The following is a 49524-nucleotide window of genomic DNA, read 5'->3' as shown; positions in this document are numbered from 1 at the left end:
TTCAGTCTCAATCAATGCCGATGGCACGGTGAAATACACACCAAATGCTGACTTTAACGGCACTGATAGCTTTACTTATACTAACGAAGAAGGCCAGGAAGCCACGGTTAATGTCACTGTGGATGCGGTTAATGATTTAACCGTCGTAGCTAACGATACCGCGACGACTAATGAAGATGCGGCAATTGATATTGATGTGCTTGCGAATGACACCGATACGGTTGATGGTACTGAAGCGGCTGTTTCGCCAGTAGAAAGCGTGACTCAAGGCGCTAATGGTTCAGTAGTAGTTAATGCTGATGGCACGGTGAAATACACACCGAATGCTGACTTTAACGGGTCGGATAGCTTTACTTATACCAATGAAGAAGGTGAAGTAGGAACTGTCAATGTAACGATAACGCCGCAAGATGATCCTACCTTCATTCAAGTTGCTGGCGCTAATTCAGCGCAAGGGGTGGTTTATGAAGACAATGTAGCTCTTCAAAGTGCTCAGGGAAATTTTATATTTAGTGATGCTGATTATACAGAGCCAGAAGACTATCAACCAACTTCTGAATTTACAAGTTCTACAGGTGGAAGTAATTCCATTGGTGATTTCACATTAACCCCTAATCCAACTGCTAGTAATCCTGGTCAATTTCAATGGGAGTATGTTTTAAATAATGAAGCAGCACAATATTTAGGTGAAAACGAAAGTATTATTGAAATTTATACTGTCACTATTAACGGTGAACAGACGACAGTCAAAATAGCAATTGTTGGTACAAATGATGACACTTTCATCAATGTGGACGTAGATGCTGGAGATACTGCTCTGGGTGAGGTTACTGAAGATAAGGATATTAATGACGATAAATTGACTGTATCGGGTAAATTAACATTTAGTGATGTTGATACCACTGATAGTGAAAATTTCAATCCTACAGTAACTTTTGCTAATACAACTGGAAATGCTCAATTAGGTCTTTTAACCATTAATCCCGATGGTACTTGGAATTACGAAGTTGATAATACAAACAATGAGATTCAGGCATTAGATTCGAATGAAACAATCACTGAGACTCATACTGTTAATCTGAATGGTACAGTGCAGGATATTGTTATCACTATTAATGGTGTCGATTATGCGCCAGAGGCAGTTGACGATACTGAAATGACTTACGATACAACGATTCGTCTAGATGAATTACCTCAATATGGAACATTGCAGGTAACTGTTGATGGTGTTTGGGTTGATATGGTCGCTGGTGAAGAGTATGACTCTGATTCTGAGGTGCAATTTATACCTGACGAAGAAGAAATTAAACTCAACTCTGTTGATATTGGTATAGGTTCATTTGATGATGATGGTAGTTCAGACTATGTGGCTAGTGTGAATGACTGGGGAACGGTTAACAGTGATGGTACAGCAGTAACTGCAATCAGTGGTAATGCAACGATTAAAACCTCGTTAAAAACTACTGATGAAAATGATTCCACTATATTAACAGCATGGAACGGAAACACGCATATAGGTAGTGGTATTGGTAACGGGGATGACAATGGACTAAGCCAAGGTGAGACACTTGTTATAGACATTGAAGGTGAAAATATTAACGAAGTAACCTTTACGCTTGATGGTTTAGGTGGTTATTTTGATGAGTCTAGTAAATATGCGACTAAAGTAAGCATCACAGCTTATTTTGAAGATGGAACAAGCGAAATACAATCTCATTACAGACAAAGTGGTTCTTTTGTAGATACTTATACCTTTACCTTTGATAAAGAGTCACCGGTGGATCGCTTTGAATTAACAACTTCCGGATCAAATGGTACCTATGTAGTACAAAATATGACGCTATCTAGAACCGTTACAGATGAAATTACATTTACTAGAACACAAGCAGATGGTAGTGAAACAACCGAATCTGTTGTACTTGACCTTAACTATAATGATGCAAGTGAAGCCGTTGATGTGACAAATTATTTACCGGCAGTAGATACTACTATTACCGAAGGTGTTATTTTTACTGATGAAAACAGTTCAATTGCTATCGATTTATTGTCTAACGATTTCGACGATGATAATGAAGAAATCATTATCACAGAGATAGCAGGGCAAAGTGTCATAGATGGTGGTGATGCTGTAGATATCACCGTTGATGGCCTTATTGTCGGTACTGGGAAACTTGTTGATGGCAAATTGGTCTTTACCCCTAGTGAAGAGTTAGGCGTAACCTTAAATGATGGCGACTCTAAAGAAATTGATATTGAGTACACCATTAGTGATGGTTCTAAAACCGGTACAGCAAAAGCTACAGTACGTGTTGATGGTGTTGACGAAGCCAATAATTTAATAATGACTAGTAGTTTGATCGTTAATGAAGAGTCTGTTAGTGATGCTTCTGTTGTTACATCTCAACCAGTTGCATTTGATGATGCAAGTCCAAAAACAGGTCTTTCTGGTAAATACTGGGGTTATGATGAAGCACTGGAGGAACAAAATACTTCTTCCTTAGATGTGGTAAAACAGTACATTATTGATAACCCTACAGCTGACATTTCCTTTATTTCTACAAAGCTTGATTATAAATCTACAGGCGATGTTGATCAAAGTTCAGGTGTTGCTGTTGGTGCAGATGATAGTGGAATACCTGCAAATCTTGTTGCTTTCTTAAATAGTGATGCTGACTCTATTGTTACGATTGACGGAGGATCTTCAGAAACCGCTACTGATGGAATTATAGCTGTATCAGGCAACTTAAATGTTGAAGAAGCAGGTATTTATCTATTTACAGTTAATCATGATGACGGTTTCCAGCTTATCATCGATGGAGAAGATGTATTTACATATAGTCTTATCACAGCACCTGTTGACTCGATTGCAGAGATCGCATTGTCTGCAGGCTTACATTCTGTTGAGATAATTTATTGGGATCAAGGTGGCGATTATGTCCTTGATTTAAACATGAGCCTCAATGGGATTGGCGATAACGTTTGGATTGAAAGCAATCTTAGTAATACAGAAGACAGTCCAAACACGCTTATTGATACACCAATTACACTTGATTTATTAGCGAACGATGTTGGCCAAGGTATTAGTATTAACACACTTAGTGATCCTAAATATGGTTCACTTGAAATTGTTAATGGTGATGTTGTTTATACTCCAAACGATGGGTATACAGGGACAGATTCTTTTACTTATACAATCAAAGATGAGAATGGTTCTATTTCAAATGCCGGTGTGGCGTATGTCACTGTACTTCATTCTGCTGAAACTGGGGTTCTTGAGGAAGTCACTGATATTAGTGATGCTACTGTTACTAATACTGATGTAATGGAGCCTGTTGAGTCACTGACTGCCGATGCAGATTCTATTATTACAGGCGATGAGAACAATAATACGCTGACCGGTGGAAGTGGTAATGATGAAATATTCGGAGTTTCTGGTAACGATACATTAAACGGCGGAGCCGGTAATGATATGTTGGATGGCGCTTCTGGTGAAGATATTTTAAATGGGGATGATGGCGAAGATATATTATACGGTAAATCTCAAAATGATACTCTGAATGGTGGAGCTGGTAACGATACGCTTTACGGTGATACAGGTAACGATACTTTGAATGGTGATCAGGGAGATGATCTGCTATTCGGTGGCAGTAATAAAGACACTCTCAATGGTGGTGCTGGTAATGATCAACTTAGTGGCGATGGTGGTCAAGATGAATTAGATGGTGGTTCAGGTGACGATACATTAATTGGCGGTTTAGGTAATGATCTTTTAACTGGTGGAGCCGGAATTGATACGTTTGTTTGGACTGCTAGTGATACATATGGCACTGATACGATTACAGACTTTAATGCTAATGAAGATAAATTGGACTTAAGTGATCTATTACAGGGAGAGTCAGAAAATACCCTTGGGGATTATTTAGACTTTAGTTTCGACGGAAAAGATACAACAATTACAACATATCAAGACGGTGGTGACTCTCCTACACAGACTATTGTATTAGAAGACACACAATTGGAAGGTATTGAGACTGAGGGGCAGGTGTCAGGAGGAGATAAAGAAATTGTTATAAATAATCTGTTAAACGATGGAGCTCTGATCATTGGGGACACGATTATTGAAAATACATCCACACCAATTGACGATGAAATTGTTTAAGTGGAATATGTATAATTAATTATGTTTAAATGATATTTTATTTAACGTTATCTTGTTTAAATGGTTTTTAAGTGTATTTTAATTAACTATTTAGGTAACGTTTTTTAAGATCATGTTTTTAAATAGATAACTACTTATAAAAACGTTAGTATTCTTTCTATTACGCAAATGAAAATAGTCGTCATAATGCTCTCTAAGGAGGGTTATGATGACTATTGATAATAAAGGGTCAACATTGAAGCAAACAAAGCCTCAGTCAGGACAGTGGGAAATAAACAGCTCAACTCGTATTGGACATGATCCATTATTAGATTGCTTAGTTCTATTAAGTGAGCATTTCTCTACGCCCTGTTCAGCAGAATCATTAGCGGCAGGTTTACCGTTAACTCATCAACATCTTACTCCTGAGCTACTCCCACAAGCCGCGAGTCGAGCTGGGTTGAGTGCAAAAATGGATCGTAGGAGCTTATCTGCTATCCCTGATATGTTGCTGCCTTGTATTTTAATGCTCAAAAATAAACAAGCCTGCATATTGCATGAGATTGATATCACCGCTGATAAAGCGCGTGTTTCATTTCCTGAAACGGGTGGTGAAGAACTGTTAACCATTGCTGCATTAGAAGCTGAATATGTAGGTTATCTTTTCCTGATTAAACAAAAATATCATGGTGATCGTCACTTTGATGTTCATATTCACGATACTAAAAAGCATTGGTTATGGAGCAGCATTCGAGAATCTGCACCAATTTATCGAGATGTGATTGTTGCATCTATTTTAATTAATATATTTGCATTGTTGTCACCATTATTGGTGATGAATGTGTATGACAAAGTAGTGCCTAATCTTGCTTTTGAAACGTTATGGGTATTAGCCATCGGAGCAGGTGTCGCTTATATATTTGATCTTATATTAAAGCAAATTCGAGCCTACCTCATTGACGTAGCAGGTAAAAAAGTCGATGTAGAAATATCATCTAAACTGTTTGCTAAAGCAATTGGTATCCCTCTAGAAAAAAGATCTTCAAGTGTGGGTGGCATGGCTCGTCAACTGGGTGAGTTTGATAGTATCCGTGATTTTTTATCTTCAGCAACCATTACCGCATTAGTTGATTTACCTTTTTCTATTTTCTTTATCTTTATCATTTGGTTGGTTTCTGGCGACTTGGCTATTTTCGCAGTCATTGCGACTGTATTAATTATTAGTTATAGCCTGATTGTGCAAAGTAAATTAAAAGTAGCAATTGAAGAAAGTAATAAATTTTCAGGTCTACGACATGGCCATTTAGTAGAAAGTTTGTCTTCGATGGAGTCAATAAAAGCAAATGGCGCTGAAGGTATTATTCAACATACTTGGCAACAAATGGTTGGTCATACTTCAAAGTGGCAATTAAAAGTAAAAGTGATAACTAATTCAGTGGCTAATGTATCAAGCTTCATTATACAAATCTCTGTTGTTGCGGTGATGGTATTAGGAGTTTATCGAGTATCTGAAGGTCTGATCTCTATGGGGGCGATTATTGCGGCGGTGATGTTGTCTAGTAGAGCGATTGGACCGATGGCTAAAATTGCTTCGTTAATGACTCGCTATAATCAAACGATGAGTTCTTTACGTCAAATCAATAGTGTTATGGAGCAAGAAGGGGAGTTTGAAAATAAAGGGCACCTAGTAAGTCGCAACAAGTTACAGGGGAATATTGAATGTGAGCAAGTATCATTCCATTATCCTAGTACTGAAAAAACAGCTCTATACCCTTTTTCTTTGCACATTAAACCAGGTGAAAAAATTGCAATTATAGGGCGTAATGGGTCAGGGAAAACCACATTAGCAAAATTAATTTTAGGCCTTTATAAACCTGTGTTGGGTAGTATTCGCTATGATGGTCTGCACCAAGGGCAAATTCATCCGAGTGATTTACGCAGCAATATAGGTTACTTACCTCAAGATATCATTCTTTTTCATGGCACTATTAAAGACAATATTCTGTTCGGTACTCGACAAGTTACTGAGTATCAATTATTACGTGCTGCTCAGTTATCGGGTGTGACACTATTTACGGATTTTGCTTCTGAAGGTTTGGATTTACAAGTTGGTGAAGGGGGGATCACGTTATCTAGAGGTCAGCGTCAGGCTGTCGCATTAGCGCGGGCTATTTTGAATGATCCTCAAATCTTATTGCTTGATGAACCCACTGCAAGTTTAGATGCACGTGCTGAAAAACAGTTTATTAGTTCAATGAAACAAACCATAAAAAATCGCAGCTTGTTGCTGATCACTCATAAGATGCATCTATTACAGTTGGTTGATCGGATTATTGTACTAGAGAATGGAAAAATAGTCGCGAATGATGCAAAGGATATTATTTTAGAGAAGCTTGCTTCAGGTAATCTTAGTACTACTGGAGGAGTTAAATCATGAAAATATCTAAACATGATTTAGAAATGGCCGATGATGTTTATGGTGCGATGATAACTCAAACACCAACTGCACAGCGCTTAACTGTGTGGGCTTTAGCTGCTTTATTCGTATGCTTTTTTGTGTGGGCTTATTATGCAAAATTAGATCGAGTGACTCGAGGAGAAGGTAAGGTTGTTCCTTCTTCACAAGTACAAATAATTCAAAGTTTGGATGGCGGTATTTTACAAGATTTATACGTGAAAGAGGGGATGCTAGTCACTAAAGGTCAGCCTTTAGCGCGTATTGATGACACTCGATTCCGCTCAGATATGGCACAACAAACTCAAGAAGTTGACGCACTTAGAGCTGATATTATTCGTTTAAGATCGGAATTAAGTAGCATCTTGATAGCCAATGTAAAGGATTGGAAATTACAAATAAAAATAGAACAAAAAATATTACAGTTTCCTGAAGATTTGCAAACCACTGCCGCTACACTAGTGGAACGCCAGCAAGATGAATATATTGGACGTTTAAACAGCTTAGAAAACCAAGTTGCAATCCAGGCCCAACAAATTAAACAACGCCAACAAGAAATTAAAGAAATAGAATCTAAGATCAGTACATTAAGAAGTAGTTTACGGTTAGCAAACAGAGAAATGCGTTTAACTCGCCCTTTAGCTGAAAAAAATATTGTGCCTGAGGTAGAGTACTTAAAATTACAACGAACAGTTAATGATTTAAATGGCGAAATTAATTCATTACGAGCACAAATACCAAGGCAACAATCTGCCTTAGAAGAGTCTATCTTAAAAAGACGTGAACTAGTGTTTGCATTTCGTACAGATGCTCGAGCTCAATTAAATGAAAAACAGGGTGTACTTTCTAGGATCACAGAAGCACAAGTAGGTGTAAAAGATAAAGTAACTAAGGCTCTGATCACTTCTCCCGTTGTTGGTACAGTAAAAACCTTGCATATCAATACACTAGGTGGTGTAGTTAAACCTGGCCAAGTACTATTAGAAATAGTACCAACAGAAGATAAATTACTAGTAGAAGCTAAAATAATTCCTAAAGATATTGCATTTATTCATGTGGGGTTACCTGCACGCGTTAAAATTACAGCCTATGATTTTACCCGATACGGTGGTCTTGAAGGTGTTGTTGAGCATATCAGTGCAGATACTACACAAGATGAAGAAGGTAATAGTTTTTATATTGTTAGAATCAGAACCAATGAATCAAGTATGAACCGTAAAGATAAGAACGATATGCCGATTATTCCCGGAATGCTAACAAGCGTCGACGTAATGGTAAGCAAACGCACTGTACTTGAATATATGTTAAACCCATTATTACGAGCAAAAGAGATGGCGTTACGTGAATATTAAAAACGCTCATGGAGAGAGAATGAAACCATTAAAACGTGGAATAGCAAATAAAGCAGTATTAATCGCTTTTAGTTCTTTGGCATTGTTACCTTTGTCGGTGCAAAGTCAATCATTAGAGCAAGCAGTTGCTCATACTTTAGATACTCATCCTGAAATTAGAGCTGCTTTCACTCGATTTAAAGCAGCAGAGAAACAAGTGGATCAAGCGGAAGCGGGTTATTTACCGACTTTAGACGTAACTGGTGGAATTGGTTATGAGTATACCGATAGTCCAAGCACCAGAAATGACACAAATGATGATCCTGAGAACTTAACAAGACGTGAATTGGGCTTAAGTTTAAAACAAAACTTATTTACCGGTTTTCGTACCAGTAGTGAAGTGGATCGCACAAGTTATGCAACGAGTGCAGAACAATGGCGTTTACATTCAATTGCTGAAGATATTGCATTAGAGATAACTAAAGTCTATTTGGAGCTTATTGAGTCTGAAGAATTGGTTTCTTTATCAGAAAAAAACTTACAGTCGCACGTTGAAATTTATGACCAAATTAAAGAACGTACTGAATCTGGTTTTAGTAGTAAGGCGGATTTATCTCAGATTAATGGGCGTTTAGCGAAGGCACAATCAAATTTGATTGCTGCTAAAAACAATTATTTAGACAGCAAAACTAAGTTTTATCGTCTCATTGATCAAACTCCAGAAAATCTTGTTATTCCTTTTCCAGATCGCAGCATGTTACCCGCTACTCGCGATGAAGGCCTCGAAATAGCGTTTAAAAATCATCCCTCAGTATGGGCTGCAAGCAACGATATACAATCTGCACATGCACAATACGATAGTGCTAAATCAACCTATTACCCTGAAGTCACATTTGAAATTGATGCTAATTTTAATGATAACGTTGATGGTGTTGATGGTAATTACACTAGTGGAGATGTTGGTGGTAATAATAATGATGTCACGGCGATGCTTCGTTTTAAATATAATTTGTTTTCAGGCGGTAAAGACCTCGCTTATGCAAAAGAAACGGCTTACAGAATTAATGAAGCTAAAGCGTTAAATATGACAGCACATCGTGAAGTAAAAGAAGGTTTTATTTTATCTTGGGATGCATTTGAGCAATTAAATTTACAAAAGAAATATATCAAACTACACGTTATTGCTTCTAAAGATACACAGGCTGATTATAAAGAACAGTTTAAAATAGGCCAACGTAGTTTATTAGACTTATTAGATACCGAAAATGAACTATATCAAGCGAGACGTGACTTTTTAGACGCCGAGTTTTCCGAAATAATAGCTCAATATCGTGTATTGCATTCAATGGGGAAATTATTAGACTCGTTGCGAGTGACTCGTCCTGCAACTTGGCAAGGTGAAGAACAATTTGAAGGAGGTGTATACAATGAAAATAATTAGTCTATTTGCTGCCGCTATATTAGTGAGTGGCTGTTCATCTAATATTATTGAAATGACACCGGAACCTACTGTACAAGCTTATGATTTATCGGACCTGGAAGGTGATGGCATTATATCTGCTCGTGATAAATGCCCTGCTACAGCACTCGGTGCAGAAGTGAATAATGACGGTTGCAGTACAGATAACCTTGAAAAAGTACGTGTGAAACTGTTGGTAAATTTTGATAATGACTCTGCATTTGTTGATGGTAAATATTATGCAGAAATCAAAACATTAGCAGATTTAATGAAAGAGTATTCTTCGATTACTGTGATGATTGAAGGGCACACCAGTATTGTAGGTAGTGCGCAACATAATAAACAACTCTCTTTAAAGCGTGCTGACGCAGTTAAAAACATATTAGTTAATCAATATGGCGTTGATAAAAATAGAATCAGCACGGTTGGTTTAGGATTTGAGCAACTTCTGTTTGAAGGTAATGATGAATATGTGAATGCTCAAAATAGACGTATTGTTGCTGAGATAGATGGTGCAGCAGATATTGTAGATATGAAATGGACTATTTATACCGTTGATCATCGTGAGCAATAATTATGAACTAAATGCATAGTAAATATGGTTTATTAAAAAAAATATTCTTTATTGGTTTGTTTGTATATATGAGTAGTGTTTACCTATATGCAAGCATTCCGATAAATATAGATACCAAAAAGTTGATCTCTGTATTGCAAAAGAACTATGGAGAACGTGCGGCAAAGCGTGGTTCCGCATGGTTAAAAGTTCTTAATAAGCAATATAAAGATGAACAACAAAAATTAATTAGTACTAACCGTTTTTTTAATCAACTACAGTTTACAACGGATCAAAAACTGTGGGGTGAAAGTAATTATTGGGCAACACCCGTAGAGTTTATAGGTGCCAATGCGGGGGACTGTGAAGATTTTGCGTTAGCAAAGTATTTTAGTTTATTGGCTGTAGGAGTTGCAGACGATAAACTACGTATCGTCATGGTTAAATCCTTAACGCTTAACCAATACCATATGGTTGTGGCTTATTATAAACATCCAACTGCGGAACCATTAATTTTAGATAACATCGATGGGCGTATAAAAAAAGCAAGTGAGCGTCAAGATTTAATCCCTGTGTATAGCTTTAACGGTAAACAGTTATGGTTAAACAATGAAAAAAGACAAGGCCGTGTGGCAGGGAAACCCAGTAGACTCAAACGATGGAATGATTTAAATCATCGCATGGGACTTAATCAATTAAAGCAACCTGTTACATCAATGGAGTAACTTATTTATGACACTGTTTAATCAGATCAACTCATTATTACTAGGGCTGTTCTTACTAGTAGCAACGAGTTTGGCGTATTTTCAGTTTACCCAAACAAAAACATTTATGGATAGTCAAATAGCGTCGGACTTAAATAATACAACTAATGCACTTACATTAATGTTGAAACCACACCTTGAAACAGGAGATGTTGCCTCTGCTGAAACTGTGATTAATGTTATTTTTGAAGGTGGATTTTATAAAAAAGTTAGCCTGACTTGGTTAGAAACAAATAAAACGCAAGTATGGGAAAATCCAATTAAAGTAGCAGGCGTACCACAGTGGTTTTTAAACCTAAATTTATTTGAGTCACAAAGCACTGAGAGTGTTATTACTAATGGCTGGATCCAACTGGCAACATTAAATTTAGAAGCAAATCCAGCGATTGGTTATAGCCAATTATGGAAAGTAATGTGCGATACATTAATTGCATTAGCAGTTATCTTTTTTGTCTCTTTAATTATTTTAAATCTTCGTTTAAAACGTATTCTTGCACCATTACATCGTGTCGCAGATCAAGCTAAACTGATTGCAAAACGAGAATTTCAACCTAATTTAGCAATCCCTGAAACAACAGAGCTTAAAGAAGTTGTACTAGCGATCAATAGTATGTCTGGTCAATTACAAGCAGTGTTTTCACAGTTAGATAAAGAAGTGGTTACCTTAAAAAAAGGAAAATTAACCGATACTGTTTCGCAATTACCCAATCGTTTATATCTCAATTCACAACTTGCAAGTTGGATTAAAGATCCCGGTTATGGCGGTTTATTAATCGCAAGGTTAGATTGGTTAGAAACAATTTATGATCAATTTGGGTATCAAGTTAGAGATAATACGATCCAAATTTTAGCCAAAGAAATGCAACAGACTTTACCTGCGGTATGCCCAAGCTTTATTGCTCGTATCTCTAATCGAGAGTTTGTATTTCTAGTCACTAAAGCATCTCAACCGCAACTAAATGTCTATTTGCAAAAAGTATCTCGCTTAATTAGCGAAGCCATGCAGAATGCAAATTATGATGGTGAGGAGCAATTTGCCATTGGTGGTGCGATTCGTACTGATGACATAACGGCTTCTGAATTATTAGCGAACGCAGATAATGCGTTACAACATGCTTTAAATGAATCAAAAGTGAGTCATTGGTACGAGAGTGTTGTTAAACAAGATATGACATTAACGCAATGGCACACTCATTTAAAAGAGGCCATTGCCAATAAATCGCTAAAATTTAAATGGCATCCTTCTGTTTCATTTACAAATGACAAAATTTTGCATCATGAAATTTACAGTATTATTACTATTGATGATAAACAGATACGTGCCGCTAAATTTATGCCTTACATAGAGCAGTTAGAGCTAGGCAGCCAGTTTGATAAATCTTTAATTGAAGCCATTGTTGAAAACCCTACAATGAAGTCTAGTAATAAGAAAGTAGCCATTAATATTACGCATGACAGCGTGCTTGATTTGCAATTTCATAGTTGGTTAAAAGGATTTTTGAAAGCACAACCCGATCAAAGTCGTTTTTATTTTGAAATTCAAGAGGATGCTATTTTAAATCACCCTGAACAGAGTATTCACTTTGCTAATTTAATTAAAGAAGTGGGAGCGCAAATTGGTATTGACCACTATGGAAGAGAGATGGCGTCACTATCTTACTTACAAAATATTAAACCAAACTATGTAAAACTAGATCAATCACTGTCATGTGATATGAGTAACGAAATGGATGTAGGAGACCTGACACAGCGACTTGTATTAACGCGTGCAGTAATTAACACTGCGCTCGGTTCTGGTGTGGATGTAATCATTACAGCAGTTGAAGATTACGAACAGCTAGAACGGGTCAGTGAGTTACAAGCAACGGGTTATCAAGGTTTCATTATTGCACCTAGTGATGTGAATTAACACTTAACCAGTATTCTTTCAAAACAAGTATTCTTTTCAAACTAAGTGTTTTATCAGAATGCTAAAGCAAAAAAGGGTTAAATAGTGAGTAAACTATTTAACCCTTTTTTATAAAATAGACTCTGTAAATAACAGCTGGATTAATCAGTTATGATTCTTTCATTAATTGTGCATGTTGCGCTTTAAATTTTTGAAACTTAGGTGCAACCACTGCCATACAATAACCTTGCTCAGGATTTTTTAAATAATATCCTTGGTGATAATCTTCTGCCGCATAAAAAGTCTCAAGAGGCTCTACGCTTGTTACTATATCTTTATCAAATAACTGTTGCTCATTAATTTGCTCAACTAATGCCTGCGCTATTTGTTGCTGTTCTTCATTGCAATAAAATATAGCAGAGCGGTATTGTGTACCGGTATCATTACCTTGACGATTAACCTGTGTTGCATCGTGTACGCTAAAAAATAAGTTTAATAATTGTGAGTAACTAATCTGCTCACTATCGAAAGTGACCTTAACCACTTCTACATGTCCCGTTGCACCTGAACAAACTGTTTCATAATCTGCTGTTTCTCTTTGGCCGCCGGTATATCCTGAAATGGCACTTGTAACACCTTTTACTTGATTAAAAGCTGCTTCAACACACCAGAAACATCCTCCACCGATTATCATATTTTGTTGTGTCATTGTGCTTCCTTATTTTTTAAAACCAAACAATGTAAATTTTAGACCTAGTTAACATTCATATGAATAAACTTATATAAAGTACAGTCTAAATGATCAATTTATGAATATCTATCATAACGTTAACCTCTGTTAGAACAAATAGATATCACTTTTTAACATAAAATATACTTTATAAACTGCCATCGTAGAGTATAAATATGTTAACTTAAGCGCCTATTTTAAGCCTTAATGTGAGCGCTTGCTTAATGCTCTCATCATTATAGGGATCGAAATATGTTAAATTATCATTTCGTCGTTTATTGAACAGAGAAAAACACTATGTTTTGTCCTTTTTGTAATGCCCAAGATACAAAAGTTATTGATTCACGTCTTGTTTCTGAAGGCTCTCAAGTTCGTCGTCGTCGTTTATGTAATGAGTGTAATGAAAGATTCACTACTTTTGAATTAGCGGAACTTATCATGCCGCGTTTGATTAAATCAGATGGCAGTCGTGAACCATTTAATGAAGAAAAACTGCTTGTGGGTATAAATATCGCACTAGAAAAGCGTCCGGTTAGTATTGAAGCGGTAGAAAGTGCAGTGAATAAATTAAAATCAACATTGCGCGCAACTGGCGAGCGTGAAATACCTTCCAAAATGGTCGGCGAATTAGTGATGGATTTACTTAAAAGCTTAGATAAAGTTGCTTACATTCGTTTTGCTTCGGTCTATCGTGCTTTTGAAGACGTTAAAGAATTTGGTGAAGAAATTGCTAGATTAGATACCAATAAATGAAAGCATAAATAAAGCATGAACATTGCCAATAAAGCTTAAGATTATTGACTGTTTGTCGAAGATACAGCACGTTAATTGTTCCGATTAATGAATGAATTAATTATTAAAATCAATAAAAGTACTAATAAAATGCTATTTACCGAGCTTGATGAAAAATATATGCAACGTGCCATCGCACTTGCTGAACGTGGTAGATTCACTACTTCTCCTAACCCAAATGTAGGGTGTGTGATTGTTAAAGAGAACAAGATCGTTGGTGAGGGATTGCATCACAAAGCGGGGTCTGGTCACGCTGAAGTAAATGCGTTAGCAATTGCCAAACAACAATCTATTGGTGCTACGTGTTATGTCACCCTAGAGCCTTGCTCGCATTTTGGACGAACGCCTCCATGCGCTTTAGCATTAGTTAAAGCGGGTGTTAAACGTGTTGTAGTTGCAATGGTTGATCCTAACCCTAAAGTTGCTGGGCGTGGTATTGCCTTATTACAAGAAGCGGGGATTAAAGTCGATGTGGGGTTGTTAACCAAAGAGGCTGAGCAGTTAAATTTAGGCTTTATTACTCGAATGAAATATAAACGTCCAAGAATAACTGTAAAAATGGCGTCAAGTCTAGACGGTAAAACAGCATTGAAAAATGGGCTTAGCCAATGGATTACAGGTCCAGATGCAAGAGCAGATGTGCAATATTATCGTGCACAGCAAAGCGCTATTTTAACAGGTATAAATACTGTGTTAGCCGATGATCCTAGTTTGAATGTGCGTTATCAAGAGCTTTTAGCCAGTCCTGCTTTTAATAGCGAATTAATGAGTGAAGCTAATCTGCGCCAACCGATACGCATTATTTTAGATTCTAATAACCAATGTACATTACAAGAAAAATTATTTAACTTACCCGGTAAAGTTTTATTAGTGTCGTTACAAACTCGAGATAGCAGTGCATTCAAAAATTGTGTGGCGGAAGTCGAGCAAGTTATTTGCAGCGCAGACAATCATCAACGTATCGACCTTAATGCGTTAATGATTTTGTTAAACGAATATGAAATTAATGACCTATGGGTGGAAGCTGGTGCAACTTTAGCTGGCGAATTGTTCAAAAAAGAGCTGGTTGATGAATTTATTCTCTATCAAGCGACAAAATTAATGGGCGATCAAAGCAGAAACTTAGTAAACTTACCTAACTTTTCCACGATGAACGAAATTATTACCCTTAAATTACACTCTGTGATGCAGATAGGTGATGATATTCGTCTGATTAACCATCGAGAATAATATGTTTACAGGCATTATTGCAGCAGTGGGCAAAATCACTGCAATTAAAAATAATGAAAAAGATATGACTATCACCGTGCATGCTGGCGAGTTAGATATGAACGACGTCAAACTCGGTGATAGTATTTCCAATAATGGTGTTTGCTTAACCGTAACACGTTTAGGTGAAAGCTCATTTGATGCGGATGTCTCGCATGAAACTATTCGATTAAGTGGCTTTGCAAATATTCAACCCGGATTTGTGGTCAACCTCGAAAAAGCCATGCAAATGAATGACCGTTTTGGTGGTCATATTGTGAGTGGTCATGTTGATGGGGTTGGGGAAATAACGTCTATTTCTCCATTAGGCAATGCAGTTGAATATTGGATCAAAGCACCCGATGATTTGGCTAAATATATTGCTAAAAAAGGCTCGATTACCGTTGATGGGATCAGTCTTACAACAAATGATGTCGATGGCGCTAGTTTTAAATTAACCATCATCCCTCATACTATCAGTCAAACCACGATGCAACATTATGCTGTTGGCAGTCGTGTTAATTTAGAAGTGGATGTGATTGCACGTTATCTAGAACGTTTAGTATTAGGCGAACATGCTGCTGACACAAATAAAAAACAACAGTCGACAATGGAACTGCTAGCAAAAAGCGGGTTCATGGGTTAATTCATAAGGTTTAAGGAACAAAAATGAAGTTAAATACAACTGCAGAAATCATCGAAGATATTCGCTTAGGCAAAATGGTTATCCTAATGGATGACGAAGACCGTGAAAATGAAGGTGATTTGATCATGGCTGCGGACCTAGTAACGCCTGAAGCAATTAACTTCATGGCAAAATATGGTCGTGGTTTGATTTGTTTAACACTGACAGAAGCTCGTTGTGAAAAATTAAAGTTACCATTAATGGTAGAAGATAATACGGCTGCATTTTCAACTAACTTTACGGTTTCTATTGAAGCTGCGGAAGGCGTGACAACGGGTATTTCTGCTGCAGACCGCGCAGTGACTGTATTAGCCGCTATTGGTAAAGATGCAAAACCGACAGATATCGTGATGCCTGGCCATATATTCCCGCTTAAAGCACAAGAAGGTGGTGTGTTAACTCGTGCCGGACATACTGAAGCTGGTTGTGATTTAGCTCGTCTTGCGGGGCGTGAACCTGCTGGCGTGATTGTTGAAATCTTAAATGAAGATGGCAGCATGGCGCGTCGTGCTGACTTGGAAGTTTTTGCTAAGCAACATAATATTAAGCTTGGCACAGTTGCTGATTTAATTGAATACCGTAACAACAATGAAACGACCATTGAACGTGTTAGCGAATGTAAATTACCGACTGAATTTGGTGAATTTGATTTGGTCGCTTATCAAGATACTATCGACAAACAAGTACATTTTGCGCTAGTTAATGGTGAAGTAAAAAGCGATGCCATTACTAATGTGCGTGTTCATTTACAAAATACATTTGCTGATAACTTCTTTTCTGATCGTTTAAGTCCTCGCACTTGGCCAATGCATAGTGCTTTGGCGCGTTTAGCCAAAGATGGTGGAGTGTTAGTGATGTTAGGACACCAAGAAACGGCAGAATCATTGATCGAACAAATTAAAAATATTCAACAAGAAGATGCCGGTGAACGTATTGCCGCTAAAGCACAAGGTGCAAGTCGCCGCGTCGGTGTTGGCTCGCAAATTTTACGTGATTTAGGCGTGCAAAAAATGGCTTTGTTTAGTTCGCAGAAAAAGTACCATGCATTATCTGGATTTGGACTAGAAGTGGTTGAATACATCACCGAATAAACAGTGTCAGTATAGAAATAAACTGTGTTAGAATGCACAAAAATTTTGTAATAAGGGTAGAAAATGAAAATAATTGAAGGTGGCTTAGCCGCTCCACAAGCTAAAATCGCAATCGTAATCTCTCGCTTTAACAGCTTTATTAATGAGCAGTTACTTGCTGGCGCAGTTGATACCCTTAAACGTACAGGTCAAGTTGCTGATGAGAACATCACAGTGATTCGAGTACCGGGTGCTGTTGAGCTGCCATTAGTAGCTAAACGTGCTGCTACATCTAAAAAGTTTGATGCTATTGTTGCATTGGGTTGTGTTATCCGTGGTGGTACACCGCACTTTGAATTAGTGGTTAACGAATGTAATAAAGGCCTAGCAACTGTATCGTTAGATAACGATATTCCTGTTGCATTTGGCGTTTTATCAACAGACTCAATTGATCAAGCAATTGAGCGTGCGGGAACTAAAATGGGTAACAAAGGTAGCGAAGCTGCTTTAAGCGCATTAGAAATGGTTAATGTGATGGCGGAATTAGGATAATGAAAATGAAACCTGCTGAACGTCGTCGTGCTCGTCAGTTTGCTGTGCAAGCTATTTATCAATGGCAAATCACGCAAACAGGTGTGTCACAAATTATTGAACAATTCTCTGTTGATCAAGATATGTCAAAAGCTGACGTTCCTTACTTTAAAGAATTGTTGATGGGTGTTGTACAGAGAGTTGAATCATTAGATGAAAAACTTTCTCCGTACCTATCTCGTAAAATTGACGATGTTGATATGGTTGATATTGCCGTATTACGTTTAGCGATGTTTGAGTTAACTTACCGTACTGATGTGCCGCCTAAAGTGGTACTAAATGAAGCGATCGAATTAGCAAAAGATTTTGCAACCGATGAGTCATACAAATTTGTTAACGGTGTGTTAGATAAAGCACTTCGTAGCTTAAAGTTACGTGAAGAAATCTCAAAATAATTACAGTGATTATGTGTAATGATAATAAAATCCAGTTATTTATAACTGGATTTTTTTTCGATAAAAAATGGATAATTAATTTTATGGGCTCTTAGATTCAAGTAAAAAGTGCCGTTTTAGATTAGTCTTTAGTCTATTTAATTGCCCGATTAAAAAACACAAAATTTTAAAATTAACAGTCATGAAAATAACCAAAACAATAACTAAAACAAGGAACAGAGATGAACAAGAGTTTAGCCACTAACCTAATTGCAGCATTAATCTTAGGTTTTGGGTTTGTACTGGGTGAAACTGAAATTGCAGCTATATTAATTATGGTGGGATTGTTTGCGCTATCGGGAGCCTTAACCAACTGGCTTGCTATATTTATGTTGTTTGAAAAAGTTCCATTCTTATATGGTTCAGGTGTTGTACCCGCTCACTTTGAAGAATTTAAGTCAGGGATTAGAAGTTTAATGATGACGCAATTCTTTACTGCAGAAAATGTGGATCGTTTTTTATCTGCTGGTAGTTTTTCGCCTGCACAACTCAATCTACAACCCGTGATCGAAAAAGTGGACTTAAACCCAACCTATGACGGTTTAATAAAAGTGATTATGGACTCCTCATTTGGTGCTATGTTAGATATGTTTGGTGGTGAAGAAGCATTGAAACCATTAAGAGAACCTTTTATCAAACATATGAAAACATCAATAATCGATTTAACTAACGATGAAAAATTTATCGAACTATTAAAAACTGAAATTGAACAACCAGATATGATGCAAGATATTTTAGCTAAAATAGAAAAAATAATAGAGCAGCGTTTGAATGAACTGACGCCACAATTAGTGAAAGAGATCATTCAAGCAATGATCAAAAAACACTTAGGTTGGTTAGTTGTATGGGGCGGTGTATTTGGTGGTTTGATTGGTTTAGTGAGTGCACTTATCGTCGCTTAAAGCTGATCTTTTTTTAAACGGCGTATTTTAGCCATCATTAAATTAACTTAGTTAATAAATAAAATAGTATCGGTTAATGCAAATCGATTATAAAAAATACTACTTTTAAAGCCTGTTTTACGCAGGCTTTATTTTTATATTTCATGGGAATAAGCCTGTTATGTTTAATAATACTTTTGTTTTAACCACGTTAGCATTATTAGCTTTTGCTGCTAATTCCGTTTTTTGTCGATTAGCTCTCGGTGATAACCAAATCGATGCAGGTAGCTTTACTGTGATCCGATTGTTTTCTGGTTGCATTTTCTTAGCTATTTTCCTTGCTGTTAAGCATTTTTTTATTGATTTAAAAAAAGTCGCAAAGCAGGGCGTTATTAACAAAAAAAGTACAGGTAGTTGGATTAATGCAATTTGGTTGTTTATTTATGCACTAACATTTTCATACGCCTATATTCAGTTAGATACCGCAACGGGGGCCTTAGTATTATTCGCTACAGTGCAAGTCACCATGTTGGTAACACGTTTATTTAAAGGGCACCTATTAAGTCGTGGAGAGTTATTAGGTTTAATTCTAGCCGTTGCTGGTTTTATTTATTTATTAGCACCACAAATGTCCAGCCCTTCTTTAATTGCATTTATATTGATGTGTATGTCTGGTATAAGCTGGGCTTTTTATACTTTAGCAGGTAAAAAAAGTACTGACCCAAGTGCTGATACCATTTTTAATTTTTTCCGTACTTTGCCATTCCTATTCATTTTTGCACTTATTAATATTGAGACTACGCAGTTAACAATAGAGGGAGTGCTATATGCTGTTTTATCTGGTGTATTTGCCTCTGCGCTAGGGTATTTATTGTGGTACCAAGCATTAACGTCATTACGTCATAACGTTGCAGCTGTTGTACAATTATTAGTGCCTGTATTAGCTGCCATTGCAGGCTTTGTCTTCCTTGGTGAATCCGTGTCATTGGTGTTTGTTATATCCAGTATGATGATTTTGAGCGGCATTCTTTTAGTAATTAAAAATCCATCATTAAAAGCATCTGTAGCGGTGAAATAATCGAGGAAGTATGATCCTCTCTTTGTTTTACTTAATGGATTTAATCACGCTGATCTTTTTCAGTGCCGCTGTCACATTTGACACAATTTAATTGGTGCCCGATCATCGATTTTCGACCCTGTGTGGTGGTTACCCATAATCGAACCGTCCAGGGAGGATTATGCCTAACATGTTGAAAATGGCCACAGACTAACTGTGCAACCCAATGCTCTTCGTGATCTTTATGATAAGCCGTAATTTTTTGTTTCATGAAGCCAAATCCATTTATTAGATACAGCAGAAATTTTAACATAGCAGGGGGCTATTTTTATTACGTCATGCATGTTTTCTATTGCTGATCTTTTGAACCTTTTCTTGCGCTGGATTAGCGATATACAAGTTAGCTTAACCAAAATCTATTTATGCCAAGACCTAGTTATGCCAAAATCTAGTTTCGTCATAGCGCATATATCAGGGGATTATATATTTGCATTTTTTAATACAAAAATGCCCCCTTAAATTCAAGTTGAATAGAAGAGGGCATCATAGTACGAGTAAATAATCTTTACTTAAGCTCGCTATATTTTACTTTTAGAGCGGGTAAATTAATAAGCTGACTCAGGCGTATAAAATGCATCTACGTTATGTTTATCAACGAGCTCAGCTGCAAGGATCACTCGAGATGGAGACGTATGATACATTTTCCCTACTTTCTCATTTTTCAAACCAGCTACCGCTAATGCAATACCTGAAGCAACCATGCTCGGTGGGTAAGTAACTGATGCACGAACAACAGGGTTATTGTCTTTAATCATTTTGTAGATATCTTTTGAACCAGCGCCACCTAATACTGTTTTGATATCAGTACGACCAGATTCTTTGATTGCTTGTAAAACACCTTTTAACATATCGTCATCTTGACACCATACTGCATCAATTTTAGGATGCTTTTGTAGAAAATTTTCCATTACTGCTAATGCTTTTTGAGTGGACCAATCAGCTGTTTGGCTATCAAGTATTTTAATACCTTTATGCTTAGCAATTTCTGCATCGAATGCATCTACACGTTGCTTGTTAATCGGAATAGGCATACCTTCAATCACCACAATGTTACCTTTTTCTTTTAACTCTTTAGCTAACCATTTACCACTCACTGTGCCTAGGCCTGCATTATCACCTGCAATAAATACATTTTGGCTCGGTGTTTCTAGTTCTCGGTCAACTACAACAGTATAGATATCACTGTCATAAGCTTCATTAATGACATTTTGTAACGTTGCTGGATTAAGTGGTAGAATAACTAAAGCATCAATACCGCGGATCATTAAATCTTCAACATCACCCACTTGTTTTGAACCAGAGCTTGCCGCAACGACATAGAATTCGACATCATCATCTGACTTTTTAAAGTCTGCAACCGCTTTATTCGCCCACCATAGTAGTCCTGCCGTCCATCCATGATCTGCTGATGGAACAGAAACACCTACCTTATATTTAGCTGCAATTGCTGATTGACTGGCAAAAGTGGTTAATAGAATGGCACCTAATGCTAATTTGCCCATTTTTTTAAATAAGTTCATTGTTAGCTCTCCTTGGTTTGTAGTATGTTGCTTTTTTAATTGCTTTTAAAAAAGATTTCTTAAAAGCGAACTATTAAAAAAACAGTGTTTTATAATGTTGTATAAATATGTAAATTTATTGTGCTCGTTTGTATTGCATTAAAACGGCTATTAAGATCACAAAGCCTTTTACCGCACCTTGTAAGTAGGGGGAAACACCCGAAAGGTTAAGCATGTTATTGATTATCCCTAAAATAATCGCGCCGATAACCGTACCCCAAATAGTGCCTTTTCCGCCGGATAGTGCTGTACCACCGATAACGACCGCAGCAATCGCGTCTAACTCGTAAAATAGGCCCGCATCACCGGGGCTGATAGAGTTGAGGCGAGATGACAACATCACTGCAGATATACCAACGGTAAAACCTAAAATAATAAAACTTAAAAAATAGACTTTTGATACATTAATAGCAGAATAACTGGCTACTTTTGGATTAGAACCGACGGCACAAAGGTGTCGTCCATAGGCGGTATGACGAAGTAATATATGGCCAATAATCGCTAGAATGAGAAATACCCATACTGGCACGGGTAAACCAAGAAAATATCCTGTTCCAACGTCTGAATAGAGATTGTTTCGCGATACCATTTCTCCGGCATCACTGATGTATAATGTAAAAGAACGGAAAATAGACATGGTTGCTAACGTGGCTACAAAGGCGGTTATTTTTCCTTTTGTAGTTAACCAACCATTAATTGCACCAAAAAATGCACCTAATGCCATTGCAGCACTAATTGCAATCATCACTGCCATCCATCCATCGCCAAGATGGTTTAGGATCATAATCACTAGCACCCCAACTAATGCCAACATTGAGCCAACAGAGAGGTCAATTCCTCCGGCAATGATCAGAAAGGTCATACCCAACGCAATGATGCCTGTATAGGATACTTGTCTTAACACATTGGTTAAGTTCCGCGGAATTAAAAAATGATCACTCACCATGGCGCTGAGAATCAATAAAACAATCAGTGCAATTAGAGGAGCCATACTGGTTAAACTAATTGACTTTATCCACCTAGATAAAGCAGAGGGTTGTATTGCTGTTTCACTTACAATTTTATTGGTCATTTTATTTTTCCTAATTCAGTTGTTTCGCTCATAATATTGGTTCCATTCGAGGTGTTTTGTCATTAACGCCCGCGGCTAAAAACATTATTTTTTGCTCTTCAATCTCTTTGCCTACTAACTCTCCGGCAATTTTTCCTTCTCGAATGACTAAAATACGATGTGACAGTCCGATCAATTCCTCCATCTCAGATGAAATGATAATCACGGCTTTGCCTTGTTCGGTTAAGGAGTGGATAAAATGATAAATGTCTTTTTTGGTATTAATGTCTACCCCACGAGTGGGCTCATCTAAAATCAAAATTTCAGGATCTGTATCCATCCATTTTGCGAGGTAAACTTTTTGCTGATTGCCACCGCTTAGATATTGTAATTCGCTATCTAAAGAAGGGGCCTTAATGGCAAACTGTTCACTATATCGAGCGGCAGACTCTGTGGTTTTTTTATGTTGAATAAATCCTTTGATATATTTTTTCAAAGAAATCAAACTAATATTTTCTGGCAGGTTAAAATTCATAATTAAACCACTGCCTTGTCTATCTTCGCTGAGGTAAGCAAGTCCATGTTTTACAGCGTCTTTAGCGGCATGAATGGTGACATTTTGGTTAAATATTTTTACCTTACCACTATTTTTTTTACGCAAGCCCATAATCGCTTCCGCCATTTCAGTTCGACCACTTCCAATCAAACCTGCAAAACCTAAAATTTCACCACGATGTACTTTAAATTCAATATTATGAAGCAGGTTGTTAATACTAAGTTGTTCAACTTGCAAGGCTATTTCGGTGCTGGCTTGTGAATGCTCAGGAAAAATTTGATTAAGCTCTCGCCCAACCATTTTAGAGGCCATTTCTTGCTCATTTAAGCCTGCTACCGGCTCAATTGAAACTAAATGCCCATCTCGTAAAATCATTAATCGGTCGCACAACAATTTCACTTCTTTTAGCTTATGAGAAATAAATACAATGGTGACACCTTGCGCTTTAAGCTTGTCAATTAGCCTAAATAATACCGCCACCTCTTGGTTGGTTAATACAGTGGTTGGTTCATCCATGATCAATATACGCACGTCGTGTACCAAGGCTTTAGCTATTTCAACCATCTGCTTCTCAGCAACACTTAATGTCTCAATTAAAGCGTCGGGATCTAAATGGGTTTCAAGTTGATTAAGTAATGCTTGGGTACGTTCGCGCATTTTGTTTTTATCAAGAAAACGGCCTTGTTTAAGTTCTTGTCCAAGAAATACATTCTCAAAAACATTGAGAGTGGAAACAAGGTTAAATTCTTGTGGGATCATCGCGATCCCATATTTTTTAGCAACAGCAGGATTTTTAATATGTATCTGTTTTTGATCAAGGTACACGCTACCCGATGTAGCTTGATGTAAACCACTAATCACTTTAAGTAACGTTGATTTACCCGCACCATTTTCACCAAGAATACCCAATACTTCGCCACTATTAATTGTCACGTCTATACCATGTAAAACTTGTACTCCCGAAAATGACTTACGGATATTTTCTAGGCGTAAGATGGGTTCATTCAGCGTTTTATTCATGTACTGGCTCCATTGCAATCCATTTTCCATCTTGTTCAGAAGATGCAATAACTGCTTCAATGAAACGCAAACCTTCCACACCTTCCTGAGTGCCAGGCAGTAAACTCGCTTGTTGTAATTGCATGGTATTTTCACCAGCAAGCTGAGCGAGAATGAGGTCTGCAGCTTCATAATAAATATTAGCAAAACCCTCAAGATAACCTTCTGGATGGCCACCTGGTGTGCGTACTAAATGAGGAGCACCAGTATAGGTGGCTCCTGCTCTGGTAATTATTTGTTTAGCGCCACCAAGTGGGCTAAATAACAATTGGTTTGGATTTTCCTGTGCCCATTCAATACCGGCTTTTTCGCCATAAATACGAATTCTGAGTCCATTTTCATTACCCGGTGCAACCTGTGAAGACCACAACATACCTTTTACATTTTTTTCAAAACGCAGCATTGCATTGACGTTATCGTCTAGCTTTCTACCCTCAACAAAGGTATTTAAATCCGCGCTTACTTGATTCAGTTTTAAACCACTAATAAAGGAGGCTAAATTAAAAGCATGGGTCGCAATATCGCCTAAACAACCACCAGGCCCATTGCGTTTAGGGTCGCTTCTCCATTCTGCTTGTTTATTTCCTTCTAATTCAGTCGCTGTTGATAACCAGTCTTGGACGTATTCAACCTGTACTAAGCGTAACGGACCAAGCGCTCCATCAGTCACTAACTGTTTAGCTTGACGCACCAATGGGTAAGCACTGTAGTTATGAGTTAATACAAATATGCAGCCACTTTGTTGTGCAATTTCCTGTAAACTCAGTGCTTCTTCTAATGTGCAGGTCATTGGTTTATCACAAATGACATTTATGCCTGCGGCTAAAAAACTTTTTGCGATAGGGTAGTGCAAAAAATTGGGAGTCACGATGGCGACTGCATTGATACCATCTTCTCTTTGGCTTTCTTGCTCGACCATCTGTGTGTATGACGTGTAAGCTCTGTCTTCTTTAATATTTAATTCTTTGGCTGATTGTTTGGCCGTTTCTGGATTTGAACTTAATGCACCAGCAACTAACTCAAAGCGATCATCTATTCTTGCTGCAATACGATGCACTGCACCAATAAATGCACCTGTGCCGCCACCGACCATACCTAATTTTAAGCGTTTCATGTTGACCTCTTCTTTATTGCGTTAAACCAAGAATGCGTGAATTCATTTCTGTATCAGGCTCACTACCTGCAAAGTCATCAAAAGCTTTATCGGTAACAGTGATCATTTTACTTTTCACAAACTCAACGCCTTGCTGTGCACCTACCTCTGGATGTTTTAAGCAACACTCCCATTCAACAACTGCCCATCCTGAGAAGTTATATTGCGCTAACTTTGAAAAAATGGCTGAGAAATCAACTTGCCCATCTCCTAAAGAGCGAAAACGTCCAGCACGTTCAACCCAACTTTGGAAACCACCGTAAACTCCCTGTTGTGCTGTAGGGTTAAACTCAGCATCTTTTACATGGAACATACGAATTCGTTCGTGGTATTTATCAATAAAGGAAAGGTAATCAAGTTGTTGCAGTACAAAATGGCTTGGGTCATACAAAATACTAGCGCGAGGATGTTGATCAACAACATCTAAGAACATCTCGAAACTGATACCGTCATGTAGGTCTTCACCCGGGTGTATTTCGTAACAAAGGTCAACACCAGCTTGATCAAACGCATCTAAAATAGGTAACCAGCGTTCTCCTAGCGCTTTAAAGCCAGTTTCAATTAACCCTTCTGGGCGTTGTGGCCAGGGGTATATATAAGGCCATAGCAATGATCCTGAAAAAGTGGCATGTGCTGTTAATCCCAAGTTTTTAGAGGCTTTTGCAGCAAACATTAATTGCTCCACAGCCCATTTTTGACGAGCAACCGGATCGCCATGAAACTCGGTCGGTGCAAAGCTATCAAAAATTTCATCATAAGCTGGATGTACAGCAACCAATTGACCTTGAACATGGGTCGATAATTCAGTTATTTGAAGATCAAGCCCAGCTAATAAATCTTGTATTTGTTGGCAGTAAGCAAGATCATTTGCAGCTCTTTCAAGGTCAAATAAGCGTTTATCCCAAGTGGGTATTTGTAAACCCTTATAACCAATACCACTTGCCCAAGTCGCAATGTTTTCTAGGTTATTAAAAGGGGCTTGGTCTGATACAAATTGCGCTAAAAACAAAGCTGGGCCTTGGATTGTTTTCATGTTGTCACTCCTTGTTATTAATGTAATCGATTACATTTTTTGTTGGATTAATGTAACGAAAACTATATTGCTTGTACAAAAAACAGTCTGTAAAATTTGAGGTTGAATCGGTTTATTTAAAAAATATATTATTTATCAATGCTTTATTTTTATTGTTTTTTGGTTTTAGCTTTATGAAGGTTTTTGAGGTAATATTTGTCCGTTACAATTAATGTAACAAAAGAATGTTTTTTGTTTTTTGTACCTTTAAAAAATTCTACCTAAGGGCTTTTATGGCAAATGTAAAAGATGTCGCTAAACTTGCTGGAGTATCAACCGCAACGGTTTCCCGTGCGATGACACATCCTGAAAAAGTATCAGAAAAAACAAGAAAAAAAGTACAATCAGCAATGCTTGAATGTGGATTCTCACCCAATGTTAGTGCTAGAAATTTAAGGCGTTGTGAATCTAAAACGGTGATCGTTATTCTGCCTGATATTGCTAATCAGTTTTTTGCTGACATTGTTCGAGGCATTCAAATTATTGCCAAAAAGAATGACTATAAAGTTTTGCTTGGGGATTCAGTACATGCCGTAGAGCAAGCCAATGCGTATATCGATTTAGTTAAAACCAAACAAGCTGATGGCATTATTTCGTTAACGTCTGAGCTCCCTGAAGAAGTGAAAGAGGGGATTAACATTCCTATTGTTATGGCCTGTGAATATTTTGAGAATTTCCCGGTCCCAACCGTTCGAATAGATAATTACACGGCATCAAAAAATGCAATAGATTATTTATTGGATATTGGGCATAAGCGCATTGCTTGCATAACAGGGCCAATGGACAATCCGATTTGTGTTGCCCGTAAAAATGGCTATCGACAAAGTTTAGAAAATGCTTCACTTGAACTCGATGAATTAGCCATTGATAGTGGGGATTTTAGTTTTCACTCGGGTTACAGCGCATTTCATCGTTTATATAAACAATATAAAATGACTGCTTTATTTTGTTTTAATGACATGATGGCATTGGGCGCGATGCGTGCTGCTTTTGAAGTCGGATTGAACGTACCGGAAAAATTGTCCATTATCGGTTTTGATGATCTGCCTTTTGCCCAATATACAACGCCTCAATTAACGACGATACAGCAACCACAGTTGCAAATAGGAAAAACAGCAATGCAAACCCTATTGCATGTGCTATTTGATGAGAAAGCAGCCCAAGATACAATATTACCAACACAACTGTTAGTACGAAGTAGTACTGCATCCTATAGCGAAAAATAATACTTTCGACTTATCTGTTATTAAAAAGTAACGCCTAAAGCTTTACTTTTTGAGCCTCCTTTTAAAACTTCTTTCTCGTTTGTCTTTTTGCTCTCCGTTGACATTATTCTGTTTCATATACTCAGCTTTTTTATCAATCAATATTAGTTTAGAGGTAAAAGCATTAACTTTGTGATGCGTCTCTCAGCGCTTTAATTGATTGAAAAATGTCTTGCATGCTTACGATCACAGTTAATTGAAAAAACAAAAAATGACAAAGAGATTATGAAATTACTGAAAAGATTTCCTTTAATTCTAACGTTAATGTCTAACCATTCACTGAATGTGAATATACCCGTTACTAATCGAGATGCTTTATTCAGTCGTTAGTTCGGACAGCAAGGCAAGACGCAACATGATGACAATGGCTAGTCCTTATCGAATGTTGCAACGCTGAATTGCTTTTCGAACTAACGACCCGTAGGGCAAGTTGTGAGGCAAGTATCTTCGTTGTTAGAAAGTATTGATTGAACTAGTTAGATCTTCAACTTTCTGCCTAGAAGCTACTCACCTCACAACCTGCTGAACTTTGCATCTTGATTGGTAACGGGTATACACCTTAACAAAAAATTACATTATTAAAGGACATTATAATGAAAAAATTCATAACCCTACTATGCGTAGTTTTGATGACAATTAGCACTCCTATTTTTGCTAAATCTTTAAAAATAGGGATGGTAATTGATGACCTTAGATTGGAACGTTGGCAGAAAGATAGAGATATTTTTGTTGCAGCTGCAGAAAAACAAGGCGCTAAAGTTTATGTTCAATCTGCTAACGGAAACGAACAAACTCAAATATCTCAAATCGAAAATATGATTTCACGAGGCGTTGATGTACTAGTGATTATTCCTACAAACGGTGAGGTACTTTCTAACGTAATCAAAGAAGCTAAAATTGATGGGATCAAAGTACTTGCTTATGATCGCTTGATTAGCAATGCGGATATCGATTTTTACTTGTCATTTGATAATGAAATTGTAGGTGAAATGCAAGCAACAGCGATGGTTGCAGCGAAACCTTCAGGTCGTTATTTCTTAATGGGTGGCGCGCCAACCGATAGTAATGCAAAACTGTTCCGTAAAGGACAAATGAACATTCTTCAACCTAAAATCGATGCTGGTGATATCGAAATTGTTGGTGATCAATGGGTTAATTATTGGTTAGCAGAAAACGCATTAAAAATAATGGAAAATGCATTAACTGCGAACAACAACAACATCGATGTAGTGGTTGCATCAAATGACGCAACAGCAGGCGGTGCAATTCAAGCACTTGAAGCACAAGGTCTTGCAGGCAAAGTTACAATTTCAGGTCAAGATGCAGATTTAGCAGCTATACGTCGTATTATCGCTGGTACACAGACGATGACTGTTTATAAACCTATCGTTGCATTAGCAACACATGCGGCTGAAATTGCTGTTGTTTTAGGTAACGGGAAAGAACCTGAAAAAAATGCAGAGTTAAATAATGGTATGAAAGATGTCCCTTCATGGTTATTAAGCCCAATTGCGGTTGATGCTAAAAACATTAAAGAAACTATCGTTGCAGATGGCTTCCATTCTGAAAAAGACGTTTACCAATAAGAATTTGTCAGCGCTAAGCATCAGTTTAGCGCTACTTATAAGGAGTGATTTTTATGCATCCATTATTGGAAATGAACAATATCGTTAAATGTTTTGGTCCTGTTAAAGCGTTAGATGGCGTCAGTATCAGCTTAAATAAAGGCGAAGTTTTATCTTTATGCGGAGAGAATGGTTCTGGCAAGTCTACATTAATGAAAGTACTTTGTGGTATTTACCCTCATGGCTCATATGAAGGTGAAATTATTTATAAAGGTAAAAAATTAGAACCTAGAAATATCTCTGACACTGAACAATTAGGTATTGGCATTATTCATCAGGAGCTCACTTTAGTTAAAGAATTAAGTATTCTTGAAAACCTATTTCTTGGCTCTGAATTATGTAAATTTGGCATTATGGATTTTGAGTTAATGCATTATGAAGCCGAAATATTACTTAAAAAAGTAAGACTCTCTGTTTCCCCAGAAACCAAAGTGGGTGACTTAGGTGTTGGTCAACAACAATTAGTAGAAATAGCAAAGGCATTGTCTAAAAATGCCAAATTATTAGTGTTAGATGAGCCTACTGCTCCTTTAACTGAATCTGAAACAGAAATTTTATTAAATCTGGTCACCGAGTTACGAGACTCTGGCGTGAGCTGTATTTATATCTCTCATAAGCTAAGCGAAGTGAAGAATATTTCAGACAAAATATGTGTCATTCGAGACGGTGTTCCTATTGGTACACGGGAAGCAGCGGATATGACAACCGACGATATTGTGACAATGATGGTTGGTCGAGAAATGAAGCAACTATTCCCACGTGAAGAGCATGATATTGGAGAGGTTATTCTCGAAGTTAAAAATGTTAATGCATGGGATAAAGCTAATTCAGCGATACCAAAAGTAAGAAATGCCAGTTTTGAACTGCGTAAAGGAGAAATCCTTGGGGTTTCAGGTTTAGTTGGTGCCGGCCGCACAGAGTTAATGGAATGTTTGTATGGTTGTTATCAAGGTAAACACGAAGGGAAATATTTTTTAAATGGCCAAGAAATTAAAACAGCAAGTAGTCGAGATGCTTTAGTTGCTGGCATTGCAATGGTACCGGAAGATCGCAAACGCAACGGTATTGTACCTATTATGTCTGTTGGTAAAAATATGTCACTAGCTGCTCTTGATCAGTTTACATCAGCTGGAATAGTAAATGATACTTTGGAAGCAAATAAGGTTGCAGATAGCGCAAAAAGACTAACGGTAAAAACACCCAATACAGAAATACCGATTAGTAGTTTATCCGGTGGTAATCAACAAAAAGCCATTTTGGCTAGATTTTTAATGGTTACCCCAAGTATTTTAATATTAGATGAACCAACACGTGGTATCGACGTGGGCGCTAAATATGAAATTTATAAACTCATGTTTGAGCTAGTGAAAACCGGGTTGAGCATCATTATGGTTTCATCAGAACTGCCAGAAGTACTTGGTATCAGTGACCGTGTTTTAGTGATGCATGAAGGCATCATTAAAGGGAACTTAGTCAATGAGAACTTATCCCAAGAAATAATCATGAATTGTGCGTTATCCGAAGGAGTTGTAGCATGATAAAGCAAGCAAATGACACTAAAAACACTGCAAGTGTAAGTATTAAAGATAGGTTTAAAAATGTAAATATACAGCTAGTTGTGATGGCCGCAGCGATTGTCTTTATTATGCTATTTTTTAGTATTATGACTGAGTGGAGTTATTTAACGCCGAGAAATATCTCTAACCTGTTAAGACAAACTGCCATTACAGGTATTTTAGCGATTGGAATGGTCTTTGTTATTATTAGTGGTGAGATTGATTTATCTGTTGGTTCTCTAATGGGTTTATTAGGGGGTATTGCCGCCATTTTAGATGTATGGTTTGGCTTGCCGTTACCACTAACTATTATTATTACGTTATTTGCTGGTGTTGTATTAGGCGCGTGGAATGGCTGGTGGGTTGCGTACAGAAAAGTACCTTCCTTCATTGTTACACTAGCAGGTTACTTAGCGTTTCGTGGTATTTTAATTGGCATCACAGATGGTACAACCGTTGCGCCTATATCGGATGATATGAGTGTAATTGGTCAGAGTTACTTACCAGATATGGTCAGTTTAATGATCGGTGTAGGTTGTTTAGCAGGATATTTTGGATGGCAGAAAAAACGTAATGGTTTACGCAAAAAATATCAATTATCTGTACCTAGTACTCAAAGCGCATTAACAAAAAACACCTTAATTGCAGTGGCAGTATTAGTCGCAATTGTTTTACTTAATGATTATCGTGGTGTGCCTACACCAGTTTTATTACTTATATTTTTTGCTTTAGTGGGCTCTTTTATCGCGGCTAAATCTCGGTTTGGACGCAGAATCTATGCGATTGGTGGCAATATTGAGGCGAGTCGTTTATCCGGTATTAATGTAGAAAAAACTAAATTATCTGTTTATGCAATGAATGGGTTTTTAGTGGCGATATCTGCTTTGATTCTGAGTTCTCGTTTAGGTGCTGGTTCTCCATCTGCAGGTAATATAGCAGAGCTAGATGCAATTGCTGCTTGTGTTATTGGTGGTGCAAGTATGGCTGGTGGCGTAGGTACTGTTATCGGTGCGGTGATTGGCGCCTTTATCATGGCATCGCTGGATAATGGGATGAGTATGATGGATGTCCCTACTTTTTGGCAATACATAGTAAAAGGTGGGGTATTGTTATTAGCTGTTTGGATGGATAGTGCAAGTAAGCATAGAGGTTAGGATTTAACCAAAGCACTATTATTATCAAGCCCAAGGTACTAATTGAACTTTGGGCTTTTTTGTATCAATCATTTATTGGAGCGCAATGATTAACTATAGTGATTAATTGCAGTGTCTAACTACAATATTTAACTAAAGTATTACAGTACAGAGATTAATAAGACTTGAAATGTTTAGTTGTTGTGGATCTTTGCTGTTTAGAATGAATTCTCCCTAATAAATTTTGAGCTATTATGCGAATATAAGTGTTGAATAAAGACGTCCTAATAACAAAACAGATAAGCTTAACCTTCCCTAAACAGTCATTAATTCAGCGAAAATAACATTCAAAGGGCAACTGATCCTAGACTATTAATACCATAATTATGCCGCTCAAATCCTTGCTTAGATTCAAATCATAAATGCATTACACAAGATATTGTGGGATTTATTTCAACCATTACCTGATTCTGGAGATGCAGAATGCGTTATTGTGAAAGGAGCAAATTTCATCACTTAAGAGTGTTGGTATTGATTCGTCTCTATTGCACTGCGCTACAATTCTCTACAAATACGGGGGATTAAAAAGGAACATTCAGATGCAACAATGCCAGTAAGCTATTACTGGCATTGTTGATAAGATGGGTATTGGTTTATGGTTATTCTAATTTAAAAAAGATCTTTTAATTGCACATACAGCTTTTGAAATTTTTCTCGTTTAGCGACATAGGCGAGGTGTTTGCTGCTATCAGGTAAGTGCATTTGAACTAATGTTGGAACAGGGCATATTTCAGATACTGTTTTATCTTTTGTCACCCCTAAATGAGCAAGGCGAGCAGCCCCTAATGCAGGACCCACTTCTCCACCAGAACGATAAGCTAGTTTTCTATTAAATATATCCGCTAACATTTGACGCCAATAGGGACTTTGTGCTCCGCCGCCGATCAAGGATATTTCCTCAGGATCTACACCTGTGGCATGTAAAGCATCAAGACCGTCTGCCAAAGCAAAAGCCACGCCCTCTAACACTGCTTTACCTAATTCCGCTCTTTTAGTTTCATGTGTCATGCCAAAGAACACACCTTTAGCATTGGCATTATTATGTGGTGTGCGCTCGCCTGATAAATAGGGTAAAAAAATCACTTCTGACGTTGGATTTGCATCATTCTCAACTTCTGCTAATAGGCTTGCAACATCGGCTGCTCCTGTTAATTCAGCAACCCAGTTCAAGCAAGATGCCGCACTTAAAATAACTGACATAGAGTGCCAAGTAGAAGGCAATGCATGACAAAAACTATGTAATGCAGACTCAGGGTTGGGTGTAAAACCATTAGTAACAGCGAAATAAACGCCAGAAGTTCCTAATGACAACATAGCTTGTCCAGGTTTGATGATACCAACACCAATTGCACCTGCTGCATTATCGCCTGCACCAGCTACAACAGGAACGTTGCCCATTCCCCATCGCTGAGCAATGACATTCGATAAATGCCCAGTGACTTGATTTCCTTCAAATAATCTAGGCATGTTGTCACGTGATAAACCCGTTGCCGCAAGCAATTGCTCATCCCAATCTCTTTTACCTACATTTAACCACATGGTGCCGGCGGCATCGGACATGTCCGATACAAAATCGCCTGTTAATCGGAAGTTTAAATAATCTTTAGGTAACAACACCTTTGCAACTTTTGAAAAACATTCCGGTTCGTGTTTTTGTATCCATTTTAATTTTGGAGCCGTGAAACCCGGCATCATAATATTGCCCGTAATGTCTCGACTATTTGGTACTAATTGCTCAATTTCAAGGCACTCTTTTTCAGAACGCCCATCATTCCATAAAATAGCAGGCCTTAATATATTTGAGTCTTTGTCTAATAATGTCGCTCCATGCATTTGACCTGCAATACCGATACTTTGTACCTTTGATAAGTCATGTTCAGAGGCTAATGCTTTAATTGCTTGGTCTGTGGCCGTCCACCAAGATTCTGGATCTTGTTCTGACCACAAAGGGAAAGGGCGTGATACTGAGATCGCGACCGATTTTGTTGCTAAAATAACATCATTTACATCGAGCAAAATTACTTTTACCCCAGATGTACCGAGATCGATACCAATGAACATGTAATATTCCTTTTACAAATAAAGAATGAGGGTTAATTCAATTTATATAACCGTTTATTTAAGTCAATGACCATTAATGGCGTTATTTTGATGCTTATTATTTACGATAACAATTATGATTTTTAATAGTACGATTCTCTGATTTGTTGATTGAGTGATAGCTCACAAATTGCATAGTAAATGATACTGTTTAAATAGAGCTATGGTACAACACTAGGTTACAGTTAAAAAATGATTGATTCTTAACTTATTGTTTTACTTTAATTTTACTGTTTTTTTATTGTTGAATATTTTAACTTTTGATTTATTTAAAATGCAAAAAACATCCTTGATATTTACTTTAAAGAGATTGTTTGAACGTTATAAATGCATGTTTTTATTGTGCCATCGATTCCCTGAGTAGAGTGTTATGAAAAAAAATTATCGAATTGCCCTTTTATTTAATGCCAACAAAGCTTACGACCGTCAGGTTATTAAGGGGGTTGGTGAATACCTACAAGCGACGCAATGTGATTGGGATATTTTCTTTGAAGAAAATTTTTGTACAAATTTAGCTAAAATCAAAGACTGGGTTGGAGACGGCATTATTGCAGACTTGGATGATCCTGACATTAAGTCACTTGTTTCTACTCTAAATATTCCGGTAGTAGGGGTAGGTGGTTCCTATGAAAATGAAAAAGACTACCCTAATGTGCCATATATCGGTACCGATAATAAAAATTTAGTCGAAACCGCTTTTCTGCACTTAATGGATAAAGGGTTAGAGCATTTTGCATTTTATAGCTTACCCGATGGGCCTACTAATCGATGGGCGGCTGAAAGAGAAAAAGCATTTAAAAGTATGCTCACTAGAGAAAACTATTCAGGTTCCGTTTATAGAGGAAATATAACGACTGCAGAAAGCTGGCAATATGATATGAACCGTTTAGCTGACTGGTTACAAAGATTACCAACACCAGTTGGTATTATTGCGGTAACCGATGCGCGAGCAAGGCACTTATTACAAGTATGCGAACACTTGGAGTTAATGGTGCCAGATAAGATTGCGATCATAGGTATTGATAATGAAGAGTTAACACGTTATCTCACCAGAGTGTCATTGAGCTCTGTGGGACAAGGGTGTAAAGCGATGGGATATGCTGCGGCTAAAATGCTGCATCAAAAATTAGTAACACCAGTAGATAATACTTTATCAGTTGATCATCAACTAGCGCAGTTACCGCGTATAATTATACCTGCTTCAAAAGTTTTTGAGCGCCAGAGTAGTGATTTTCAGGCGATTAACGATCCTCTGGTTATTAGAGCGATGCATTATATTCGTAATAACGCTTATAACGGCATTAAAGTTGATCAAGTGTTAGATCATTTAAGAATTTCTCGTTCAAATTTAGAGTCACGTTTTAAGGATGAAAGAGGGCACTCGGTACACCAAGAAATTCACAATGCTAAGCTTAAACGAGCTTGCCAACTTCTCTATTCTACCACCATTGCTATTGCTGAAATTCCAGATTTATGTGGATATCCATCGCTTCAATATATGTATACCGTTTTTAAAAAAGACATTGAGATGACACCAAAAGAGTACCGTATGATAAATCTGCTTGAGTAAAATGTTTAAGCAATATGCCTTATTGGTAACCTATAATATTAATAATAGTTGGTTGTATTCACATAAATCATCAAAAAATAAAAAAATAAGTGTGAGGTTTGCCACGTTAGTTAAATCAGTGAATAGAGCTAACAAATATCATAATTGAATGAATTGCAGAAAAAGAAAAAGATGAGGTGAGTTTAAATAACATCTTTCTTAATCAACCAATGGAATCATTATTATGACTGAATTTTTTAAAAGTGTTTCTCCAATAAAGTTTGAAGGTACAACCTCAACAAATCCACTCGCATTCCGCCACTACGATGCAGAAAAAATTATTCTTGGCAAACCAATGAAAGACCATTTACGTTTTGCCGCTTGTTACTGGCATAACTTTTGTTGGCCTGGTTCAGATGTTTTTGGTGCCGGTACCTTTGACAGACCTTGGCACAAACCGGGTAATGCAATGGACATGGCAAAAATGAAAGCAGATGCTGCTTTTGAATTCTTTAAAAAATTAAGCGTACCCTATTACTGTTTTCACGATACTGATATTGCACCAGAGGGTAATTCGCTAAAAGAATACCAAAATAACTTTGCTGAAATGGTTGATGTATTAGAAGCGAAACAAGCTGAGACTGGCCTAAAACTTCTTTGGGGGACTGCAAATGCGTTCTCTAACCCACGTTATATGAACGGTGCTGCTACCAATCCAAACCCTGAAGTGTTTGCTTATGCCGCTACTCAAATATTTAATGCAATGGGTGCAACACAACGCCTAGGTGGTGATAACTATGTATTGTGGGGAGGTCGAGAAGGTTACGAAACACTATTAAATACTGATTTGCGCCAAGAGCGTGAGCAGTTGGGCCGAATGATGCAGATGGTTGTTGAACATAAGCATAAAATAGGTTTTAAAGGTGCTATTTTAATCGAGCCAAAACCTCAAGAGCCTACTAAACATCAATATGATTATGATACGGCAACTGTTTATGGTTTCTTAAAGCAGTACGGGCTTGAAAATGAGATTAAAGTCAACATCGAAGCTAATCATGCCACGTTAGCAGGCCATAGCTTCCAACATGAAATCGCAACAGCGACATCATTAGGTTTATTTGGCTCAGTTGATGCTAACCGAGGTGACCCTCAACTAGGCTGGGATACTGACCAATTCCCAAATAGTGTTGAAGAGAATACGTTAGTTATGTACGAAATTCTTAAAGCGGGTGGCTTTACAACGGGTGGTTTCAACTTTGACTCACGTGTTCGTCGTCCATCAATTGATGGTGCTGACCTTTTCCACGGCCATATTGGTGGAATGGATGTAATGGCTGCTTCATTAGAGCGCGCAGCGGGTATGATCGAAAATGATATTTTAGGTAAAAATATCGCTAATCGTTATGCTGGTTGGAATGACCAAATGGGCAAAGATATTTTAAGTGGTAAACTTTCACTCTCTGCATTAGCTGAGCATGCGGCTAAAAGTGATTTTCAACCAACCCCTGTGTCTGGTGCTCAAGAATACTTAGAAAATGTGGTAAACGGTTTTGTTTTTAAGTAGCTTTAAATATTTTTATCAATAAAATCATAATAAAAAAGGGGCTTAATCAATTGATTAAGCCCCTTTTTAGTTTCTAGTCACTTTAGTCATGCGCAACGTGATCTATTATTAATGGTTTTATATTAACACTTTTATATTAACTAAGAGCCACCGCAGCTACATAATACGCTGACCAGGTTTTGCACCTGAATCTGGGTTTAAAATATGAATATCTTCACCGCCAGGTCCCGCTGCTAATACCATACCTTCAGACAAACCAAATTTCATTTGACGCGGTGCAAGGTTCGCCACCATGACTGTTAATTTACCTTCCAAATCTTCAGGGTTATAAGCTGATTTAATACCAGCAAAGACGGTACGTGTTTCGCCGCCTAAGTCTAAGGTTAGTTTTAACAGTTTATTAGCTTTAGGCACATGTTCAGCTTTAGCAATTAAAGCAACACGTAAGTCCGTTTTAGCAAAAGTATCAAAATCAATCTCAGCGGCAATCGGTTCTTTATCTAACTCACTTTGACTTGCAGCCTGTGTAGCTTCTGCAGCTTTTTCTTTAGCAGCTGCATCGGCAGCTGCGCTTGCTTTAGACGATTCAACCATAGCTTCAACATGTTTAGGATCAATGCGTTGGAATAAAGCTTTAAACTTATTAATTTTATGGCCAGCTAATGGTGTTTGAATGCTGTCCCAAGTTAACGTTTCATCTAAAAATGATTCACTACGCTCGGTTAGTTTTGGCATGATTGGTTTCAAATACGTCATTAACACACGGAACAAGTTAATACCCATTGAACAGATATCTTGCACTTCAACTTCTTTGCCTTCAACTTTAGCCAATGCCCACGGTGCTTTGTCATCAATGTATTTATTGGCAATATCAGCCAATGCCATGATTTCACGAATAGCGCGAGCGAATTCACGGTTTTCAAATTGCGTTGAAATGGACTCACCGGCATCAACAAACTGTTGGTATAACTCAGGTTCAGACACTTCTTTAGAAAGTTGACCGTCGTATTTTTTAGCAATAAAGCCAGCTGTACGAGAAGCTAAGTTAACTAACTTATTAACCACATCAGAGTTAACTCGTTGCGCAAAGTCTTCTAAGTTAAAGTCTAAATCATCAACACGAGATGTTAGTTTCGCAGCGTAATAATAACGTAAACACTCAGGATCTAAGTTTTCAAGATAAGTACTTGCTTTGATGAAGGTGCCTTTTGATTTAGACATTTTCTCACCATTAACACTGACATAACCATGTACATTAACGCCAGTCGGTTTACGGAAACCTGCACCTTCTAACATCGCTGGCCAGAATAAACCGTGGAAGTTGATGATGTCCTTACCAATGAAATGGTAAAGCTCAGCTGTGCTGTCTTTTTTCCAGTAATCGTCAAAATTAAGACCATCGGTACGATCACACAGATTTTTAAAGCTACCCATGTAACCAATCGGCGCATCTAGCCAAACATAAAAGAATTTACCCGGTGCATCAGGGATTTCAAAGCCAAAGTAAGGTGCATCACGAGTGATATCCCACGCTTTTAAGCCACTTTCAAACCATTCACTTAACTTATTAGCCACTTCATTTTGTAGTGCGCCTGATTTAGTCCATTCAACAAGCATGTCTTGAAATTGTGGCGCATCAAAGAATAAGTTTTCTGTATCTTTCATCACAGGAGTTGCATTAGAAACCACTGATTTTGGATTAATCATTTCAGCTGGGCTATAGGTAGCGCCACAAACATCACAGTTATCGCCGTACTGATCTTCTGCTTTACATTTTGGGCAAGTACCTTTTACAAAGCGATCCGGTAAAAACATCTCTTTTTCTGGGTCGTATAATTGCGAAACCACTTTTTTAGTGATGTAGCCGTTATCACGTAATGCTAAATAAACTTGTGATGATAATGCTTTATTTTCTTCTGAATGTGTTGAATGGTAGTTATCAAAACTGATGTTAAACCCTTCAAAATCTTTCTCATGATCAGCTTGTACTTGTGCAATTAATTGCTCAGGAGTGATACCCATTTCTTGCGCTTTCAGCATGATAGCCGTGCCGTGTGCATCATCAGCACAAACAAAATGAATGTTATTACCGCGTAAGCGCTGGAAACGAACCCAGATGTCAGCTTGTACGTGCTCAAGCATATGCCCTAAATGGATTGGACCATTAGCATAGGGAAGGGCGCAGGTAACAAGGATATTACGATCTTGATTAGCCATTTTATTTGATATTCCTTAAGTCTAAGCGGATTTTTTAAGCCAGTAATTCTACCCAAAAAACATTATAAATCCCACTCTTATCTAGGTTTCTTGATAGCTAGTAGGTATCAGTATGTATTAAGGCCTATTTTTAATAAGGATGATTTATCTAATGATTTTGATAAACTCACTCATCAATTCAGTTTTAAGGGTTTATCATGCTGTTTAAAAAGAAAACTATCGAACAAAAAGTTTTAAAATGTTTAGAAAAAGCAATTGAAGAAACAATATTTAAAAAATTTATTGAGCAGCGTTTATTAGTTATTAAAGAAGACTCAGCTGAAATCAATTTACGTTTACCTTTCTATGCACCTAAATGGTTAGCTTCTTTACAACAACAAACAGCTGATTCATTACAAACCTTATTCAAACAACCTGCAGTGTGGAATGTTAGCTACAAAGTGCCCACCTTTGAGCACAAAAAAGTGGCCAAAACTAATCCTAATATAAACAACATTATTGCCGTTTCATCGGGTAAAGGCGGAGTGGGTAAATCTACGGTCAGTGTTAACCTTGCTATTTCGTTGGCCAAGAATGGTGCAAAAGTAGGGTTATTAGATGCAGATATTTATGGCCCATCTTTGCCTACTATGATCGGTAAAAAACAAACTAAATCGACCTCTGCTGATGGCAAACTATTAACGCCAATTAGCGCTCATGGCATTGTGGGTAATAGCATTGGCTTTTTAATCGATGATAAAGATGCCATGGTATGGCGTGGTCCTATGGCGAGTAAAGCCTTGCAACAAGTGTTGAATGAAACGGACTGGCCTGAATTAGACTATTTGATTGTGGATATGCCACCGGGTACCGGCGATATTCAATTAACAATGTCGCAAAATGTACCTGTTACCAGTGCAATTATAGTCACAACCCCGCAGGACGTTGCATTAATTGATGCTCAAAAAGGGGTCATCATGTTTAATAAAGTAGACGTACATGTCGCTGGATTAATTGAGAACATGAGCGTTTATTCCTGCGTTAAATGTGGCCATCAAGAAGCAATTTTTGGAACCGGTGGCGGACGAAAATTAGCAGAACAATTTAATTTACCTTATTTAGGTGAATTACCATTACATATTCGATACCGAGAAGATACCGATGCAGGTACGCCAACGGTAGCTAAAGGTGATCTTCCTGAGCTAGTTGATCCGTATTTACACTTAGCTGAACAGGTGGCAATTAATCTATATAAAGACTTACAGCCGACCATTGAGCAAATAAAAATTACAGAGCTGAAATAAGGTAAAGTGATTAATAAATTATCTACCCGTTGATAGAGGAATGAAAATGGCTGAAATTAAATTTTCTAATGCACAAAAAGCCACAATAGTAGATCAAATACAAAAGTATTTTGAAAAAGAGCTGGATCAAGATCTTGGGCAATTTGATGCTGAATTTTTGTTAGATTTCTTTACCGAAAAAGTGGGTAGTTATTATTATAATCAGGGTCTAAATGATGCTAGAGCTTTATTAGATGATAAACTGGATACCATTACTGAATCATTTTATGAATTGGAAAAAGTCACTGAATTTGACTAAAAATATTGCAATCAGATGTTGAGAACAATAGTAGAATAACTGTAACTACTCAGCACCCATTAAAACTGAGTGCTTTTTATCAAAATAAAAACGTCAATGCTCAGGGCTAAACTATTTATGCTTAGTTCAAGGCGAAAAAGCGCAGTTTAGTGGTTTAAATGAGCATTTTTCAACGAAGAAATAGTCTTAAATAGCGATGGCCTGAGTAGTTACGAATAACTTTAATAAAATGAACCTTATACCCAGTGCCTTATAAAAATACCTTAAATAATGCTTAAAAATAGAAGAAGAGATAATGTCAAGTAGACCTTTAATAGATGAGTTAATGCAAGCCTTGCAATGTTTACCAAGTGTTGGGCCAAAGTCGGCACAGCGTATGGTGTATCATTTATTAGATAAAAATCGTAATGGTGCGCTTAAGTTAAGTGACATGTTAGCAAGAGCGGTAGCCGAGATAGGCCATTGCCAACAGTGCCGTACATTTACCGAAGAAGATTTTTGCTCTATTTGTAACAACCAAAAACGCAATGACAACGGTACTATTTGTATTGTAGAAATGCCCGTTGATGTGGTGGCGATAGAACAAACTGCACTTTTCTCTGGTACGTATTTTGTATTAATGGGGCACTTATCACCACTCGATGGTATAGGTCCAGACCAGCTCGGTTTGAATCTATTAGAAAAACAGATGCAAGCGGGTAAGACTAATGAAGTTATTTTAGCCACTAACCCTACGGTAGAAGGTGAAGCAACGGCTTATTACATCGCAGAAATGGCCAGAAAACATGGTATTCAGGTAAGTCGTATCGCACACGGCGTGCCAGTAGGTGGAGAGCTAGAGTTTGTAGATAGCACCACCTTATCGCATTCATTTACCGGCCGATCAAAGTTATAGCCTCTGTTTGGTCTTGCTTTACACTTTAGTGAGGCCTAAAGGTTGCCGTTTATGAGTTATAGCTTCAGCAAGATAGGTTTGCATCACTTAAAGGAATAAAATGTCTGCAAATAAGAATGTGCCATTTGAAGGTACAGATATAGCACACAATGCATTAAGGGAAACACTCACCAGAACAACACTAAATACGCTGTTGGCCAATCGTATTCCAGTGTCTATTGCTGATAAATTGTCTCGACAAGTCGCTGAGAAGGTTGATTTATTAACGCTTTATAAAATTGTTGCCGATGATATGAAACATCAGCGAGTGCCAAAGCAACGCATTTTAGACAGAACTATTGTGCATATGTTTGAAATTCTATTTCGTATCATTAATTCTAATTCTAATGCTAATAAAGGTAATGAAACCGCGCTTAAACAAAAAGAGTTTTTTACTCTGGTACCGCGTGGCGAATGTTTAGATCTATTTCTGCAGTTAGTAAAAGAATATTGCATGGGAGATACGGAAATTCAACGCTACACCTATCAGTTAGAGCAGTTGATAGAAGGGGTGAGTAATGAATATATTATCAATTGGGATAAACTGTATCAAAGCGATGAATTTAAGCGTTATCTTTCTGCTTTATTATCCTTAATATTGAAGCATCTACGTGATGATCGAGCACCTATTCCTGCGTTGGAAAATAAAATGCCCACTCATTTTCAACCCTATCGTATTAATTCATTTTTAAACCAAATATGTAAGTTGAAGCAAACAGGCGCGCTGCAATTAGATTAAATTAGTTTATTTAAAAGACTTCAACCTTTAAATTTTTAGTGAAAATCACATAAATATAATGGATACAAAAAAGCGCTAACTTAGTTAAAAGTTAACGCTTTTTCCGAAGATAATTTATCGCAGATAGTGAGGGTATTTATAAGCTTTACTTAAGCATTACTTTCTACCCCGCCATACCAAAATCAAAGCTTACTTTTGAAATTGGTTAGTACTAAAGCGCGTTAAACCTTGCTTACCATTTGCTGGTTTACTACCAAATTTTGCTTTAGGCGCACGCTTATTATTCGTCACTTTACCTTTATTTTTTGCAGCAACTTTATTGCCTTTTAAAGGTGCTTTTGCTTTGGTAGCATTTCTGTTAAGAATTTCAGCACGCGTTTCTTTTGGTACTAAACACGTTGCTTTACTACCAATCAAGGTTTTATCTAATCCCATTTTGGTTAACGCTTCACGAATAATTGGCCAATTATCTGGATCATGATAACGCAGTATCGCTTTATGTAATCGACGTTGAACGGTTCCTTTTGGAATAGGCACTGTTTCACTGTTTCTTTTAACATTACGCAATGAATTAATTTCTGTGTGATACAAAGTCGTCGCGTTCGCTAAAGGTGAAGGATAAAAGTTTTGTACTTGATCTAACTTAAAATCATTTTCCTTTAGCCACATTGCTAGATTGATCATATCCATATCTGTTGTGCCAGGGTGAGCTGAAATAAAGTATGGGATCAAGTATTGTTTTTTACCGGCCAATTTAGAGTAATGATCAAATAGCTCTTTAAATTTATCGTAGCTACCCATACCCGGTTTCATCATTTTATTTAATGGACCTTCTTCGGTATGTTCTGGCGCTATTTTCAAGTATCCGCCCACGTGATGCGTCGCGAGTTCTTTAACATATTCAGGATCTTGGATCGCCAAGTCATAACGAACACCTGATGCAATTAATACTTTCTTAATGCCAGGTACTCTTCGTGCCGCGCGATATAGCTCAATCGTTGGCGTATGGTCAGTATCGAGATGACCACAAATAGTTGGCCATACACAAGAGGGTTTACGGCAAGTTGCTTCGGCTTTTTCACTCTTACAACGTAATTTATACATATTAGCCGTTGGACCACCAAGGTCTGAAATTACGCCAGTAAACCCAGGTACTTTAAGTTTAATGTCTTCAATTTCATTGATGATTGATTCCTGCGAACGACTTTGTATTATGCGGCCTTCATGCTCGGTAATACTACAGAAAGTACAGCCTCCAAAACAACCTCGCATAATATTGATGGATGTTTTTATCATATCGTAAGCGGGAATTTTAGCATCGCCATAACTTGGATGCGGAACACGAGCATAAGGTAAACCAAATACACCATCCATTTCACTTTCTTCTAATGGGGTTGCAGGTGGATTTAACCAGATAGCACGACTACCATGCTTCTGCATTAATGCTTTTGCAGAGGTTGGGTTAACTTCTTGGTGAAAAATACGTGATGCATGTGCATACAGCATTTTATTTTCTTTCACTTGCTCAAAAGTTGGCAAATTAATATAAGTCGTTGACCAAGCTTTTGCTTTCTCTTCCCATCTTTTTTCACGCTCTTCTTGCGGCGTGCCTTTATGTGGGGTCATTTGTATAACTTGCGCTGTTTTAGTGATGTCAGATGCTTCATCAGCAGCATCGCTTTCATCTTTCGCCGTATCACATTTTTCACTTAAATCTTGATAAGGGCTATAGATAGGATCTATTTTACCTGGCTTATCAACACTGCGTGAATCAATACCTGTCCAGCCAGGAAGGGCTGAATTAGTTAGAAAAGCACTACCGCGTACATCGGTAATGGTTTTGATATCATCACCTTGTGCAATACGGTGTGAAATTTCAATTAGCGGACGTTCCGCATTACCATAAATTAATAGGTCTGCTTTTGCATCGAACAAAACAGATTGACGGACTTTGTCAGACCAATAGTCATAATGTGCTATGCGACGTAAGCTCGCTTCAATACCACCAATAATAACGGGAATACCTTTGTAAGCTTCTTTACAACGTTGTGTGTAAGCAGCAACGGCACGATCCGGACGTTTACCGCCTTCATCATTTGGCGTATAAGCATCATCATGTCTTAGTCTTCTTTCAGCCGTATAACGGTTGATCATTGAGTCCATGTTACCGGCAGTCACACCAAAGTATAAATTAGGCTTACCTAGTTCCATAAATGCATCTTTTGAATGCCAGTCAGGTTGAGCGATAATACCGACTCTGAAACCTTGTACTTCAAGCATACGGCCAATGACAGCCATTCCGAAACTAGGGTGATCCACATAAGCATCACCTGTGACTATAATAATGTCGCAACTATCCCAGCCAAGCTGTTTCATCTCTTTACGTGACATAGGTAAAAATGGAGCTGCTTTAGCAGATCTATTTTTGTATTTTGGATATGAAAATAAATTGCGGTCTTTGTGGGGAGTTATTGGCTTCAAGAAAAAATCTCTAGTATTGGAATGTTAAATTGGGGTCATTGTACCATAGAGTTTAACAAAGTCGCTTTTTGTCGTTAACAAACAAAGGCGTTAATCAGTTGATCTTAAAGATCAACTGATTAGAGGACTATTAGAAGTGTGTTTTGAGATGATTAAAGGCGTTTAAGCTAGTGGTTCAGCAAGTTTAGCAATTAATTGACGAGACTCGGGTTTAACCGACGTGAGCATCACATCAATGACATCACCTAATTGCAATTCAATTTGATCGGCTACTTTAACCACGCCTTGTTCACGAACACATTCTATTTTTTTAGCTTCAGAAGATTTGCCTAGCAAGCTACTTGGTACAAAGAAAGTCGCACCGTTTTCTTGAACACGCACGCGACAACCAGCTTTAACGATATCAAATATTTCTGCTTTATAACGCCAATCTGAGTTCTCTTGGTCTTTCAAATAGCAGCAATATAATAAATTATTCACATCACGTTCAGCCATACGCTGTACTTTACGGGCTTCATTAAGGTGTACACCAATATCAGCATCAATTTCAGTTGCTGTTTGTTGCATTAATACTGATTTAATTAAACGATGGTTAATTAAATCTCCATATTTACGGATCGGTGATGTCCAAGTCGCGTAATGGTCGACTCCCATAGTGAAATGCGGGGCAGGGGAAGGCGTTGTGTCTGCATAAGATAACAAACGGCGTAAACGATGATCTAAGTAAGCATTATGTAATAACGCCACATCTTGGCGCATCTTTATGTAACCCTCTAGCGTTGCTAATGTTGCAGCTTCAACGGTGATGCCATATTCCGCTAATAAAGTAGCGGCTTTTTCTAATCTGTCCGAAGCAAAACCAGAATGCACATTAAACACTCCCGTTTGGCAATGCTTTGCAAGAAAGTCACCGGCACAAACATTCGCGGCAATCATTGACTCTTCAACTAAACGGTTCGCTGTACGGCGTGGTTCACATAGAATCTCGTAAACTTCACCTTTATTATTTAGCTTTAAAGTGTAATCGGGCTGGCTTTTAATCACTACGGTATTTTCGCAACGCCATTGATGACGGATTTCAGTCGCTTGTTCAAGCACTTTTAATAATGGCCCTAATTCTTTATTAGGTTTCCATTGACCTTCTGCTAGCGTTTCGTTTTCTAGATAAGTCGAAACATCATGGTAATTGAGACGATAATGAGATTTTATCCAGGCAGCAAAAAAAGTAGGTTCGCCTAGGATTTCACCGCTTTTACCAATTTGCAGGGTACAACAGATAGTCGCGCGTTTTTCACCTTCTTTCAGTGAACATAAGCTATCACTTAAATCACGCGGTAACATTGGTACGTTAAAATTAGGTAAGTATAAAGTAAACGAACGTTTTTTCGCTTCCGTATCCATTTCGCTCTTTTCAGGCACGTAAGCAGAAGGATCAGAGATAGCAACGGTTAGTGCCCAACCTTGTTCATTTTCTTCAATGTACAATGCATCATCCATATCCTGAGTGTTAACACCGTCAATAGTGAAAAAAGGCATCTTTGTTAAATCTTGTCGTTCAAGGTCCGCATCGATAACCTGCCAAGGATGATCAAATTCAGGGGCTTTATTAGGTAATTGATGTGTAGCGACTGCAATTAAGCGATACGCAAATGGGTCGTTATGCTCAGCGACTTTCTCAACCACTTCAACTAAGAAACCATTACCATCAAGGGCGTGAGAAAGTAATTTAACCTTCACCCAATCACCATCATGGTAACCTTTATTGCTAAGTTGCATGGCGCCTTTAATTTTAAAGAACCCCTGTAATAACGGATTATTAGGTTTAATCGAGATACGTTTATCTTTAATAGAAAGTTGAGCAACAAACTCTGTGGTGTTGGTTTGTTTTAATTGTAAAGGTTGTGCAGATGACTTATCGCCATTCTCTGTAATAGAGGCAGTTATTTTGTCACCGTGTAATACTTTTTTCATTTCACTGGGTGCAATAAAAAAGCGTTTACCTTTATCGGTTTCTAAAAAACCAAACCCACGGTCAGAGGCTTTGACAATCCCTGTGCGTTTTGGGGTGTTTTCCTGCATGGTTTGTTTAAGTTGATTTAATAATGGATTGTCTTGAAACATGCTGGAAACCTTAAGTGAATAGCGATAATAATGTTCGAGAAAGAGGCGTTTATAGAAAAACGAGGGTTGAAATAAAAGCGAATAATATAACTCGTTAAACTTCCTCAACTTAAGTGATGAATAGTAAAGGTGATTGCAGGGGAATTAAAGGTTGAAGTGCGCAAATGTTGAAAATTAAAACTAATTTTAAGAAATGTTAAAATAAAGCTTGGCTTTTTTTTAAATCTAGATATAGTACGCCTCGTTCTGCGGAGGGGTGGCAGAGCGGCTGAATGCACTGGTCTTGAAAACCAGCGAGGGTTAATAGCTCTCCGAGAGTTCAAATCTCTCCTCCTCCGCCACATTAAGAAAAAGGGCTTCTCAATTGAGAAGCCCTTTTTCGTTTCTACTACCTTATAACCCATACCTTATAAATCACTTTCTATCTTTACAACTTTCCATTGTTGCCACTGTCACTGTATTTAATAATCACTTCCTTAAAAATCTAATCTTCTTTTAATTATCATTAATTTTTATATGCTAAGTTGAGTGCTCTGCTTTTCTCATGTATTTTGTTGTGAGTAAAATAAGTCCTTTTAACGACAGCTGTAAAAATGAATCAATACATATACCCCGTGATGAAATACTGAAAGGGCACTTAACATTGAAGGTGAATATAATAATGAAGATGCGTTGTTTTATGGTTGATACTCTTGCCACTATTATATTCTTTACAGTTATTGCCGCTTGTACTGAGTTGTTCATAGCAGGAATGGATCCTAGCGAAGTATTTATTACACGTTTGATCATGATACCTATGATGGTATTAACCGCCAGGCCTTATGCAATTTGGCGTGATTGCTGTTTTAAATGGACACAACCGAATACTCGTTTATATAAAACAGTGATCGATGCTTTAGCGTTCATGTCATTTCAATTGCCCATTTATATCATCACATTAGCCATTGCAGGAGCAGACGTTAATGAAATAATTAGCCTTGTTATTTCATCTTCACTATTAATGCTGATGGTGAGCCGACCTTTTGGTATTTATCTCGAATATATAAGGCGTCATTTTAAAATTACCTCGATAAAGCAATGTTAACTATTTCAATAAATAATATTGTTTCAGTTGTATTAATAACGATTGATTGCTTTTTATAAAGTGATTGATTGAAACTTGTTCTATTTGATGGGTAATTAAGCGTTCGAACTTTAATTGTAAAAAAGTACTTGGCTTTTATCTCAGTTTCTATAATATACGCCTCGTTCTGCGGAGGGGTGGCAGAGCGGCTGAATGCACTGGTCTTGAAAACCAGCGAGGGTTAATAGCTCTCCGAGAGTTCAAATCTCTCCTCCTCCGCCACATTAAGAAAAAGGGCTTCTCATTTGAGAAGCCCTTTTTCGTTTCAATAACACTAGAAAAGGCTCATGACTGAAAAGTGATGAGCCTTTTTGCTCTCTAGGTTTTGATTGTTCTTCAGTATTAGCTTTTCTTGTCTATAAATTATTGTGTCTTGATATACAAAGTGGGTATCACTGTACTTTTCTCTTGTTAATAGAGAATGATTCTGTCTATCCACATGATTAATATTTGATTTCTTATTTCTGATTTTAAGTTTTTGATTTTAGATGGCGGATTCAACATTGAAGTGCATAACGACTAAGCAGCTATAACTACCATATGTTCAGCCATTAATTTGGCTGGCGTTTTGTAATTTAGTTTCTTTCTTGGCCTATCATTCAATTTAACGATTACATCTTCAACTTCTGATTGCGATACTTTTTTAAAGTCCGTTGATTTCGGCCAATATTGTCGTAACAAACCATTCGTATTTTCATTCAAACCTCTTTGCCACGAACAATAAGGATCTGCAAAATAAACACCACAATTTAAATATTCGGTCATCACTTCATGATAGGCAAATTCTTTACCATTATCAGCAGTGATCGTAAATATCGCACCTTTGTATGGTTGCAATAAAGCAATCGTAGCAGCAGTCACTGATTTAGCCGATTTGTCATCAACACGCA

The 49524-nt window shown here is 37.5% G+C and carries 38 protein-coding genes and 2 tRNA genes; 28 read left to right on the top strand and 12 right to left on the bottom strand.

What is annotated here, in order from left to right; translation table 11 throughout:
• The 7 genes from GQR44_RS18090 to GQR44_RS18060 form a co-directional block, all read left to right on the top strand.
• The coding region (locus GQR44_RS18090) for an Ig-like domain-containing protein (RefSeq protein ID WP_166373083.1) at positions 1 to 4159 on the top strand (4159 nt) is incomplete at its 5' end.
• A gap of 208 nt (positions 4160 to 4367) precedes the next feature.
• Positions 4368 to 6575 (top strand): type I secretion system permease/ATPase, encoded by a 2208-nt coding sequence (locus GQR44_RS18085; protein ID WP_166373082.1) that lies wholly within the window; start codon positions 4368 to 4370, stop codon positions 6573 to 6575.
• On the top strand, positions 6572 to 7945 hold the full coding sequence (locus tag GQR44_RS18080; protein ID WP_166373081.1) for an HlyD family type I secretion periplasmic adaptor subunit: 1374 nt from the start codon (positions 6572 to 6574) through the stop codon (positions 7943 to 7945). The genes GQR44_RS18085 and GQR44_RS18080 overlap by 4 nt, the downstream gene beginning before the upstream one ends.
• Positions 7946 to 7964: 19 nt before the next feature.
• A complete protein-coding gene (locus GQR44_RS18075; RefSeq protein ID WP_166373080.1) occupies positions 7965 to 9365 on the top strand; it encodes a TolC family outer membrane protein in 1401 nt (466 codons plus the stop codon).
• Complete coding sequence (locus GQR44_RS18070) at positions 9352 to 9957, top strand: OmpA family protein (protein WP_166373079.1); 606 nt, start codon at positions 9352 to 9354, stop codon at positions 9955 to 9957. The genes GQR44_RS18075 and GQR44_RS18070 overlap by 14 nt, the downstream gene beginning before the upstream one ends.
• 11 nt (positions 9958 to 9968) lie before the next feature.
• A complete protein-coding gene (locus tag GQR44_RS18065) occupies positions 9969 to 10661 on the top strand; it encodes a transglutaminase-like cysteine peptidase (protein ID WP_166373078.1) in 693 nt (230 codons plus the stop codon).
• A gap of 7 nt (positions 10662 to 10668) precedes the next feature.
• Complete coding sequence (locus GQR44_RS18060; protein WP_166373077.1) at positions 10669 to 12609, top strand: EAL domain-containing protein; 1941 nt, start codon at positions 10669 to 10671, stop codon at positions 12607 to 12609.
• A gap of 148 nt (positions 12610 to 12757) precedes the next feature.
• Here the strand turns inward: GQR44_RS18060 and msrA are convergent, their stop codons facing one another.
• On the bottom strand, positions 12758 to 13297 hold the full coding sequence (gene msrA, locus GQR44_RS18055) for a peptide-methionine (S)-S-oxide reductase MsrA (protein WP_166373076.1): 540 nt from the start codon (positions 13295 to 13297) through the stop codon (positions 12758 to 12760).
• 318 nt (positions 13298 to 13615) lie between these two features.
• Here msrA and nrdR point away from each other — a divergent pair, with 318 nt between their 5' ends.
• From nrdR to GQR44_RS18015, 8 genes are all read left to right on the top strand, one after another.
• The gene (gene nrdR, locus GQR44_RS18050) at positions 13616 to 14071 is read left to right on the top strand and encodes a transcriptional regulator NrdR (protein WP_166373075.1); all 456 of its coding nucleotides are present in this window, start codon (positions 13616 to 13618) and stop codon (positions 14069 to 14071) included.
• Positions 14072 to 14158: 87 nt separating this feature from the next.
• The gene (gene ribD, locus GQR44_RS18045) at positions 14159 to 15340 is read left to right on the top strand and encodes a bifunctional diaminohydroxyphosphoribosylaminopyrimidine deaminase/5-amino-6-(5-phosphoribosylamino)uracil reductase RibD (RefSeq protein WP_166373074.1); all 1182 of its coding nucleotides are present in this window, start codon (positions 14159 to 14161) and stop codon (positions 15338 to 15340) included.
• Between the two features lies 1 nt (position 15341).
• Positions 15342 to 16004 (top strand): riboflavin synthase, encoded by a 663-nt coding sequence (locus tag GQR44_RS18040; protein ID WP_166373073.1) that lies wholly within the window; start codon positions 15342 to 15344, stop codon positions 16002 to 16004.
• Positions 16005 to 16027: 23 nt separating this feature from the next.
• Entirely contained in the window at positions 16028 to 17134 is a 1107-nt protein-coding gene (gene ribBA / locus GQR44_RS18035) for a bifunctional 3,4-dihydroxy-2-butanone-4-phosphate synthase/GTP cyclohydrolase II (RefSeq protein ID WP_166373072.1), read from the top strand.
• 63 nt (positions 17135 to 17197) lie between these two features.
• The gene (gene ribE / locus GQR44_RS18030) at positions 17198 to 17665 is read left to right on the top strand and encodes a 6,7-dimethyl-8-ribityllumazine synthase (RefSeq protein WP_166373071.1); all 468 of its coding nucleotides are present in this window, start codon (positions 17198 to 17200) and stop codon (positions 17663 to 17665) included.
• Between the two features lie 5 nt (positions 17666 to 17670).
• On the top strand, positions 17671 to 18099 hold the full coding sequence (gene nusB / locus GQR44_RS18025) for a transcription antitermination factor NusB (protein ID WP_166373085.1): 429 nt from the start codon (positions 17671 to 17673) through the stop codon (positions 18097 to 18099).
• A gap of 221 nt (positions 18100 to 18320) precedes the next feature.
• Positions 18321 to 19040 (top strand): DUF445 family protein, encoded by a 720-nt coding sequence (locus GQR44_RS18020; protein ID WP_166373070.1) that lies wholly within the window; start codon positions 18321 to 18323, stop codon positions 19038 to 19040.
• A 160-nt stretch (positions 19041 to 19200) separates the two neighbouring features.
• Entirely contained in the window at positions 19201 to 20097 is an 897-nt protein-coding gene (locus tag GQR44_RS18015) for a DMT family transporter (RefSeq protein WP_166373069.1), read from the top strand.
• Between the two features lie 40 nt (positions 20098 to 20137).
• Here GQR44_RS18015 and GQR44_RS18010 read toward each other — a convergent pair whose 3' ends face one another.
• From GQR44_RS18010 to GQR44_RS17985, 6 genes are all read right to left on the bottom strand, one after another.
• Complete coding sequence (locus GQR44_RS18010) at positions 20138 to 20347, bottom strand: DUF3565 domain-containing protein (RefSeq protein ID WP_166373068.1); 210 nt, start codon at positions 20345 to 20347, stop codon at positions 20138 to 20140.
• Between the two features lie 334 nt (positions 20348 to 20681).
• Entirely contained in the window at positions 20682 to 21656 is a 975-nt protein-coding gene (locus tag GQR44_RS18005) for a substrate-binding domain-containing protein (RefSeq protein ID WP_166373067.1), read from the bottom strand.
• A gap of 115 nt (positions 21657 to 21771) precedes the next feature.
• Positions 21772 to 22767: an ABC transporter permease gene (locus GQR44_RS18000; protein ID WP_166373066.1), complete on the bottom strand. Its 996-nt coding sequence runs from the start codon at positions 22765 to 22767 to the stop codon at positions 21772 to 21774.
• 28 nt (positions 22768 to 22795) lie between these two features.
• Positions 22796 to 24322 (bottom strand): sugar ABC transporter ATP-binding protein, encoded by a 1527-nt coding sequence (locus tag GQR44_RS17995; protein ID WP_166373065.1) that lies wholly within the window; start codon positions 24320 to 24322, stop codon positions 22796 to 22798.
• The gene (locus GQR44_RS17990; protein ID WP_166373064.1) at positions 24315 to 25475 is read right to left on the bottom strand and encodes a Gfo/Idh/MocA family oxidoreductase; all 1161 of its coding nucleotides are present in this window, start codon (positions 25473 to 25475) and stop codon (positions 24315 to 24317) included. Before GQR44_RS17990 ends, GQR44_RS17995 begins: the two co-directional genes overlap by 8 nt.
• A 13-nt stretch (positions 25476 to 25488) precedes the next feature.
• Positions 25489 to 26547, bottom strand: a complete 1059-nt coding sequence (locus GQR44_RS17985) for a sugar phosphate isomerase/epimerase (RefSeq protein ID WP_166373063.1) — start codon at positions 26545 to 26547, stop codon at positions 25489 to 25491.
• A 272-nt stretch (positions 26548 to 26819) separates the two neighbouring features.
• Here GQR44_RS17985 and GQR44_RS17980 point away from each other — a divergent pair, with 272 nt between their 5' ends.
• The 4 genes from GQR44_RS17980 (at position 26820) to GQR44_RS17965 (ending at position 32186) form a co-directional block, all read left to right on the top strand.
• A complete protein-coding gene (locus tag GQR44_RS17980) occupies positions 26820 to 27812 on the top strand; it encodes a LacI family DNA-binding transcriptional regulator (protein ID WP_166373062.1) in 993 nt (330 codons plus the stop codon).
• A 632-nt stretch (positions 27813 to 28444) separates the two neighbouring features.
• A complete protein-coding gene (xylF, locus tag GQR44_RS17975; RefSeq protein WP_166373061.1) occupies positions 28445 to 29437 on the top strand; it encodes a D-xylose ABC transporter substrate-binding protein in 993 nt (330 codons plus the stop codon).
• Between the two features lie 53 nt (positions 29438 to 29490).
• Positions 29491 to 31014 (top strand): xylose ABC transporter ATP-binding protein, encoded by a 1524-nt coding sequence (locus GQR44_RS17970; protein WP_166373060.1) that lies wholly within the window; start codon positions 29491 to 29493, stop codon positions 31012 to 31014.
• Positions 31011 to 32186: a sugar ABC transporter permease gene (locus GQR44_RS17965; RefSeq protein WP_166373059.1), complete on the top strand. Its 1176-nt coding sequence runs from the start codon at positions 31011 to 31013 to the stop codon at positions 32184 to 32186. The genes GQR44_RS17970 and GQR44_RS17965 overlap by 4 nt, the downstream gene beginning before the upstream one ends.
• Positions 32187 to 32834: 648 nt before the next feature.
• Here GQR44_RS17965 and xylB read toward each other — a convergent pair.
• A complete protein-coding gene (gene xylB / locus GQR44_RS17960; RefSeq protein WP_166373058.1) occupies positions 32835 to 34286 on the bottom strand; it encodes a xylulokinase in 1452 nt (483 codons plus the stop codon).
• A 409-nt stretch (positions 34287 to 34695) separates the two neighbouring features.
• Between xylB and GQR44_RS17955 the strand changes: the two genes are divergently transcribed.
• Both GQR44_RS17955 and xylA read left to right on the top strand, forming a co-directional pair.
• A complete protein-coding gene (locus GQR44_RS17955; RefSeq protein WP_166373057.1) occupies positions 34696 to 35895 on the top strand; it encodes a DNA-binding transcriptional regulator in 1200 nt (399 codons plus the stop codon).
• A gap of 223 nt (positions 35896 to 36118) precedes the next feature.
• Entirely contained in the window at positions 36119 to 37438 is a 1320-nt protein-coding gene (gene xylA / locus GQR44_RS17950) for a xylose isomerase (RefSeq protein WP_166373056.1), read from the top strand.
• A 156-nt stretch (positions 37439 to 37594) separates the two neighbouring features.
• On the opposite strand, the gene metG is transcribed toward xylA, so the two are convergent.
• Positions 37595 to 39655, bottom strand: a complete 2061-nt coding sequence (gene metG / locus GQR44_RS17945) for a methionine--tRNA ligase (RefSeq protein WP_166373055.1) — start codon at positions 39653 to 39655, stop codon at positions 37595 to 37597.
• Between the two features lie 197 nt (positions 39656 to 39852).
• On the opposite strand from metG, the gene apbC reads away from it, so the two are divergent.
• The 4 genes from apbC to GQR44_RS17925 all read left to right on the top strand — a co-directional run bounded on the left by apbC (position 39853) and on the right by GQR44_RS17925 (position 42909).
• On the top strand, positions 39853 to 40938 hold the full coding sequence (apbC, locus tag GQR44_RS17940) for an iron-sulfur cluster carrier protein ApbC (RefSeq protein WP_166373054.1): 1086 nt from the start codon (positions 39853 to 39855) through the stop codon (positions 40936 to 40938).
• Positions 40939 to 40984: 46 nt separating this feature from the next.
• Positions 40985 to 41236 (top strand): DUF2164 domain-containing protein, encoded by a 252-nt coding sequence (locus GQR44_RS17935; protein WP_166373053.1) that lies wholly within the window; start codon positions 40985 to 40987, stop codon positions 41234 to 41236.
• A 295-nt stretch (positions 41237 to 41531) separates the two neighbouring features.
• Positions 41532 to 42131, top strand: a complete 600-nt coding sequence (gene recR, locus GQR44_RS17930) for a recombination mediator RecR (protein WP_166373052.1) — start codon at positions 41532 to 41534, stop codon at positions 42129 to 42131.
• 100 nt (positions 42132 to 42231) lie between these two features.
• Positions 42232 to 42909: a hypothetical protein gene (locus GQR44_RS17925; protein ID WP_166373051.1), complete on the top strand. Its 678-nt coding sequence runs from the start codon at positions 42232 to 42234 to the stop codon at positions 42907 to 42909.
• Between the two features lie 189 nt (positions 42910 to 43098).
• On the opposite strand, the gene GQR44_RS17920 is transcribed toward GQR44_RS17925, so the two are convergent.
• Positions 43099 to 45300 (bottom strand): YgiQ family radical SAM protein, encoded by a 2202-nt coding sequence (locus GQR44_RS17920; protein ID WP_240923735.1) that lies wholly within the window; start codon positions 45298 to 45300, stop codon positions 43099 to 43101.
• 252 nt (positions 45301 to 45552) lie between these two features.
• Positions 45553 to 47511 carry an exoribonuclease II gene (locus tag GQR44_RS17915; RefSeq protein ID WP_166373049.1) on the bottom strand — a complete coding sequence of 653 codons (1959 nt, stop codon included), beginning with the start codon at positions 47509 to 47511 and terminating at the stop codon, positions 45553 to 45555.
• A gap of 250 nt (positions 47512 to 47761) precedes the next feature.
• Here GQR44_RS17915 and GQR44_RS17910 point away from each other — a divergent pair.
• The 3 genes from GQR44_RS17910 (at position 47762) to GQR44_RS17900 (ending at position 48856) form a co-directional block, all read left to right on the top strand.
• A tRNA-Ser gene (locus tag GQR44_RS17910) sits at positions 47762 to 47852 on the top strand.
• A gap of 320 nt (positions 47853 to 48172) precedes the next feature.
• The gene (alaE, locus tag GQR44_RS17905) at positions 48173 to 48595 is read left to right on the top strand and encodes an L-alanine exporter AlaE (protein WP_205963118.1); all 423 of its coding nucleotides are present in this window, start codon (positions 48173 to 48175) and stop codon (positions 48593 to 48595) included.
• A gap of 170 nt (positions 48596 to 48765) precedes the next feature.
• A tRNA-Ser gene (locus tag GQR44_RS17900) sits at positions 48766 to 48856 on the top strand.
• A 297-nt stretch (positions 48857 to 49153) separates the two neighbouring features.
• Here GQR44_RS17900 and GQR44_RS17895 read toward each other — a convergent pair.
• Positions 49154 to 49524 (bottom strand): IS30 family transposase (locus tag GQR44_RS17895; protein ID WP_166372315.1); only part of this gene is annotated, 371 nt, incomplete at its 5' end.

Source organism: Psychromonas sp. SA13A (assembly GCF_011378715.1).
Taxonomy (GTDB): Bacteria; Pseudomonadota; Gammaproteobacteria; order Enterobacterales; family Psychromonadaceae; genus Psychromonas.
Note: the sequence above shows the minus strand (reverse complement) of the source record. Positions and strands in the feature narration are given on the sequence as shown.

What these genes read in the sequence shown, in the direction of transcription:
- GQR44_RS18085 (WP_166373082.1), top strand. Translation starts at nt 4,368, where the DNA reads ATGACTATTGATAATAAAGGGTCAACATTGAAGCAAACAAAGCCTCAG.
- GQR44_RS18080 (WP_166373081.1), top strand. Translation starts at nt 6,572, where the DNA reads ATGAAAATATCTAAACATGATTTAGAAATGGCCGATGATGTTTATGGT.
- GQR44_RS18075 (WP_166373080.1), top strand. Translation starts at nt 7,965, where the DNA reads ATGAAACCATTAAAACGTGGAATAGCAAATAAAGCAGTATTAATCGCT.
- GQR44_RS18070 (WP_166373079.1), top strand. Translation starts at nt 9,352, where the DNA reads ATGAAAATAATTAGTCTATTTGCTGCCGCTATATTAGTGAGTGGCTGT.
- GQR44_RS18065 (WP_166373078.1), top strand. Translation starts at nt 9,969, where the DNA reads ATGCATAGTAAATATGGTTTATTAAAAAAAATATTCTTTATTGGTTTG.
- GQR44_RS18060 (WP_166373077.1), top strand. Translation starts at nt 10,669, where the DNA reads ATGACACTGTTTAATCAGATCAACTCATTATTACTAGGGCTGTTCTTA.
- msrA (WP_166373076.1), bottom strand. Translation starts at nt 13,297, where the DNA reads ATGACACAACAAAATATGATAATCGGTGGAGGATGTTTCTGGTGTGTT.
- nrdR (WP_166373075.1), top strand. Translation starts at nt 13,616, where the DNA reads ATGTTTTGTCCTTTTTGTAATGCCCAAGATACAAAAGTTATTGATTCA.
- ribD (WP_166373074.1), top strand. Translation starts at nt 14,159, where the DNA reads ATGAATGAATTAATTATTAAAATCAATAAAAGTACTAATAAAATGCTA.
- GQR44_RS18040 (WP_166373073.1), top strand. Translation starts at nt 15,342, where the DNA reads ATGTTTACAGGCATTATTGCAGCAGTGGGCAAAATCACTGCAATTAAA.
- ribBA (WP_166373072.1), top strand. Translation starts at nt 16,028, where the DNA reads ATGAAGTTAAATACAACTGCAGAAATCATCGAAGATATTCGCTTAGGC.
- ribE (WP_166373071.1), top strand. Translation starts at nt 17,198, where the DNA reads ATGAAAATAATTGAAGGTGGCTTAGCCGCTCCACAAGCTAAAATCGCA.
- nusB (WP_166373085.1), top strand. Translation starts at nt 17,671, where the DNA reads ATGAAACCTGCTGAACGTCGTCGTGCTCGTCAGTTTGCTGTGCAAGCT.
- GQR44_RS18020 (WP_166373070.1), top strand. Translation starts at nt 18,321, where the DNA reads ATGAACAAGAGTTTAGCCACTAACCTAATTGCAGCATTAATCTTAGGT.
- GQR44_RS18015 (WP_166373069.1), top strand. Translation starts at nt 19,201, where the DNA reads ATGTTTAATAATACTTTTGTTTTAACCACGTTAGCATTATTAGCTTTT.
- GQR44_RS18010 (WP_166373068.1), bottom strand. Translation starts at nt 20,347, where the DNA reads ATGAAACAAAAAATTACGGCTTATCATAAAGATCACGAAGAGCATTGG.
- GQR44_RS18005 (WP_166373067.1), bottom strand. Translation starts at nt 21,656, where the DNA reads ATGAACTTATTTAAAAAAATGGGCAAATTAGCATTAGGTGCCATTCTA.
- GQR44_RS18000 (WP_166373066.1), bottom strand. Translation starts at nt 22,767, where the DNA reads ATGACCAATAAAATTGTAAGTGAAACAGCAATACAACCCTCTGCTTTA.
- GQR44_RS17995 (WP_166373065.1), bottom strand. Translation starts at nt 24,322, where the DNA reads ATGAATAAAACGCTGAATGAACCCATCTTACGCCTAGAAAATATCCGT.
- GQR44_RS17990 (WP_166373064.1), bottom strand. Translation starts at nt 25,475, where the DNA reads ATGAAACGCTTAAAATTAGGTATGGTCGGTGGCGGCACAGGTGCATTT.
- GQR44_RS17985 (WP_166373063.1), bottom strand. Translation starts at nt 26,547, where the DNA reads ATGAAAACAATCCAAGGCCCAGCTTTGTTTTTAGCGCAATTTGTATCA.
- GQR44_RS17980 (WP_166373062.1), top strand. Translation starts at nt 26,820, where the DNA reads ATGGCAAATGTAAAAGATGTCGCTAAACTTGCTGGAGTATCAACCGCA.
- xylF (WP_166373061.1), top strand. Translation starts at nt 28,445, where the DNA reads ATGAAAAAATTCATAACCCTACTATGCGTAGTTTTGATGACAATTAGC.
- GQR44_RS17970 (WP_166373060.1), top strand. Translation starts at nt 29,491, where the DNA reads ATGCATCCATTATTGGAAATGAACAATATCGTTAAATGTTTTGGTCCT.
- GQR44_RS17965 (WP_166373059.1), top strand. Translation starts at nt 31,011, where the DNA reads ATGATAAAGCAAGCAAATGACACTAAAAACACTGCAAGTGTAAGTATT.
- xylB (WP_166373058.1), bottom strand. Translation starts at nt 34,286, where the DNA reads ATGTTCATTGGTATCGATCTCGGTACATCTGGGGTAAAAGTAATTTTG.
- GQR44_RS17955 (WP_166373057.1), top strand. Translation starts at nt 34,696, where the DNA reads ATGAAAAAAAATTATCGAATTGCCCTTTTATTTAATGCCAACAAAGCT.
- xylA (WP_166373056.1), top strand. Translation starts at nt 36,119, where the DNA reads ATGACTGAATTTTTTAAAAGTGTTTCTCCAATAAAGTTTGAAGGTACA.
- metG (WP_166373055.1), bottom strand. Translation starts at nt 39,655, where the DNA reads ATGGCTAATCAAGATCGTAATATCCTTGTTACCTGCGCCCTTCCCTAT.
- apbC (WP_166373054.1), top strand. Translation starts at nt 39,853, where the DNA reads ATGCTGTTTAAAAAGAAAACTATCGAACAAAAAGTTTTAAAATGTTTA.
- GQR44_RS17935 (WP_166373053.1), top strand. Translation starts at nt 40,985, where the DNA reads ATGGCTGAAATTAAATTTTCTAATGCACAAAAAGCCACAATAGTAGAT.
- recR (WP_166373052.1), top strand. Translation starts at nt 41,532, where the DNA reads ATGTCAAGTAGACCTTTAATAGATGAGTTAATGCAAGCCTTGCAATGT.
- GQR44_RS17925 (WP_166373051.1), top strand. Translation starts at nt 42,232, where the DNA reads ATGTCTGCAAATAAGAATGTGCCATTTGAAGGTACAGATATAGCACAC.
- GQR44_RS17920 (WP_240923735.1), bottom strand. Translation starts at nt 45,300, where the DNA reads ATGTCACGTAAAGAGATGAAACAGCTTGGCTGGGATAGTTGCGACATT.
- GQR44_RS17915 (WP_166373049.1), bottom strand. Translation starts at nt 47,511, where the DNA reads ATGTTTCAAGACAATCCATTATTAAATCAACTTAAACAAACCATGCAG.
- alaE (WP_205963118.1), top strand. Translation starts at nt 48,173, where the DNA reads ATGAAGATGCGTTGTTTTATGGTTGATACTCTTGCCACTATTATATTC.